The following is a 55,598-nucleotide window of genomic DNA, read 5'->3' as shown; positions in this document are numbered from 1 at the left end:
CCCATCTATATCGTCTATGCAGAAGACCCAAGCAGTCTCGCGGGTAAAGTGAATTCGGTCGGCAGATTGCTGTCCGATGAACAGTTTTCTGAGACGCGATTGGCTAGACGAAGCTCCCGATTGCGGTCCGTCTTTGAAGCGGCTCTATCAACTGGGGCCATTGAGATATCGCGAACCATCGTCGCTGTATGTCCACAGTCGCTGGCGCCCGCGGCGCGAACTCGGTTGCGGAACAAGTTTACACCCCTGGGTGCCACGGTTGAACTGTATGATCTGTCGTTTCTCAGTGGGATTGCCGCAGCCGACTCAAGCGCAATGGTGCGCGATCGGAAGATAGCCTTGAAGTTCGACACCGACCAGATACTCAAGCTGCAGATTGGGCAATCGGACGGCATCGTAGTCCCAATTCGGGCCGTCGACATAGCGGAGTGGCCCGGAATTGAGGATAGATCGCTATTCGACCTCAATGTCAGGCATGCTCTTGGAATGAATCGCGTCCGACGCTCTCTTGATGGTGCTCTTAGTCGCGATGAGTCGCCCGATGAATTCATTGCCTACCACAACGGCATCACCGCGGTCTGCGAGCACTTTGAGCTGACGCCGCAGGGGGCTGACACGCGAGGGCTTTCGGTCGTAAATGGTGCGCAATCGGTCGTAGCAATCAACGCGAACGGTGGCAGGGTCGACCCGAAAGTCCAACTGCTTTTGAAGCTGGTTGAGGCGAGTCCGGATTCAACGCTTGCTCGCAACATCGCCATTCGAAGTAATACGCAGAATCCAGTCACGTCGAGGAACCTTCGCGCGCTGGATCCCGTGCAGGAGCGCCTGAGGGCGGAGGTCGCCGAGTTGGGCTTCCTTTACTTAGTGCGCCCTGATCAGGATGCGCCTGCTGGCGACAAAGTCATTCGAAATGATGATGTTGCCCAGTTGCTTTGCTCGATCTATTCGCGGAAGCCAGCGCTCGCGGTAAAGAAGCAGGTGCTCTTTGAGGCACCTCAGTACCAGGAAGTTTTCTCCGACAGGCTCAACGGTGCGCGAGTTGTCCTCGCTCATGGATTGCGCCAAGTAGTCGAGTCCGTAAAGGATGAGGTTCCAGGCCTCTATTTGAAGGCATGGTCGCTCACGGCACTAACGCTTGTCTGGATGACCGCCGAAGCCATGCGGACCAGCAACGTTTCTGAGGAAATCCTAGACAATCCCGACCTTGCCGTCCGAAACTATGCTGAGCTGAAAGCGCGCGTTGCGCCATTCGCACGTGCGGCATGTCGAGCATTGAGGCAGCGCGCGGCCGAACCTCGGCGGGCGGGAAATGACGACTTCAAAGTGGAGTTCAAGCACACACGTGTGCTGATGGAACTAGGCGAGTCGGCTGCTTGGGCCTACAAGCAAGGGCGAGGCGGGAGTGATCGTTGACTGAGGGCTTTCACGCTGTGCTCATCGGTGTCGAGTCGTACTGCGATCCAGAATTGGGCGACATTCCGAGTGCAGCGCAGGATGTGCTTGCGCTCGAAAAAGTCCTGGGAAGACATCACAGCCAAGAGCCTCATTTCGAGATCACGCGGAAGATCGTGGGCCGAGACTCGGGGTGGACTGCAAGTGATTTACTGGCGCTCGTTCATCAAAAAATGCAGGGTTCCAAGCACTTTCTATTTTATTTTAGCGGGCACGGCGTTTCTGGGGACTTTGGGCTTCAGTTAGCCACGCCCGAAAAGTCATCCGAGCGCGATTCTGGGGTCTACTTCAGCACCCTATTGCATCGCTTCAATCAAGCGCGATGCGAGGTCACGGTTATCCTGGACTGCTGTCATTCTGGTGCGGCTGCGGATATGTCCTTCGACATGGTGAGTAGCTCGCTCATGTTCACAAACTTACGCCAAGGGGTAACAATACTTGCTTCGTCGGATCGGGAGCAAGATTCCTATTACGACGACGAATACCTGAGTCATTTCACAAAATTCGTAGTTGGCTGTCTCTCGAACGAGACGAACGAAAGCACGGACATCGTTGACGTGTATCGCTGGACGCGTAGGGAGCTGATCCAACAGATTCCGGTACTCAGGACGTTTGGATCCCGATTCTCTCCCTTGCGCTCGAAGAATGAACAAGCGTTCAGTGAAGACACCTCCACCGGACTATTCCCGGTCGAATATGTAAAAAATGCGAGTAACCGTGGCGGAGGCAACGAAGCTGTAATCGAAGCTTGAAAAGCCTCCGCTCTTGCGAAGGGTAGGTACTCCATCCGACGCCGCGACCTGGCGGTTTGGCCCTCACGTGAGTTGAAGGCCGTACGGCCTCTCTCGCTATGTGGGCGATGAGGGTTGTTGCGCGGGCACTTGGCGCCGGTTCCATCAGATTCGAGGTGGCGATCACCGACGGCATCCGGCTGTCCTTCGCGGTCACCCAGATCGGTATCTGGGGGATCAGCGTGTGAAGTCGTTTGCCGACGCTTGAGTTCGGGAAGGCTAGTAGCCCGTCGGCGTCGAACGCGTTGCTGACGTCGAACCACGGCGTCAGTGAGGTCTGCTTTCAGGGAGGGGAGCACTCGCGCGCATCGTGCCCGGGAGCGAATAGATAGCGAGGTCTGCGCATAGTACGGCTACCTCGTGCCAGGGAGAGAGGATGTGCAGTCCGGGCAGCTCCGCGGCGTCAGCCTGCTCCAGCGATCCGATACTGCTCGGGCGACGAGAGCCGAAGACGACCTCATGGCCAGCGCTACGAAACGCGGGCGCATGGCCATGAGGGCAGGGCTCCGTGCTTGGAGTGCCCGCCGCAGAGGCGGTCTCGGATTGGGCCCGCTGCGGACAAACTAGGCTGGCGGAAGCTGAGCAATGCCCACGCGCTTTGGACGAGTGCATGCTGAGCGCGAGAAGGGGAGCCACAGTGGCGTTTGTAGGCAAGACCAAGAAGGCAGTCCAGCAATTTGACACTCCTGAGGAGATGTACCTGAGCCCGACGCTACCGCGAACAGGCAACGCGGTACAGGGGTTGTGGGTGCACCAGGGTGACGTGATTCGGGCGTACGCCGACAAGCACACGGAGACCGCGGACCTCGCGCTCGAGCTGCCGACGGGGACCGGGAAGACACTGCCAGGTCTACTGATTGGGGAGTGGGTACGGCGGAAGGGTGAGGGCCCGGTACTGTACGCGACACCCACGACGCAGCTGGCGAAGCAGGTCGCGAAAATGGCGAAGCGGGAAGGTGTCCCTGTTGCGCTACTCGTTGGAAAGCACGATGACTGGGATCCGGCCGAGGAGATGGCGGTCGAAACGGGGGAGAAGATCGGTCTAACCACCTATAGCTCCGTGTTCAACACACGCCCGTACGTGCCGGTTCCCCGACTCATCATCTTTGATGACGCGCACGCAGGTGAACAGTTTGTGGGGCATAAGCACGGTGTGGATATCCGGAGAACTCGGGATGAGGCAGCGTATCTTTCGGTCCTGACAGCACTCAAACCGTTCCTGTCCGGCTTGCAGTATCAGCGACTGACAGGTGCCCCGGACCCCGGCTCGCACCATGCGGTGCGGCTGATTGTGCCCGCCGTCGACCGGGATGCGTTGACCGCACTAGACGCAACGTTGGCGAAGCTCGGAAGGCCCCACCGATACGACCACGCAATGATCCGGGCAGGCTTTGACTCGAGTCTGGTGTACCTCTCGTATAGCGGAATTCAGATTCGACCGATGATTCCCTCAACCTCTGACAACAAGGTCTTTGCGCAGGCGAAGCAGCGCATCTACCTTTCCGCGACTCTTGGTTCTGGTGGGGAGCTAGAGCGCGCGTTTGGACGCACGTCAATCGTGCGCATGCCACTGAAGTCGAAGACTGCGCCCCGGTCGGGGCGCCGTTTGTTCGTGTTCCCCGACCTGGTTGCGGGAGGTGACAGCCTTGCCTTGACGAAGCAGATCGTGGCGCTGACCGGGAAGGCGCTGGTGCTCAGCCAAGACACCGTCGAAGGTGCGAAGGACGCTGCCGCTCTTCTCGCCGGTGCGGGCGTTTCAGTTCTGGGACGGGACGAGCTGGAGTCGCAAGGGCTCCAGGCGTTCGCTAAAGCACAGACCGGTGTGCTCGGGCTCGCAAACCGGTATGACGGCATGGACCTCCCCGACAGCGTGTGCCGGATCGTGGTGCTCGACGGTAAGCCTGACGCTGTGGGATTGCAGGAAAAGTTCCTGAGCGAGCGCGCGGAGGCGAACGCTGCGCTCTCAGAGCGAATTCGCACGCGAATCGTGCAGGGTGCGGGTCGCAGCACCCGGGGTCCAAATGATTTTGCAGTGGTCATCGTCAGGGGTACTGATCTCACGAAGTACTTCGCAAGACCGGAGAATATCGCGGCTCTTGAGCCGGAATTGCAGGCGGAGGTCCTATTCGGTTGGGAGAACAGCCGCGGCTTCAGCGCGGACACCATCGTCCAGAACGTCGAAACGTTCCTAGAGCACGACGAGGACTGGCGCTCAGGTGGCGAAGAGAAGGTTGCCGAGTTCCTCGACGATGCAAACAAGCTTGAGCCGGCGGCCGCCGAACCTTTGGGTAAAGCTGCACCGCTGGAGGTAGCCGCCTGGCAACTCGCGTACGCGGGCGATTGGGTTGCGGCCAGCGACAAACTACAGGAGGCAGTCTCGGAGGTCGGCGCAGAAGCCACGCGCGGATATCGGGGGCTGCTGCTGTACATCGCTGGCGTCTGGATGCACTTGGGCGCGAGGGATGAAACGCAACGTGGAAGGGCCCGAGAGCTGGTCAGGGGGGCGGGTATGGCTGCAAATCGCGGGACTTGGTTGCGCGAAATGATGCCTCTACCCGGCGCCACCGAGGTTGATCTGGCACCCATGGATGTGGTCGCGGTAAACGAGATTGTGACCCGTCTTCGGGGCAAGATTAAGTCAGGCACGCTCAAGGGTGATCTCGCGGAGATGCAGGCAGCGCTCGAACAGATCGAAGCAAAACGCTACGAGCGGGGTCTCACCGCGCTCGGGTCGTTCCTCGGAGCCGCGGCCGCAAAGCCGCAAGGCCAGGCACGTGCGGACTCCTCGTGGGAATGGGGGACCGCAATCTGGCTGACCATCGAGGCGAAGTCGGAACAACATGACGACGGACTGCTACCCGTCAAGGACATTCGTCAGGCGAACACGCAGATGGATCAACTCGCGGCTGACCGTAATATGGATAGCCCGCCCGCGAACAGTCCAATTGTCCTTCTCTCCGACAGGCTCACGGTCGACCCTCAACACGCTCCGATTGCTAGTCGAAACGTCTACCTGAGTTCGCCCGCTATCGTAAAAGCGATCGCAGCCGATGTCGCTGCCGTCTGGGCGGACCTTCTCTCTACCGCAACAGGGAAGCTTTCAGAGGCAGACCAGAGGAAGCATGTCCGCGCGACGCTTACGGACAACGGCTGTCTGCCAAGCCAAGTCATCGACAGGCTCACAGAGACCCGAATTCGTCCAGGCGATTGAGCCGAGCCTGAGGCGCTGAGTAACATCGTCTTCGGGCGGGGGCGTCGAGGATCGCAAGCGTGCCGGGCTCGGACGCGAGGACCACAGCACTCGTATTCACCACCGGCCGCAGGCGTACGGTCCCAAGGAGCGTTCGCCTGGCGGGTAGGGGACGCGATGCGACTGATCGTGGGTGCGCGACGCGGATCGTGGCGTCGGCCGCAGCCGCGCTTGGCGCCCCTGCGACGTCAGCGAAAGGGGTCGCCTCCGTCCCTGACCGCAGCGAATGACCGACGAGCGTGAGCGCTCGGTGTTTCGGTGAGGGGGTATGGCCGCAAGGAGCTACTCAACGGACACTCAAAGCTCGCCTCATGTCTGGCGAGGTGTGGGCGTTTATCGGGGTGGCGATCACCGCAGTAGTAGGCGGGTCCGGGATTGCGGGTGTGCTCACGGGGGCGGTGGAGCTGTCACAGCGCAACCGGCTGCGGCGACGCGCCGAGAAGTCGTTGGCCCCCGCTGACCTTCTGCCAGAGAAGTCATCGCAGCGCCGGGCCGTCGAGCACGCTGCGGCGGTTGACGCGACCCGGCTCGCTGCTCTGAGTGTTGTCGAGCTCGATCCTCGGCTTCGTTTCCTCGGTAGCGCGTCGGCGGGCGTGACGGTCGCCTATGTCGTCCTGGCGATTCTTTTCGCGACGGCGAACCCGAAGGGCTTCTTACGATCGTATGCAATCGGCGGGTTCGGCGTCGTCGGCAACTTCTCGTCTCTTCAGCTCGCGGCTTTCTTGTGCGGCTTCGCTCTTCTGCTGGCAGTCGTCGTGGTGTGGGCGTTCTCCAACGCGGTCCGTGAGCGCCGGGCTCGGTACGTCCGCGAGGTGCTGGACGGCCGCGACCCGAAAGATGCCGCGGGTTCGACCCCGTGGCCGGTACCCGAGAACCCCCTTCCCTCTTAGTTCGGGGCGAGGCTTGCCGGTCAAGATGCAGGTTGCCTAGCAGTTGAGTGAGGCAGCGCCCTGCGGTGCCGAAGTAGGGTGGAACTCCAGACGGTCGAATTCGTAGACGTTGCGCCACGCGCCGCTGGGCGCTGCTGGGTTCTCCGCCGCGCGACCACTGGGGTGGGAGCGATCTCGTACTGCCCTCGCTGCTTCCACACACAGCCAGTCGTTCTGGTCGAACCCGTCGGCGGCTCAGCTCGGCAGGTTCCACCGGAGGTCGTAGCCGGTGTCGGCGAGGAACCAGAGCCGACTCCGGACTTCTTCCAGCGCTCTTGTGTCGTCGTCGGTGCGGGTGTCGGCGCGGAGGAGTGTGTTGGCGGTGATGATGTCGTCGGTGCGGTCTCGGTATCCGGCGACGGTCGCGGTGGCGAAGATGGTTGGGTCGGCCGGGAGGATGAGCTCGGTCCCGGTGAAATCCACGTCTTCGGGTTCGAATCCGAGGGTCGTCATGTCGATTTCGTTCGCGGTGAAGGCGACGAGCCGGTACGGCGTCGTCTTGCCGACCGTGATTGCCGGGTAGCCGGGGCGACTCGAGATCCCACGCCCGGAGATCAGACAGCCGGCGCTGATGAGCCGGTCCGCCTGCTCCGGAAGTGGTAGGTCGGATCGCCATCGAGACCGAATCCCACCCGGTCCCGGGTAGCAGGCGATGCTCCAGTCGACGAGCCCGCCGATTTCACGGGATTCCCAGCCGATGCTGGTGCGGTGCACGCGTTTGCCGAGCCGTGCGAGGGCGTCGTCAACCTGCCCAGGTGTGAATCCGGCGCTGACGAGGCCCTCGAAGGTGCTGCCGTAGACGGCGAGCATCCGTGCGACGGCGAACGTGATGTAGATCGGGGCGGCGTCCTTCCACCGGTCGTGGACGCCAAGGACCTGCTTCCCATCGATCCACACGCGGCGGCGGTCGACGTCGACGAGCAGTACCGTGTCGGTCTGTTCCGCGAGTGCGATCTGCATTTGCATCACCGTGCGAGGGGCGAGCAGGAGCAGCTCTGCTGGTGTGTCTGGTTCGCCGCGCGGGTTCCGGGTCGATGTCGGGAGGCGTGCTCGGCGTCCGTCGGCGAGGCGGATCGTGTCGTGCGACTCGACGACCGCGTGCAGGCCGGCGAGTTTGAGGACGGCCAGGGCGTCGGTGAGGTCCGCGGTCGCCCCAAGCCCATACGGGAGCGTGATCTGCGGCCGTCCCGCGTAGGCATCGGCGACCCACTGCAGTGCGGGCCCCATCAGCGGCGCTCCTCCGGGGTGTCGGGCCGGATGAGGGCGATGATCCACCCGGCTTCGGTGAGAAACGGCTCCCACCCGTCCCGGCTGTCACCGTGTGCTGGTTCGCAGCGGTAGCCGCCGTCGCTGTCGGTGCTACTGACGAGGACCTGCCGGAGCTCGGAGTCCGGTGGGTCACGGAAGTACATGTGTCCGTGGGTGCCGGCCATGTCGAACGCAACAGTGAGCAGGAACAGCTCCGGTCGGGTGGTCACCAGCGCCACCGCCGTCCGCGGAACAAGGCGATGACGGTGGCGAGCGGGCGGCCCTGCTGCATCCAGGTCAACGGTGTCAGGGGCACGTCGTCGACGCTGAGGAACTGCCGGGCTGTGGTCATGAACTCGGTCATCGCTGCCGCGTCCAGGAGCCGCTGCGGCGCTGCCGCGAAGAGCACGTCAAGGCCAGGCAGGAGGCTGGATGGGTCGCCGAACTCGGGCAACGCCGGTCGAACGATCTGCCAGTCGGGGATGCGTTCTTCACCGTCGAGGTCGAAGCTCGTCAGCCGGTTCGACCCAAACAGTTCACCGACCTCATCGACGCTGATCTCCAGGGCGGCGGCGGCTTCCGCTTCGGTGAGGGTTGTATCCAGCAGGTGCCGGCGGATGCGCGCCTGCGTGGCCTGCCACCATTGCTCGGGCACGTCAGCGCCATCAGTAGGAGCGACGCCGGGTGCGTGTGGGATCTGTCGGCCTTGGTCGGTGTAGGCCTGGAGCTGGTTGAGGCTGATCTCACCCCGGGCGTACATCCACAACTGGGCCTGCCAGGGCATGTCATCCGGGAACCCTTCCAAGTAGCCGGAGTGGATGACTTCCCGAACCGCTTTCTCCCGCTTCGCGACCACGTAGGCTGGGATGAGCAGGGTTTGGACGATGCGGTTCGCTTCCCGGGTTGCGGGGACGGTCAGGTCGGTGAGGCGCCGCTGGTTTCGGTCAACGAGCTGGTAGCCGGGCTCTTTGTCGCTGTGTTCGATCATGATCCGCGCCATCGACGCTTCCGGGTTCTCGGTGTCCTCGAGGAGGACATGACCCCACAGGATCCGGTCGTTTGAGAGGTGCAGGGAAACCAGACGCATCATCAGCAGTACCTCCAAGAAGTCGTAAGCGAGCGAGCGGGACCGGGCTGTGTCAGCTCGCCGGTGGGGTGGGTCGGGTTCGGCCGATGCGTTCCGGCTGCTCAGTGAGGATGAACCGCATCAGGCGGCCCGCTTCCGCCATCGCCGCCTCCGACGCGTCGCTCCCGGACGGGTCGGTGGTGGTGAGGCGGAACCAGGGGGCCTCGTTCGCGTGGTCTATCAGGACTGTCGCCCACGGCCCGTCGGGGTCGTTGGCGTCGGTGAAGATGGCGGCGCCGAAGAATCGGGCGTTGTCGAACGCCAACGTGAGGGACACCAGCTGCAACCCGACGTCTTGGCTCTTGTTCGCTTGGTTGGTCATTGGACGTGCATCCAGCGGAGGTCATAGGCAGTGTCGGCGCGGAAGTGCAGCAGCCGCCGCAACGCGTTCACCGCATCCGTGTGCGCGTCCGTGTACCCGTCCTGCCAAATCACCGACGCGGTGATGAACTCATCCGTGCAGCAGCCAAGGTTCGGCGGCGACAGGATCGTCATGTCCTGCGGGACGAGGACCTTCACCGTCGCCTCGTCCACGCCGGCGGGCTCGTAGCCGAGGGCTCCCATGTCGGGGTGAGTGGCGAAGAACGCCGTCAACCGGTTCGGCGGCACCGCCGACCACGACTGGTGCGCCGCCCACCGGTCCGACATCACCCCACCCAGCGCGATCAGTTCATTCGCCTGCTCGTCGAGCGTCACGGCACGTTTCCAGCAGGTGCGGATCCCGCCGGGGCCTGGATAGGCCGCAAGGACCCAGTCCGCGAGAGCGGACCGGTCTCGGGCTTCCCACCCAAGGCGCGTGTGGAACACGTGCTCGCCGAGCGCCAGCAGTGCTTCGCGAACATGCTCGACCGGCAGCCCGGAGCGCGCTGCGATCTCGTTGGTACCACCGCCGTCGACGGTGATGGTGCGGGCGATGGCGAACACGTTCCGCCAACCCGGCGTCGCGTCCCGCTGCAGCGACGACCCGGACACCTGCCGTCCGTCCGCCCACACGCGTTGCCGTTTCCCATTCACCACGACAAGGTCCGGATACCGCCGCGCCAGCGACAACACCCCACCTTCTGAACCGCCCGGCAAGATGATCAGATCTGCGTCGTGACTGTCCGGTGCGCCGTCAGTGATGGTGGTCGTCGGGTCCGGTGTCGACAGGAACCCGGTTCGGCCGTCCTCGAACCGGAGCCGGTCAAACGCCTCAACCGTTGCGGGCATGCCGGCCGCGGCCAGTGCGGTCAGCGTCTGAGTGATGTCGATCGTCCACCCAAGTCCGAACGGCAACGACAGGATCGTCTGCTGGTGTCGGATGTCCTGCACCCACTGCCGTTCATGCATCGTTCCGCCCCGATTTGCCATCGGTTCGGCTGACCGCAGGAGGTTCGTTCAGTAGTCGGATTACTTCTGACGCGGCCCGGACCAACGGATCCTCGACGTCCCGAAGAACTGTTCCGCTGGGCGAGGAGAACACCCACACGTCAGAGCCGCCCTCAACGCGAATGTCGAGGCGGCGCTGCAGGACTGTCGGCCCAGTGGAACCCGCGAAGCTTCTCCCGACTGACGTCAGCGACAAGACCGCGTCAATCTGCGCCGACAACGACACGAGCCGCACGGGCGCCGGCACGAACCGTGGCGCTCGACGCTTAGGCATCGCGGGCCAGCCGTGGGTCGTCTTCCGCCAGTCGTTCCAGGCCAAGACCAGATGCTTCGAGGATCGCATCCTCGGACTCTTCGGTGGCGACGAAGGACCCGATCTGCGCGTTGGCGGCAACAAGAACCCCGATACGGCTCCGCGCATCCAGCACCACTACGGCAACTTCCTCGTCACTGCAGTCAGAGGTGCGTTCCGCTTTCGAGGGATGCAGCGCCGGGAACTCGAGCTGCTGAGCTGGCGGATGCCACGTGACGCCGATGCGCAGCACACGGCCGTCGTCATCGTTCCGGTAGAAGAGGGACCCGAACGGGTGCCCCATGTCGAGGATGAGGTCCGCTCCGTAAAGCGTCCAACCGCGCGCGGCATGGGCAGAATCCCACCGTTGGACGGTGAGCGCGCCGAGGCCCATTCTTAGTCCCGGGATGAGGGCTTGATCGTCCCGAACTTCGGCGTAGAGCGCTGTCGAACGTGGTGGGTTCCAATCGCGCAACGACGATAGCGGGATGCGTATCCAGCCGGTATCGCCGTTTTCTTGCTTCACTGCGCCGCCCCCCTCCCGGGGGAAGACGTCCTACGCCGAAGGATCGCCGCCACGCGGTTGCTGATAAGCGTCCACATCATGCTGCTCCCCAGAGATAGCTCAACAGTCGATCGTCGCTGCCCTCGAGGTGCCGCAGAAGCAAAGCGACCACCGGCATTGGACCGTGACCTTTCAGCAGCCAATCGCGCGGTGAAGTCGATGTATTGTTGTTCCTACTGAGCTGAGGGTCCTCGAGTGTCATCAAGCCCCGCACAAGAGCAGGCGGTGCATTCCTTGGTATTGCGCTAACCACGGTCGCTAGGTGAGGGCTGATCGGGGATGCTTTATCTTCCGCGATCTCGAACTGCCAAGCGGGGACCAAAATCGCCTTATGGCCAAATGTCCAAATGTTGCGATCATCGACCAGTCGACGAACCTCCTGCTCGCTCTCACCAAGGAGAGCGGAGATCTCGTCGACCGAATACGCGGTCGCGGTGTCGAGGGCGCTCATCCTCACAGCAACTGCCACTATCTCCTCCCGGCGAAGAGGTCCGGACCCGCTGAAACTTCCTTGCAGGTCGGACGAGCCGAACCACTGGAGCATCAGTTCCCGGTGGATCGACGACAGCGTGGACGGGGTGCCATAGAGCCGAAGAAGCTCGGCGATGTCGGACAGCGCGCGAACGGGATCGAGTCCGAGGGCTTCAAGGGAGGCCGAAACCTCAGCGAGGGCGAGTGCGCGCGAGGGGCGACCGGGCCCGGAGTGCGGCGCGGGTGTCATGCTCACCAAAGTAGTATCCATTCGGATACTGCGCTAGGGGATCATCTTCGGCACATTCGCAGGGTGGATGTAACGGGAGAGCCGAACTTCCACGCGTTCCGCACAGCACTCGACAAGGTGCGCGTCGACGCGAACGTGAGTTACGAGCTGCTCGCGGAGCGAACCGGGCTTCACCGGCTGACCGTGCTGCGGATGTTGCGAGGCCTCCGTGGCGGATCGCTCGAATCTTGGTGGCGGATCGCGACTGCCCTTGATGCAGACTTCGCTCAGATGGTTCGGCTCCTCGACCGAGACTAAGGCTCTGAGGAGCCAACGCGCTGGCTTGCGGGTCTCTTCAGTGCCGTAGTAGTACGGCACTGGGCTCTCGCGTCGTTATTGGCGTCAAGGGCGGTCGAGCTTGACACCCCAGCAAAACGATGGGCACCGCCTCGTACGTGGTCGAGGGGCTCGGCAACAAGCCCTCGCTCGAGTCGTCGCCGCACGGTGCGGGTCGGCTGTTCTCGCGGAGCGCTGCCCGGCGGACCTTCACCCACGAGCAGCTGCGCGAGGCGATGACCGGCATCGAGTACCGCGACACCGACGCCTTCCTCGACGAGATCCCGGCGGCCTACAAGCCGATCGACCAGGTCATGGCGGACGCCGAGGACCTCGTGTCGATCCGGCACACCCTGCGGCAGGTCGTCAACGTGAAGGGCGACTGAGACGCGCCCACCAGCGGACGGGAGGCCCGTGGCGGCACCGCCACGGGCCTCCCGTCCGCCACGTGGCGGACCGCACGGCCCGGCGCGCCCCGGACAGGACGGCACGCGTCGGGCACGCTGGGCCGTGATGAGCGACACGGCGGAGCACGCAGCGAAGGAAACCGGACGACAGGTCCGGCGGGCGGCCGACAGCCGCTGGTTCGAGGTCACGGCACGCGCCGGGTTCGTCGGCAGCGGCATCGTCCACCTGCTGATCGGGTACCTGGCGATCCTGCTCGGGATCGGCAACGCGTCCTCCGGCGGCGAGACGGACCAGTCCGGTGCGCTGCAGCAGATCGCCGCGGTCCCCGGCGGGGTGTTCCTGCTCTGGCTGATCGCCGTCGGCACGGCCGCACTCACCGTGCGTCTGGTCGTCGAGGCGATCGTCGGTGGCCGTTCCGACACCACGCGGGGCTGGCTCGCCCGGCTGAAGGACGTCGCGAAGGCCGTGGTCTACGGCGTGATCGCCTACTCGGCGGCCTCGTACGCGCTCGGTGCCGGGTCGAGCTCGAGCAGCTCGTCGCAGAGTGCGGCGGCGAAGACCCTGGCGACACCGGGCGGGGTGTTCGTGCTGGTCCTGGCCGGGGCGATCGCGGTCGCGGTCGGCATCGGCCTCGTGGTGATCGGCTGCCGCCGGTCGTTCCGCAAGCAGATCACGCGACCGTCGGGCCAGCTCGACCGCGTGGTCACCGTGCTCGGCGTGGTCGGGTACGTCGGCAAGGGCGTCGCCGTGGTCATCGTGGGCGTGCTCATCGCCGTCGCGGGGCTGCAGAGCGACCCCGACCAGGCCACCGGCCTCGACGCCGCGTTCGACGCGGTGCGGAGCATGCCCGGTGGGGTGTTCGTCCTCGTCGCGATCGGCATCGGGTTCCTGGCCTTCGGCGTCTACAGCTTCTTCCGCGCGCGGTTCGCCCGCCTCTGACCCGCCGGCGCCGCCGCGCTACCCGCCGCACGCACGCCTGAACGGGCACGGACCGCCCCCGCGGTAGACGGGGTCGATGAGCACCAACGTCACGACCGGCCCCGCGACCGTCTTCGCCGACGCCCGAGCGGTCCTCGCCGAGAGCATCGTCTGGGACCCGTCCGCACAGCTGCTCCGGTGGGCCGACATCACCCTCGGCACCCTCAACACCGCCGAGGCCGACGGCACCGTGCGCTCGAGCGTGCCGCTGCCGCCCCCGTTGGCGAGCTTCCAGCCCCGGGCCTCCGGCGGGTTCGTCGCGGCCCTCGGCGACACCGTCGTGGTGACGGACGAGCAGGGAGCCGTGGAGCGTGAGGTCGCCCGCGTCACCCACAGCACCTCGGGCAACCGGTTCAACGAGGGCAAGTGCGACCCGTTCGGCCGGTTCCTGGTCGGCAGCATGAACGTGACGACCGGCGAGCCCGACGCAGCGCTCTACTCGATCGAGGCCGACGGCACGACCCGGGTGCTCCGCGGCGGCTTCGGCGTGACGAACGGCATGGAGTGGTCGGAGGACGGCAGCACGATGTACGTCACCGACACCAGCGCCTCGACCGTCTTCCGGGGGTCGTACGGCCCGGACGGCGAGCTCGGCGAACTCGAGCCGTTCATCGTCGGTCAGGCGCACGACGGCCTGGTCCGCGACGACCAGGGCTGCTTCTGGAGCGCGATCTACGGCGGGTCCCGCGTCGAGCGCTACGGGCCGGACGGCTCGCACCTGGAGACGGTGGAGCTCCCCGTCGCCAACCCGACGTCGGTGGCGTTCGGCGGCCCGGACATGTCGACGCTCTTCGTCGGGACGGCCCGCGAGAACCTCACCGAGCAGGACCTGGAGCAGGCGCCCCGGTCCGGCGCGGTCTTCGCGGTGCCGACGACGGTGCACGGGTTCCCCGCGAACACCTTCAGCGGCTGAGCACGTCGTCGCCGCCCGCGCGGACGGCGGCCGGGTATCCTGGGCGACCGCCCGACCGGAGGAGACCCACGTGGACGACGAACGCCAGGCACCGCGGCCGGACCCGGCCGGCGAGCTCGCCCAGGCCGAGGACGCTGACGTCACGGTGCAGGTGGACCGGGTCGCGGTCGACGGCACCTACGTCCGGGTGAGCTCGATCGGTGAGCCGGGCGAGCGGGCCTTCCTGCTCGTCGCGGGGCTCGGCATCGCCTCGACCTACTACGAGCGGCTCGCCCCGCACCTCAACGAGAACGGGCCGGTGCACGCGCTCGACCTGCCGGGCTTCGCCGGAGTCCCGCGGTTCCGCGGCAAGGTCTCGATCGAGCGCTACGCCGACGCGGTCGAGCGGGTCATCGACGACCTCGGGCTCCAGGACCCGGTCCTGGTCGGGCACTCGATGGGCACCCAGGTCGTCACCGAGGTCGCCGCCCGCCGTCCGGGGATCTCCGACCTCGTGCTCATCAGCCCGGTGGTCGACTCGTCGGCACGGACGGTGCGGCAGTCGGCGTTCCGGTTCCTGCGGTCGACGCTGCACGAGCCCGCCGCGGTCCGCTGGCACGGCATCACGGCGTACGCACTGTGCGGCTGGCACTGGTTCCGGAAGGTCCTGCCGCGGATGATCGCGTTCCCGATCGAGGAGCGCGCCGCCCACGTGCAGGCCCGCACCCTGATCGTCCGCGGTGAACACGACGCGATGGTGCCGCGGGACTGGGTCCGTCGGCTGGCGCGGGTGTTCCCGTACGCGGTCCTCCGCGAGGTCGTCGACGGCGCACACTCGGTCATGCACGCACAGGCCGACGCGGTCGCACGGCTCGCGGTGGCGCACGTCGACCACCGGATCCCCGACCGGGGCGTGTCGTCGCTGCAGCGGGTGCGCGACGACTCGACGTCGTCGGACCTGGCGCGGCTCAGCCCGGGGGACGCCTGGTTGCTGGTCAAGTCGCGGTTCATCGAGCTGTTCGGGATGGCCCGGAACGACGACGAGACGCTCGAGGCGGCCAAGTCCGCACACGCCGTCGCGATGGCGGACGGCGACGACCTGCCGGTCGACCCGGCGGATCGCCGGGCGGTCGTCGACGAGGTCGCGCCGGAGTCGAAGTAGCCAGCACCGTCGAAGCAGCGGGCGTCGCGATCTGCGGGCGACCGCCTGGAGGCCCGGTGCCGGTACGACGGACGGGCACCGGGCCTCCAGGCAGTCGCGACCACCGCGACGGGCGAGCGGTCAGGGCGTGATGCGGCCCGGCAGCATGTCGGGCGTCAGCGCGTTCGCCTCGGCGAGGACCTTGCGGGCCTCGTCGGTCTTGTCCCACACGTTCCAGAGCAGCACGCCCCGGACCGTGTCGTCGTCGTCCAGGTAGTAGACGACGCCGGTGACGGTGGGGTCCTGCCAGTCCTCGACCGTGCGGAGCTTCGAGCTGACCTGTCCGACGGCCTCGTACCCCATGTCGAAGACGTCGGAGTAGAACATCGGCGTGTGGTCGTAGGTCTCGTCGGCGTCCGCGAGGTTGCGGCCTGCCTGACGACCCTGCTGCTGGGCGTTGTCGACGTGCTCCACCCGGCGGGTGCCGAGGATCCGGTCCGGGTACTCGGCGACGTCACCGGCGGCGAACACCGAGTCGTCGTCGGTGAGCAGCGTCGAGGTCACCACGATGCCGTCGCGGACGGTGAGTCCGGCGTCGGCGGCGAGCTGCGTGGCGGGTTCGATGCCGAGTCCGGCGACGACCGCGTCGGCCTCGACCACGGACCCGTCGTCGAGCGTCAGTCGCACGCCGTCGGCCGTCTCGGTGCCCTCGGACACCCGACGACCGGTGCGGAGCTCGACGCCGTGGTCGACGAAGCGCTGCTGGAACGCCCGAGCCAGGTCGTCCGGGAACATCCGTCCGCCGACGACCTCGTCCGGGTCGACCAGCATGACGCGTGCACCGTTCTGCACGATCCCCGCCGTGATCTCCTGGCCGATGTACCCGCCGCCCACGACGGCGACGTGCGCTCCGGCGTCCGCGAGTTCGCGCAGCCGGCGGTAGTCCGACGCGCTGCGGTAGTCGAGCACGCGTGCCGACGGGGACAGCCCCGGCAGCCCCCGGGGCTTCCCGCCGGTCGCGAGCAGGAGCCGCTCGTAGCCGTGCGTCGCGCCGTCGGCCGTCGTGACGGTCTTCGCGGCACGGTCGATCGCGGTGACCGCGGTGCCCAGGACGAACTGCGCCCCGGTCTCCTCGGTGTGCAGGTCGACCTTGTCGTCCCAGCTGAAGTCCGGGTCGGTCCAGAGCTTCTTCGAGAGCGCGGGCCGGGCGTAGGGCCGGTCGACGTCCTCGCTGAGGATGCCGATCGACCCGTCGGTGTCGAGCTCGCGGATGCCACGGGCAGCAGCGTCGGCGACCATCCCGCCGCCGACGATGAGGTAGCGGAAGTCGGTCATGACGCCTCCTGGCGGTGCTGTGGTGCCACGATCAGATCGTGGCGACCGAGCCGGAGTCGACCCGGTAGTTGGCGCCGTTCACGAAGCTGGCCAGGTCCGAGCACAGGAAGGCCACCACGTTCGCGACCTCTTCCGGCTCGCCGCGGCGCTTGAGCTCCATGTACGGCCGCTCCTCTTCGAGGAAGCTGCCGATGGCCTCGTCGAACGAGGTCCCGCGCTGCTTGGCCCGCTTGTCCATCATCGCGTCCGTCATCGGCGTGTGGATGAACGCGGGGGAGACCGTGTTCACCAGCAGCCCCTCGGAGGCGTAGGAGCGCGACAGGCCCTTGGCGAACGAGAGCACCCCGGCCTTGGCGGCGCAGTAGGGCAGCTCGTCGTCGTACGGCTGCGAGGCGTCCTCGGACACCAGGTAGACGATGCGTCCCCAGCCGCCCTGGCGCAGGTCGCCGATGAACTCGCGGGTGATCCGCACCGGCCCCATCAGGTCGATGTCGATCGTCTCCACCCAGCCGGCCTCGTCGATCTCGTGGAACATGCCCTGGGCGCCGGTGACGCCCGAGGACTGCACCAGGATGTCGATCTCGCCGACCGCTTCACGCACCTTGTCGTGCAGGGAGGCGAGGCTCTCGGCGCTCCGGACGTCGGCGGCGAAGGCGTGCAGCTTGCCGAGCGGCGCCTCGAGCTGGTCCGCACTGGTGTCCAGACGGCTCTGGTCGATGTCGGTGACGACCACGGTCGCACCCTCTGCCAGGAGGATGCGCGCCGTGTTCCAGCCGATGCCGGAGTCGCCGCCGAAGACGAGTGCGGTCTTGCCCTGGATACCGAGGTCCACCCGGGCCCCTACGCGTGTGCCGACGCGTCGGCGACGGCAGGCGTGGTCGCGGAGGCCAGCGGGGTGCTGGGCGCGCGGTTCTCGGCGGAGACCATCCACGCGAGCTGCTCGAGGCGCTCGATGAAGCCGTGGAGCAGGTCCGCGGTCGTCGGGTCCTCGTCGTCGACCTCGTCGTGGACATCGCGCATGGTGCCGGTCGCCTGGTACAGCCGGAGCGTGACCTGGTCGATGGCGTCGTGCGTGGTGATCTCGCCCGAGGGGAACGCGTCGAGGTGGCTGCCCGCGGAGACGGTCGCCGAGCGGCCGTCCGGCACGAGGTACAGCGCACGCATGCGCTCGGCGGTGTCGTCGGCGAACTCACGAGCTGCGTCGACGATCTCGTCGAGCTGCAGGTGGAGGTCGCGGAAGTTGGTGCCCAGGATGTTCCAGTGGGCCTGCTTGCCCTGCAGGTGCAGGTCGATGAGGTCCACGAGGACCGCCTGGAGGTTCTTGGCCATCTTGTCCGAAGCGTGCATGGTTGTGGCTCCTTTCGCGTCGGTGTGACCGTTCCGGTCTACGCGGTGCCGCAGTGCACGCTCTCAGTGCGCTCGGAGGCAGCGTCCCCCGAGGTCGTCCGGTGCAGGGCTGCTCAGTGCGACGGCGCGGGGTCGACCTGGTCGACTGCGTCGCGCATCTGCTCCAGGAACCCGGCGACGATCCGCGCCTCGGACGCGGGGAGCCCCTCGGCGATCGACATCATCCGGCGGTGCATCACGCCGAGCGTGGCGCGGACCTCGTCGTCGGTCTCGGTCGTCGGCGTGATGACGAGGGCCCGGCGGTCGGTGGGGTGCGGGTCGCGGCGGACGTGGTTCGACTTGACCAGGCGGTCGATGAGGATGGTCGTCGAGGCCGACGAGATCTTGAGGTACGCGGCGAGGTCCTTCGGGCTCACGGCGGTGCCGGAGCGCTGCGCCTGCAGCAGGAAGCGCACGGCGAGCAGGTCGGTCTCGCCCATGCCCATCGAGTCACGGGTCCGGCGGCGCATGGCCGTCTCGGCGGATCGGTACCGGCGCAGGGCGTTCAGCACCGCGACCCCGCGTTGGGTCGCGTCGTCGTCCGGGAACCAGTACCCGGACGCCTCGGTGATCTCCTGCGTCGACATGGCGTTCAGGGTAACCCGTCTCGTATCTCGGCCGTCTAGTGAACTCCCGGGTTCTGCGGCGTCCGATGCGTCCGATGCGTCCGCACCGGACGGACAGGAGGCCCGTGGCGGGGTCGCCACGGGCCTCCTGTCCGATGGTTCGTCGCGTTACGCGGCTGCCTGCTCGTCCGTGCCGGCTGCGGCCTCGGCGAGCGCGGTGAGCGCGCCCTGCACGAGCGTCGTGACCTCGGCGTCCTCACGCGGGTGGGTCTCCGCGAAGCGGACGACCGACTGCGGGATGGCGACCTTGACGTCCTCCAGGACCTTCGCGCCGGCGATGCCGGCGGCCTTGCGGGCGTCGTCGTGGGCCCAGACGCCGCCGTACTGGCCGAACGCCGAGCCGATCACGGCGAGGGGCTTGCCGGACAGCGGCGAGGCACCGAACGGACGCGAACCCCAGTCGAGCGCGTTCTTCAGGACGGCGGGGATGGTGCCGTTGTACTCGGGGGTGATCAGCAGGACGGCGTCCGCGGTGGCGACGGCGTCGCGGAAGGCGACGGCAGCGGCGGGCGGGGTGTCGCCGTCGATGTCCTCGTTGTAGAACGGCAGGTCGACGATGCCGTCGAAGGTGTGCAGCTCGATGCCCTCCGGCGCGTGGTGCGCGGCGGCCTCGGCGAGCTTGCGGTTGATGGAGTCGGCGCGCAGGCTGCCGACGAGGACGAGGACGTTCGTCATGGAGCTCCTTCTGTTGCGGGATGCTGTTGCTGGACGGAAAGGTGTCAGCGACAACCAATGCGATCGTAGGGGGCGCTATTCCCAGCACCCTGGGTACGGTGGCGACGTGACCACGCTTCGGACCCCGGCCAGCACGCCACGAACCACCGACCCGACCTGGTGGCGCGATGCCGTCGTCTACCAGGTCTACCCGCGCAGCTTCGCCGACACGGACGGCGACGGGCTCGGGGACGTCGCGGGCATCACGAGCCGGGTGCCGTACCTGGCAGCGCTGGGCGTCGATGCCCTGTGGCTCTCCCCGTTCTTCCCGTCGCCGCTCGCCGACGGTGGTTACGACGTCGCCGACTACCGCGCCGTCGACCCGAAGCTCGGGTCCCTCGACGACCTGGACGCCCTGGTCAGGGCCGCCCACGAGCACGACCTCAAGGTCATCGTCGACATCGTGCCGAACCACACCTCGGTCCAGCACGAGTGGTTCCGGGCCGCGTTGGCGTCCGCGCCGGGGTCGGCCGAGCGTGCGCGGTACGTGTTCCGTGAGGGCTCGGGCGCCTCCGGGGAACTGCCGCCGAGCGACTGGGTGTCGAACTTCGGTGGCAGCGCGTGGACCCGAGTGCCCGACGGGCAGTGGTACCTGCACCTGTTCGCCCCCGAGCAGCCCGACCTGGACTGGTCGAACCCCGAGGTCCGCGCCGACTTCGAGGACACGCTGCGCTTCTGGTCCGACCGCGGTGTCGACGGGTTCCGCGTGGACGTCGCGCACGGGCTGGCGAAGGACCTGTCGACCCCGTACCGGCCGTCGAACGAGCAGGACCTGCCGCTCGACGGCTCCGACCCGCTGTACGACCGCGACGAGGTGCACGAGATCTTCGCCACCTGGCGCCGGGTGCTCGACGAGTACGACCCGCCCCGTGCCGCCGTCGCAGAGGCCTGGGCCCCGGCACCCCGCCGTGTCCTGTACGCCCGGCCGACGGAGCTCGGGCAGGCCTTCAACTTCGACCTGCTCGAGGCCCCGTTCGAGCCCGATGCGTTCCGTCGGATCATCGAGCGGAACCTGGCCGCCTCGGAGCAGTCCGGTGCCTCGAGCACCTGGGTGCTGTCGAACCACGACGTCGTGCGGCACCCCACCCGCTACGGCCTGCCGGACGGCACCGACACCGACGCCTGGCTCATGACCGACGGCACCTCGCCGGAGCTCGACCGTGCACGGGGGCTCCGTCGGGCCCGAGCGGCGACGATGCTGATGCTGGCGCTGCCCGGGTCGTCGTACGTCTACCAGGGCGAGGAACTCGGGCTGCACGAGGCCGCCGCGATCCCGCGCGACCTGCTGCAGGACCCGAAGTGGCTCCGCACCGGACACACCGTCAAGGGCCGGGACGGCTGCCGCGTACCGATCCCGTGGACGCGCTCCGGACCGTCGTTCGGCTTCGGGGACGTCGCACCGCACCTGCCGCAGCCGCAGGACTTCGGGGAGTCCTCGGTCGAGGCCGAGGACGGCGATCCCGAGTCGACCCTGTCGCTGTACCGCCGGGCGCTGGCCGCCCGCCGTCGCCTGCAGCAGGGGGAGGCGCTGACGTGGCTGGAGTCCGGCTCCGAGGTCGTGGCGTTCGCGCGGCACGACGGCTGGCGGTCGGTCACGAACTTCGGCACCGCGCCGGTGCCCCTGCCGGCCGGGACCGTCGTCGTCGCGTCCGGGCCGCTCGACGGGGTTGCACCGGGGCTGCTGCCGGGTGAGACGACGGTGTGGCTGGCCTGAGCGGTCCGCTCGCGTCGTTCGTCCTCCACAGCCGGGAGGCCCGTGGGGGCGTTCCACAGATCGTCTCGCCGCCGCCCGGGGGTGACGTCCCGGTCGCGAGCATCGGGGCATGACAGATCCCACTGCTCCAGCTCCAGCTCCTGCCCCAGCGCCTTCGCTCGACCGGCGGTCGTTCCGCTCGCGGGTCGTCCGCCGTCTCGCCGCGGCGTGCGCCACCCTGACCGCGCTCGGCGTGCTCGCGGCACCCGCGGTCCTGCCGTCCGGGTCGAGTGCGGCCGCCCTCGACTTCCCGTACGTCAACCAGTTCTCCAGTGCGTCCGGCGGTGCCCTGCACGGTGACGCCGCGGTGTCCGGCGGCCGACTGCGGCTCACCGACGACGTCCGGAACCAGGCGGGAGCGTGGTCGACGAACGACACGTTCCCGTCCGACACCGGGCTCGAGATCGAGTTCACGTACGCGATGCACACCGAGAAGGACGACCCCGGCGCCGACGGCCTGCTGCTGTACCTGGCCGACGGCGCTGCGGCGCAGGGCGTCGGGTCCTTCGGCGCCGGGCTCGGCTACGCCTGCCGGAAGGAAGCGACCGAGGGCGGTGGCCGGGAGTGCGACCTGCCGGGCGTCCCCGGGGGCTTCGCGGCCGTCGCGATCGACCACTACGGCAACTTCTCGTCACGCATCAACGGGTCCGGTCCCGGAGCGCAGCCCGACCACGTGGTGGTCCGGGGCTCCGGCAACGGGACCGAGGGCTACCGGTACGTCGCCGGTGCCGCAGCACCCGGTGGCACCGTGACGGCCGGATCCACGCCCCGGACGGTCCGGATCACCCTGCTGCCCGACGACGACGGCGGGCTCGCGGTCTCCGTCCGGCTGCAGGTCGGCTCGACCATGCGCACCGTGCTCGACTCGGTCCCGCTGCACGGCGACGGGCAGGCCGCGCTGCCGAGCACGCTGCGCCTCGGGTTCGCCGGGGCCACCGGCAGTCACGTCGACAAGCACGAGGTCGACGCGCTCCGGGTCTGGAAGCCGGCGGACCTGTCCGTCGAGCACGACCTGCCCGCGACCGCGACGGCGGGCGAACCGCTCCGCTACACCGTGACGGCGCGGAACCCCGGCCCGAACGCCGCCGACCCGAGTCCGCTCCAGGTCGACGTGCCCGACGGCGTCGAGGACGTCACCTGGACCTGCACGGCCGCGGACGGCTCCGCCTGTGCGACCGGGTCGGGCACCGGTGACGTCGCGACCGACCTGTCGTTGCCCCGAGGGGGTTCCGCCGTCGTCACGATCGAGGGCCGGGTGGCCGAGGGCACGTCCGGAGCGCTGGAGAGCGTTGCGACCATCGCCCCGCCGACCTCGTTGTCCGACACGAACGAGGCCGACAACGCCTCGCGGGCGACCACCACCGTCACGGCACCGGTGATCGCCGCCGACGTCGAGACGGACAAGTCGGTGTCGCCGTCGACGGTCCGGCCCGGTGACGAGGTCGAGTACCTCGTGACGGCCCGGAACCGGGGGCCGTCGGTGGCGCAGCAGGTCGGCGCGGTCGACGACCTGCCCCAGGCCATGCGGTTCGTGGGCTCCGAGGACGGGTGCACGGCCGAGGGGCAGCGGGTGACCTGCAGCTCCGACGTGTCGCTCGAGGTGGGCGAGACCCTGGACTTCCGGATCCGCGCCGAGCTCGACCCCGCGTACCAGGGGGACGGCTCCGACGTGGTGAACGTGGCGACGGCGACCTCGCCGACCGACGCGGACGGCGGCGACCCGTCCACCGGCGTCGCGATCGTCGTGGGCCCGGACGACGAGGGGCCCGCGCCGAGCCCCGTGCCGACGAGCGGTCCCGTGCCGACGACCGGGCCGGCTCCGGACGACGGGGACGCCGGCGGTGACGGTTCCGGTGGTGACGACGGTGACGGCGCCGGTGTCGACGACGGCGGCGGAGCCGGTGACCCCGCAGCCGACCGTCGGGCGGCTGCCCCCGTCGGAGCCCTCGCCTACACCGGCGCCGAAGGGCTCGGCCTCGCCGCGGCGCTCGCCGCCCTGGCCGCCGCCGCCGGGTCCGTGTGCTGGTGGCTCGCCCGACGTCGTGCTCGCCGGAACGCGCTGACCGACGACCCGCAGCAGCCCTGACACCGCCGGGACGGCACCCGACGGCGGTGTCGTCCCGGTGCACGGGTGTGGACGTCCACAGGGGGTCGAGTCCGCTCCGGTCGGGCGTCCACCCCACCGGCGGTAGGATCGGATCCACGATCCGCATGCCCGAAAGAGGTCTCGTGTCCGACACCGTGGACGACGCCACCACCGTGGAAGACGCGACCCAGCGCGCGCGGTACTGGCCGATCCCGATCCTACGGGCGGTCCCCGCAGCGGTCGTCGCGATGGTGATCACCTTCTCGACCAACCACGCCGCGGGCTACGGTCTCCTGCTGTTCGGCGGCTTCGCTCTGGTCGAGGGCCTCGTGCTCCTGTTCGCCGGGATCTCCCGACTGCCCCTCGACGGTCGATCGCGTCGCACGACCCTGCTGCAGGCCGTCATCACCCTGCTCGCTGCCGTCGCCGCGTTCGCGTGCAACGGGTTCGGGCTGCCGGCCTTCATCACGGTCATCGTCGCGTTCGCGGTGCTGACCGGGGCCCTCGAGCTGTCGCAGGGGCTCCGTGCCCGGCGACGCTCGCCCTTCGCTCGCGACTGGACCACGATCGGCGGCCTCACGCTGCTGCTCGCGGTCGCCTTCCTCGTCACGCCGCCGGACTACTCCCAGCAGCTCGGTGGCGTGGAGCAGGTCACCGGCACCCTCGACGCCTCGATCGTGCTCGTCGGCCTGCTCGGCGCGTACCTCGCCATCACGGCCGTCTTCCACGTGATCGCCGGCCTCTCGCACAAGTGGGGCACGGCCTCGCCGGCCGTCGCCCCGGACGGAGCACCACACGCATGACCACCCCCAGCCGTCGTGACCGTCTGCGCCCGGTCGAGCTCCTCGGGATCTCCGCGATCATCGCGGTGTTCACCGGGCTCGTCGTGCTGTTCTCGACGCGGGAACTGCAGCTGGCCGTGATCTTCCTCGGCGTCGCGTTCATCGTGGTCGTCGTCGTGCTCGCGATGCTGCAGCTCGCCTCGTCGAGCGAGCAGGACGACAACGACATGCTCGGCGGGCACAAGACGCCGGGCGAGGGCGACGGCGACGACTTCCACTGACGGCTGACGTCTGACAGCTGACAGCTGACGGCTGACGGCTGACGGCTGACGGCTCCGGGCGGACACGCCCGAGATCACGAATCCGCCACGGTCCTGTCAGGATCGCGGGTCCTGCCGACACCTCTGAGTGAAGGAGGTGGGATGTGGACGTGACGACCGGCACCGACACGGACGAAGGACTCGTCCGTGCGATGGCACAAGGGGACACCGGCGCGCTCGCCCGGGCGTTCGACCGGTACGCCGCCACCCTCACCCGCTACGCGTGGGCGCTCGTCGACGACCGGTCCGACGTCGAGGAGATCGTGCAGGACGCGTTCCTGACGCTCTGGCAGCGCGCCGCGACCCTCGAGCTGCCGGCGGACACGGTGCTGCCGTGGCTGCTCGTCGTGTGCCGCAACCACGCCTTCAACACCGGCCGCAAGCAGGCCCGGCGCCGCACGGACGAGCTCCCGGAGCACCTCGCCTCGCCCGCCGACCACGACGAGGCCCGCGAGACCCTGCGCTGGGTCCGTGCCGAGATCGCCGCGCTCCCGGACCTCGACCGCCGCATCTGCGAGCTCTGCCTCCTCGAGGGGCACTCGTACGCCGAGGCCGCCGAACTCCTCGGACTCACGGTCGGCGCGGTCACCCAGCGGGTGTCCCGCAACCGTCGACGACTCAAGAAGGTGGTGATGCACGATGAACACTGAGCCTCCGCAGGGAGACGACCTGCAGCGCATGCTCGTCTCGATGAAGCAGAACGTCCTCGAACGTGCCACCCCGCTCCCGAAGCGTCGTCGGGGCCGGTCCGGGATCGTCATCGGTGTCGTTGCGCTGCTCGCCGTCGGCACCGCGACCGGTGCGGTCGCCCTGACCCTGTCGCAGCAGAACGCCGACCCGGTCGCCGCTCCCACCCAGACCCAGCAGCCCGAGCCCGCGCCGTCCTCCACGACGCCGAGCTCCGCCCCGATCACGGGTGCCCCCGTCCCGAAGCCCACCCCGACGTCGACACCGACCGCCGCCGCGGCGACGATCCCGGCGACGTGCCGCGACATGGTCCCGGCAGAGGACTACACCCGGCTCTTCGGGGAGACTCCGCTGACCGAGATCTCGAAGGCGAAGGACGGCACGGCCGGCGGCGATGGTGAGGACGTCACCTGGGCGAACGGCGAGTCGAAGATCATCTGCACGTGGGCCGATCCCCGAGCCGACGTCAGTGGGCTCACCATGACCGTGGGAACTGCCGGGCCCGGGGCCGCGGACGTGCTCGCCACCAGTCCGCTGGAGTGCGAGGACCGCGACGGCGGGCGGGTGTGCCAGTCGTCCGTCCCGGCCGAGGCTGCCCCGGTGGACCAGGTCTCCACCTTCTTCCTGCGCGACGACACCTTCATCGTGATCCGGCAGGCGAACTTCCCGACGAACGGGCTGCTGGACGCCGTCGTCGGGGAGATCTGGGGGGACTGACGGCCCGGAGGCACGTGGCGGACCCGACCCGTGCCTCCAGTCCGTCGGTGGTCAGATCGTGAGCAGGAACGGTCGCCTCGCGCACCGCGACGCGACCGTTCCTGCTCACGAAGCACAGCGAGCGCGACCGCGTCACCCCACCCGCGCCGCCACGATGTCACGCGCCAGCGTCCGGACCGCGCGGCTCGGCTCCGGGGACGTCCGGACCGCCAGGCCGATGCGGAGCGGGTCGACCTCGTCCTCCAGGTCGAGCACCGCCCCGTCGTACCGCACCCCCGAGTCCGGCACGACCCCGACGCCGAGCCCGGCCGAGGCGAACCGGATCACGGCGGGCATGTCGTTCATCTCCGCGACGATGCGCCGACGGATGCCGAGCCGCTCGAGTGCCCCGTCGAGGATGATCCGGTTGCCGAACCCGTGCGCCGTGTCCACGAAGGGTTCGTCGGCGAGTTCGGCGAGCGACACCGACGACCGGCCGGCGAGCGGGTGGTCCGCCGCGGTGAACACCCGGAACGGCATCTCCCGCAACGGCTCCACGACGACCCCGGCGGGCACGGTGGGCAGGCCCGTGTAGGCGATGTCGAGCCGCCCGGCGACCAGGTCCTGCACGAGGCCGGTCGTCCCCGACGGCGACGTCATCAGCTCCACGGCGACGAGCGGGTGCTGCCGCCGGAACCGCTGCAGCACGCCCGTCAGGTCGACGATGTCCATGCTCGTGAAGATGCCGAGCCGCACCCGGCCCCGCAGGTCGGCGTCGTCGGCGGTGGCCAGGTCGCGCATCCGGTCGAGTGACTCGAGCACCGCGCGGGCGTGGGGGAGCAGGTCCTCGCCGGCGGGGGTCAGCACGAGCTGTCGGCCGGTGCGGTCGAAGAGCCGCACGCCGAAGCTGCGCTCGAGCGAGGCGATGCCCGCGGACACCGTGGACTGCGCGGCCCAGAGCCGTTCCGCCGCCCGGGTGATGCTGCCCTCGGCGGCGACGGTGACGAACTGTTCGAGCAGTCGGGTCTCCATCGTCCGAGTATCGAGCAGATCGATCGCGCACATCAAGCGCATCCGTTGGACTCGATGCACCGCGAGCGCGATCATCGGAGCATGTCAACCGTCACCGACACCCCGACGGGCACCGTCCCCGCCACCACCGCCGCTCCCGCATCCGCGAGCGACCGTGTCGTCGCCCCGCGCGGACGCCGTGTCCACACCCGTCGGCGCCACGGTTTCGGCTTCTGGGTCGTCGCCTTCGCGTTCCTCGCGGTGATGGCCTTCGCGACCGTCCCCGCACCCCTCTACGTCATCTACCAGGCCCGCGACGGCTTCCCGACCTTCACCACGACCGTGATCTTCGCGGCGTACGGGGTCGGGGTCGTCGGGTCGCTGTACCTGGCGGGACACCTCAGCGACGTGCACGGGCGGCGCCCGCTCATCCTGGTGTCGATCGCGCTCGAGCTGGTCGCCGCCGTGCTGTTCCTGCTCTGGAACGACGTCACCGGCCTCATCGTCGCCCGGCTCGTGACCGGCCTCGGCGTCGGGACGCTGACGGCGACCGCGACGGCGCACCTCGGTGAGCTCCGGGTCCGTGCCACCGGGTCGAGCGACTCCGCGAAGGGCGCGAGCGTCGCCGCCGGAGCCGTGAACCTCGGGGGGCTGTCGCTCGGCGCCCTGGTCGGCGGAGCACTCGCCGAGTTCGTCGGGCAGCCGCTCATGGTCCCCTACGTGGTGTTCGTGATCGCGCTGGCCGTCGCGTTCGTGCTCGTGCTGGCTGCACCGGAGACGGTCGACCGTCCCGAGCAGCCCGTGGCCTACCGCCCGCAGCGCATGCAGGCTCCCGAGGGGCAGGGTGCGGCGTTCTGGGCCGCCGGCGCAGCCGCGTTCGCCGCGCTCGCCGTGCAGGGCCTCTTCACCTCGGTCGCGCCGAGCTTCCTCGGCACCACGTTCCACGTCACCGACCGCCTGGCCGCCGGTGCCACGACCTTCGGGGTCTTCGCCGCGAGCGCGCTGTCGCAGATCGTCTTCGCCCGACTGTCGCAGCGTGCGCAGATCCGGCTCGGCATGCTGCTCCTGGTCGTCGGCCTGGTCGTCCTCGCCGTCGCCGCGGTCCTGCTGCAGGTCGCCGGGTTCATCGGCGGCGGGGTCGTCGCGGGAGCCGGCGTCGGCCTGCTGTTCCGCGCCGCGATCGGCAGCGCCGCAGCACTGGTCGGCCCGGAGCGCCGGGGCGGCGTGCTCGCCGCCACGTTCCTCATCGCCTACGCCGGGCTCACCGTGCCGGTCGTGGCCGTGGGGGCGGCGCTGCTGGTGATCCCGACGCTCCCCGTCCTGATCGGGTACGTGGTGCTCGTCGCCGTCCTGGCCGTCGTCGCCGGCACCCGGCTGGCCGCGCGCGCCTGACGTGTGGCGGGCCTCCCGTCCGCCCGGAACCAGGTTCCGGACACCGCACCACGCGATCGCGCGGTGCTGTGTCCGGAGCCTGGTTCCGTCGTGCGGTCGAACTCCCGGCATACTGGGCGCGTGCCCCGGAACCGCAACCGTCCCGTGCTCACCGGCGTCGCGGCCGTGGTGGCCGCCGGTCTCCTCGCCGGCGGGTTGTTCCTGACGGCACGGCAGGGCGCGGACGACCCGACCATCGGTGCCGGCTCGGCCTCACGGACGCCGAGCGACGCGCCGACCGCCGCCGGTGACGGCACCGTCACGATCACCCGCACCGGGCCGGACATGCCCGGCAGCACCGCGCTCGGCCGGTGCGACACCACGACCCAGGCGGCCGTCGCGCAGTACGAGACCGAGGCCCTGGGCCGCGTCACCCTGCAGTGCGGCACCGCTGCCCAGGGGTACGAGCACATCCGGGTGCGGCACACCGCCGACTGGCAGGACGTCGTCACCGGGCACGGCTCGCGCGACTGGGACGACGCCATGCTCACCGCGGTGCAGACGGCGCTCGAGGACCCGCGCCCCGGGTTCCCGCTCGACGCCGGCGACGGCAAGGTCTGCTACGCCGCACCCGTCCGGTTCGACGACGGTTCACGCCCCGACGACGAGCCCTGGGTCAAGGTGATCGTCTCGGCCACCACCGACCGGGTGATCACGGCGTACCCCACGCGCACCGACGACTGCTGACGCGGGCACCCGCGGACACCCGTTCTGCGACAGACCACGCGTCGATCACCTGGTGGATCGTCGCGAAGCCGAAGCGACCCCGACCGACGCGCACACGCCCGAGCGCGGACCCTACGCGTGCACCTCGTACTCGTGCCGCCGGTGTGACACCGGCTCCAACTGGAACGTCGAGTGCTCCACCGGCACGTCGAAGTGCTCCGCCACGCACCGCTGCAGCTCGTCGAGGATCGCCGGGGCGTGCGCCGTCGAGAAGCAGTGGTCGTCGACGACCACGTGCGCGGTCAGGTTCGGCACCCCGGTCGCGACGAGCGTGGCGTGCAGGTCGTGCACCGCGATGACGTGGTCGAGTTCGAGGATGTGACCACGCACGTCGTCCAGGTCGAGCCCCGGCGGCGTCGACTCGAGCAGCACGTTCGCGGTCTCGCGCAGCAGCCGGATCGCCCGCGGCAGGATGAGCAGACCGATCAGGATCGCGGCGACGGAGTCCGCCCGCTCCCACCCGGTCAGCATGAGCACGATCGCGGCGATGATGACGGCGACCGAGCCGAGGGTGTCGTTGAGGACCTCCAGTCGGGCGGCGCGCGAGGTGAACCCCTCGCCCGAGGCCCGCAGCAGCACCGCGTAGGCCACCAGGTTGCCGACGAGCCCGACGATGCCGAAGACGAGCAGCGGCCCGGAGTGGATCTCCTCCGGCACGAACAGCCGCTGCACCGCCGAGATGATCACGTAGACCCCGACTGCAAGCAGGATCGCGGCCTGCGCGGTGGCCCCGAGGACCTCGGCCCGCTGGAAGCCCCAGGTGCGCTGCGCGGTCGGGGACCGGCGGGCGAGCCGCGTCGCGACGAGCCCGATGCCGAGTCCGCCGGTGTCGACGACCATGTGCCCGGCATCGACGAGCAGCGCGAGCGAACCCGTGACCACGGCGCCCACGACCTCGGCGAGCAGGATGCCCGCCGAGATGCAGAACGCGATGAGCAGGGCGCGCTCCGAGGCGTGCCCGACGCCGTGCCCGTGGTCGTGTCCCATGTGCGACATCGTAGGGATCCGCACTGACGACATGCCAGGATCGAACCGTGAGCCGGTCGCCCTACGAGCTGTCCACACCGCCGGACGTGCTGGCCCGGCTGCACCCGCGGCTCCGCACGTACTTCGGCCCCGTCCCGCCCGGGCACGTCGGCCGCGGCGAGGGCGTCTTCGACATCGTCGGCACCCCACGTCGGTGGCTCTGGCCGGTGCTCGCGGTGTTCGCCCGCGATTCCGTCATGTTCCCGGTCTGGGAGCGGGACGTCCCGTTCACGGTCGAGAACCGGCCGGCTCGCGTCCGCCGCGGGTCAGGGGTCAGCCTGGAGGCCCGGGTCGCCGTCCGCGCGCACCGCACCTTCCGGTTCCGCTCCGGGAGCCGCACGATGGTGGACGCCATCACCGCCGAACCGGACGGCCTGGTCGACCACCTGGGTCGCCACGGGCGCGTCAGCGTCCGGCTCCGGGCGCAGGTCGACGCTGACGGCCCGGACGCGGGCGCCCTGCGCCTGGTCTCCACGCGCGTGACGTTCCGTGCGCTGGGACGCGATCTGCGCCTCCCGGCCGCCCTGAGCCCGCGTGTGACGCTGATGGAACGATTCGATGACGAAGCGGACCTCCAGCGCGTGTCCCTGGTGCTCTCGGCACCGGTGCTCGGCACGCTGTACCGGTACGAGGGGGCGTTCCGGTACGAGATCGCGCCGGACACAGAACGGGGATGAGATGAGCGACCAGAAGGGCCGCGTCGTGATCGCGGGAGCGAGCGGCTTCGTGGGGCGGTACCTGCGGGACGCCTTCACGGAAGAGGGGTACCGGGTCGTCACCATCGGCCGGACCGGCGACGCCGTGTGGGGCAACACCATGCGCATCCGGGAACTCGTCGACGGCGCTGCGATGGTCGTGAACATGGCGGGCAAGAGCGTCAACTGCCGCTACGGCCGACGCAACCGTGCGGAGATCATGCGCTCGCGGGTGGACACCACGCTCGAGCTCGCCGAGGCCATCCGGACGTCCGAGCACCCGACGCCGCTGTGGATGAACGCCTCGACCGCGACGATCTACCGGCACGCCGACGACCGACCGCAGGACGAAGCGACGGGGGAGATCGGCGAGGGGTTCTCGGTCTCCGTCGCCCGCGCGTGGGAGGACGCCTTCTTCGGCGCCGACCTGCCCGGCACCCGTCGTGTGGCGCTGCGGATGGCGATCGTGTTCGGCGACGGCAGCGCCCTGCTGCCGCTCCTCCGGCTCGCGCAGGCCGGCCTCGGCGGGCCGCAGTACGACGGGCCGTGGGTGCCGACGCGCTCCCGGCTCCGCGCCGGCACGTACCACCACCACCGGCCCACGCACGGTCGGCAGCGCTTCAGCTGGGTGCACATCGCCGACGTCCTCGGGTCGATCCGGTTCCTCCGCGACCACCCGGAGATCGAGGGGTCGGTGAACATCTCGAGCCCGAACCCGTCCGACAACCGCACCGTGATGGCGACCCTCCGCGACGCCGTCGGGCGCCGGTTCGGGGTGCCGACCTGGCGGTGGATGCTCGAGCTCGGGTCGTTCGCGATCCGCACCGAGACCGAACTCGTGCTGAAGAGCCGGTGGGTGGTGCCGACCCGGTTGACCCAGGCGGGCTACGAGTTCCGGTACCCGCACCTGCGCGGGGCGCTCGCCGGGATCATCGCGGAGCGTCGCCAGCACCGGGGCTGAGCGCCGGGTCGAGGTCGCGCGGACTGCCGCTCGCGAGCGGTCCGGGCGGCACGTCGTGCGACCTCGGCGACACGGCAGCGGCACGTCGTGCGACCTCGTCGGCGAGGCCCGGTCGCGGCCCGCGGTCCCGCGCCGGTCGCGACGACCACAGCACGGCGGCCACGACGACCGCGCCGGCGAGCACCTCGACCAGGTCGGGCACCTCGCCGAAGGCCGCCCACGACGCGAGCACCCCGACCACGGGCACGAGCATCGAGAACGGCGCGACCGTGCTCGAGGGGTAGGCCGCCAGCAGCCGCGACCAGATGCCGTAGCCCACCAGGGTCGCGACGACCACGATGTAGAGCAGGCCGAGGTCGGCGGGCAGCGCGGCCGCCGTGAACGCGGTGCCGAGTGCGGTGCCGATGCGGTCCGGGCCCTCGACCACGAGCGACAGCACGACCATCGGGACCGGCGGCACGACCGACCACCACAGGGTCAGGTGCAGCGGGTTCGCGGCTCCCGCCCGCCGGGTCGCGACGTTGCCGATCGCCCACCCGAGCGCACCGCACAGTGCGAGCACGACGGGCAGCAGCGCAGCGGTCTGGGAACGGTGCAGGGCGATCGCGGCGAGGGCGGCCACGGCGACGGTGACCCCGACGACCTGCCGGCCGGTCAGCCGCTCGCGCAGGAACACCCCGGCCAGCACCACCGTGAACGGCGCGGAGGCCTGCAGCACGAGCGAGGCCAGCCCCGACGGCATGCCGGACGCCATGCTGAGGTACAGGAACGAGAACTGCAGCACGCCGAGCCCGAGGCCGACGAGCAGCAGCCGGCCGAACGGGATCCGCGGCCGCGGCACGAACAGCAGCGTCGGGACCGCCAGGATCGTGAACCGCAGCGCTGCGAGCAGGAACGGTGGGAAGTGCTCGAGCGCGAGTGCCGTCGCGGGGAAGTTCAGTCCCCAGACCACGGCGACGACGACGGCGAGGAGACGATCTCGGGTGGTCATGCTCCTCATCGTTCCGGGCACGACGTTGTAGGTCCATCGAAACCTTCGCGAACCACGATGTAGGGTCCCTGCATGGTCGACTTCGACGTGCAGCTGCTGGCGGTCCTGCGGGAGCTCGCCGAGCGCGGCAGCGTCACGGCCGTCGCCGAGGCCACCCACCGCACACCGAGCGCCGTCTCCCAGCAGCTGCAGACGCTGCAGCGGCAGGTCGGCGTCCCGCTGGTCGAACGCGTCGGGCGCGGGGTCCGGCTGACCCCGCACGGCGAAGTGCTCGCGGGCCTGGCATCCGGGGTCGCGACCGCCATCGCCCGGGTGGACGCCGCCTGGCAGGAGCACCTCGGCGGCACGACCGGACCGGTGTCGCTGGCGATCTTCCCGTCGGCGGCGGAACTGCTGCTGCCCGGCGTGCTCACCCGGATGCAGGCGCACCCGGGCATCGCGCTGACCCTGGTGGACGTGGACGTCAGCGAGGGGGAGTTCGCACCGCTCGCGGCCGACCACGACGTGGTCGTCGGGCACCGGTCGGACGGCGTCCGCCCGGCGGACCAGGGATCGGTCGACACCGTGCCGCTGCTCCGCGAACCCCTCGACGTGGCCCTGCCGCCCGGGCACGCCCTGGCCGGCCGCGCACGCGTGGGCATCGACGAGGTCGTCGGGGAACGCTGGATCGGCGTGCCGGAGGGCTACCCGATCGACCGGGTGCTGCACGCGATGGCTGCGGCGACGGACACCCCGCCGAGTGTCGCGTTCCGGACGATCCACCTGCCGGTCATCGAGAACCTGGTGGCGGGCGGCCACGGCATCGCACTCGTCCCGCGGTACACGTCGGGCACGCGGGCCGCCGGGCGCTTCCACCTGGCGGAGCTCGCCGACGTCCGTGCCGGACGCCGCATCGAGGCACTGGTCCGCCCCGACCGTGCCGTCCGTCCCGTGGTGCGCACCGTCCTGGAGGCGCTGGTCGCCGTCGCCCTGGACGTCACCACCTGAGACGGTGGCGCCCACTGCCGGGCGCACGCCGTGCCTCCAGGCCGCCTGTCAGCGCACCTGGAACGTCAGCGCACCTGGAACGTCAGCGCACCTGGAACGTCAGCGCACCTGGAACGGCGTGCCGAGCGGCAGGCGCTCCGCCAGCGCCGTGATGTCGTCGTTGTGCATGCGGATGCAGCCGTGCGAGGCGGCGGTGCCGATGCTCGACGTGTCCTCCGTGCCGTGCAGCCCGATCTGGCCGGGGCCACCACCGAACGAGTTGAGCACGTCCGAGAACGCCGTCGTGCCGTACGCGTACGGGCCGTAGCCCTCGTTGGTCGGCGCGAGCAGCTCGGTCAGCGCGAACCGACCGGTCGGCGACGGGGTACCCCCGGTCCCGGTGGCGACGGGGTAGCTGTCGACGACCTTGCCGTCCTTGTACAGGTCGAGCGTCTTCGTCGAGCGGGTGACGACGATCGCGTACGGGTCCTCGGTCAGGGTGACGGCGCTGGTCGGCACCCAGCCGGTGCTGCCGTTCGGGCGCTGTGCGAGCTGCACCTCCGCCCAGCCGTCCTGCTGGTCGACGACCCGGAAGACGAGCGGGGCACCGGACGCCTGCGGGTTCTCGAGGGTCTGTGTCGCCGTGCCGCCCGCGCTCGCGCTGACCGGGACGGACGCGCCGGTGACGGCGGCGACGGTGGTGCTGGCCGGGGCGTCGACCGCGTCGACGGGCGCTGCCGACCGGGTCGGCTCCGGTGTCGTCGTGGGGGTGGGCGTCGGTGCCGCGACGGACCGGGTCGGTGTCGGGGCGGGCGCGGCTGACAGGGGACCGAGCGCGACGAACGCGACGGCCCCCGCACAGACGACGGCCACGGCGGCGGCGATCACAGTCGCACGCCGCCGTGGCTCGGTCGGGAGGATCGGCAAGATCAGCCCGTGAAGTTCGCCGTTCCGGGCACCGGGACGGCGACCGGTGCCGTGCCCGGGTCACCGGCAGCGGCCGGGTCGGCCGTGACGGTGAGCGCGGCCTGCGCGGCCTGCGCCGACGAGGCGCCGACGAGACCGACGCTGTACGCGCCGGCGGTGTTCACGAAGTCGGCGGGCAGGACGATGGTGCCGGAGACGTTGCCGTCGGCGTCGGCGCGGAACGCGACCCCGGGGATGTCGGTGCCCTGTGCGCCGGTGCCGACTCCGGCGCCGACGAGCTCGTTCGGAGCGAAGCCCGAGCCCTGGATGCGGACTCCGGTGGTGGTGGCCTCGGTCAGCGTGGCCGTCGGGGTGAGGAGCTCGGCGGCCGCGGTGGGCTGCGGCGTGAAGTAGGTCGTGGTGTCGTCGACGCGGAGCGCGGAGATCGAACCGCTGGCGTCGGCGGCGAGCGACTGACCGTTCGCCTCGAGCGGGGCGGCGAGGCTCTTCAGCTCGCTGCTGGGCAGCGCGCTCGGTGCCGGGGTGCCGTCGACGGTCGGGGCCGGGGTGGGCTCGTCGGTCGGAGCGGGCGTCTCGGTCGGCTCGGGCGTCGGCGGGGCCGTGGTGTCGGCGGCGACGTCGATGCCGACGTAGACGACGTACCCGACGACCTGCGCGTCGGCGGCCTCGAGGTCGGCCGTGAGCTCCGTCGTCGACTCGACCTCGCCGGTCGCGGGGTCGATCCAGTTGCTGGTGCCGTCGGAGATGCCGACGCCGTCACCGGTCTCGGGCGCGTCCGTGGCGAAGACCACGGTCTGCGCGCTGGTGTCGCCGCCCTCCTGGACCGCGAGACCGAAGCTCGTCGCGCCGGTGGTCGTCATGCTGATGCCGGCGGCGAGGGCGGGGACGCTGCTCGCGGGCACGGGCTCGTTCAGGCCGCGGACCAGGCCGACGGCCTCGCCCTCGGAGACGGACAGGCCGTCCTCGTCCAGCGTGGCGTGGTCGGTGATCGAACCGCCACCGTCCAGGTCGGTCACCGACGCCCAGTACCACTGGTCGGTCAGCGGGAAGGTGCCGGTCGGCGCGGCGGTGAAGTCGTCGGCCGAGTCGGTCCAGGTGACGATGGCCGAAGCAGCGGTGCTCGTCACCAGGGCGGTCGAGACCGTCGGGACGAGGGCGGCGGAGACGCCGAGCACGGTGGCGCCGACGGCGGCCGCGGTGATGCGAGAACGAAGCACGGTGTGGAGATCCATCCGGTCAGTGGACAGGGTGCATCCACTGCGACGCCCCCCGTGCTGAGATGTACTCAGCGATACGAACCTATCGAACCGCTCAGGATTCCGCACCCCCCGGACGCGGATCCGATGACGGACCGACGACCGTCCGGCCGCCGGTCCGTCGTGCTCAGACGTCGAGGTGGTCGACCAGCTCGTCCGCCAGGCCCGTGTAGGTCGCCGGCGTCAGGTTGGTCAGCCGGGCCTTCGCGCCGTCGGAGATGTCCAGACGGTTCACGAAGACGATGAGGTCCTGCTGGCTCACCCGCTTGCCGCGCGTGAGCTCCTTGAGCATCGCGTAGGGGTCCTCGATGTTCGACTGCCCGGCGGTGACCTCGGCACGGATGACCGTCTGGATCGCCTCGGCGAGGACCTCCCAGTTGTGGTCGAGGTCGTCGGCGAGCTTGGCCTCGTTCACGGCGATCTCGCCCAGTCCGCGGCGCAGGTTGTCGAGCGCGAGCAGCGAGTGCCCGAACGCGACGCCGATGTTCCGCTGCGTGGTGGAGTCGGTCAGGTCGCGCTGCAGTCGGCTCGTCACGAGGGTCTCGGACAGCGTCGAGAAGAGCGCCGACGAGATCTCGAGGTTCGCCTCGGCGTTCTCGAACTTGATCGGGTTGATCTTGTGGGGCATCGTCGACGACCCGGTGGCACCCGCCACGGGGATCTGCGTGAAGTACCCCATCGAGATGTAGGTCCACACGTCGGTGGCCAGGTTGTGCAGGATCCGGTTGGCGTGACGCACCCGGTCGTAGAGCTCGGCCTGCCAGTCGTGCGACTCGATCTGCGTGGTGAGCGGGTTCCACGTCAGGCCGAGGCCCTCGACGAACTCGCGGGACAGCGCGGGCCAGTCGGCCTCGGGGTCGGCGGCGAGGTGTGCCGAGAAGGTGCCGGTCGCGCCGGAGAACTTGCCGAGGTACTCGCCGCCCTCGATCTGGGCGAGCACACGCTCGAGTCGGTAGACGACGACCGCGAGCTCCTTGCCGAGCGTCGTCGGGGTGGCCGGCTGACCGTGCGTGTGCGAGAGCATCGGCACGCTCCGCAGCTCGACGGCGAGCGTCCGGAGCTTCTCGAGCACGGCACGGAAGCCGGGCAGCCAGACCTGGTCGACGGTGTCCCGCACGGTGAGTGCGTAGGACAGGTTGTTGACGTCCTCGCTCGTGGCGGCGAAGTGGGTGAGCTCGGCGATCGCGTCGAGCCCGAGCTCGGACAGTCGGCGGCGCACGAAGTACTCGACGGCCTTGACGTCGTGACGGGTCGTCGCCTCGATCTCGGCGAGCTCCGCGATCTGGTCCTGGCCGAAGGTCTCGACGATCCGGCGCAGTGCTGCCTTGTCGTCGACGCTGAGCGGCGAGGTGGTGAACATCGCGTGGTCGGTCAGGAAGATGAGCCACTCGACCTCGACCACGATGCGCGCGCGGTTGAGGCCGGCCTCGGAGAGGTGCTCGCCCACCGTGTGCACGATCGGGTAGTAGCGCCCGTCGAGCGGGCTGATCGGCTGCGGGGGAAGGGGGGTCATGGGGCTCCCTGACGGACTGCCGGCTCGAGCTGGTGGAAGAGCGCCCGGCAGGCCCGTTCGACGGTCGAGAGCACTCGGTCGAACTCGTGCCGGTCCGCGTAGTACGGGTCCGGCACGTCGGCCTGCTGGGGCCAGGCGGCGTCGTACCGCAACAGGAGCGTCACCTTGGCGGAGTCGTCCATGGTCGGGGCCCACGAACGCAGGATGCGCTCGTGGGAGCGGTCGAGTGCGACCACCAGGTCGAGGTCCGGGAACCGGTCCGGGTCGAACTGACGGGCGCGATGCCTGCTGCCATCGTATCCGCGCGCCGCCAGCGCTGCGATCGTGCGCTCGTCGGCGGGTTCGCCGACGTGCCAGTCACCGGTGCCGGCCGACTCCACGTGGAACCGGTCGGCCAAGCCGGCGTCCGCGGCGATCTGCGCGAACACGACACCGGCCATGGGGGAGCGGCAGATGTTGCCGCTGCAGACGAACGAGACGCGGAACGGGGCGTCGACGTCCTGGGTCATGAGCACATCATGACGCAGGGCGGGGTCCTCCGCGAGGTCCGCCGGGGTCACGCCCGCTGGCGGTTGAGCACCGGGCGGGCGAAGAGCCCGATCAGCCAGGCGAAGACCGCGAGCACGAAGGCGCCGACGATGCCCCAGCCGAAGGAGTCGACCTCGAGCCCGAAGCCGAACGCCTCCGAGATGCCCGCGACGATGAGCAGCAGGATCGCGTTCACGATGAACGAGATGAGCCCGAGCGTGAGGATGTAGAGCGGGAACGCCACGATCCGGATGAGGGTGCCGATCACCGCGTTCACGAGACCGAACACGAACGCCACGAGCAGGAAGGTGAGGACGGTCGCAGTGGTCCCGCCGTCGCCGAACGGCGTCACGGAGACGCCGCTGACGATGAGCGTGGTGAGCCAGAGCGCGAGGGCGTTGACGACGAGGCGGACGAGGAATCGCATGCGCCCATGATGCCCTCGTTCCCCTCGTGGGTGCCGTGGGCCTGCCGGTAGCCTGGACCCGTGAGCGAGCAGCGTGTGCACATCCGGCCCGAGGTGGCCGTCCTCCCCGCGTACAAGCAGGGGCGACAGGCGTCCGACTCCGCCTTCAAGCTGTCGAGCAACGAGAACCCGTTCCCGCCGCTCCCCGGGGTCGTCGAGGCCGTGCAGGCCCAGACCTCGTACAACCGCTACCCCGACGCCACCGCCCTGGCCCTGCGCGCCGTGCTGGCCAACCGCTTCGGGCTGACCGCCGAGCAGGTGCACGTCGCCCCGGGCAGCGTCGCGATCCTGCACGAGCTCGCCCGCGCGACCTCCGGCCCTGGTGACGAGATCGTCTACGCCTGGCGCTCGTTCGAGGCGTACCCCGGGGTCGTCACGGTCGCCGGCGCCACGAGCGTGCAGGTGCCGAACCGTGCGGACGGCGGGCACGACCTCGACGCGATGGCCGCGGCCGTCACCGAGCGCACCCGCATGGTGCTCGTCTGCTCGCCGAACAACCCGACGGGGCCGATCGTGACCGCCGCGGAGTTCGACGCGTTCATGGCCGCGGTGCCGCAGTCGGTGCTGGTCGTGCTCGACGAGGCATACGCCGAGTTCGTGACCGACGAGGCCGCCGTGCACGGCCACCCGCTGCTCGCCGCGCACCCCAACCTCGTGGTCCTCCGCACCTTCTCGAAGGCGTACGGGCTCGCCGGGCTCCGTGTGGGCTACGCGCTCGGTCCGGACTACGTCCTCGACGCCGTCCGGGCCTGCGCCATCCCGCTGTCCGTGACCGCCCAGGGCCAGGCGGCGGCGCTCGCCAGCCTGGAACGCGAGGCCGAGCTGCTCGAGCGCGTGACCGAGATCGCGGCCCTGCGCGACCGGATCGTCGTCGAGCTCCGGGCACAGGGCTGGGACGTCCCCGACGCCCAGGGCAACTTCCTCTGGCTGCCGACGGGCGAGCGGACGGCGACCGCGGCGGCCGCGTTCGAGGACGCCGGCATCATCGTCCGGGCCTTCCCGCCAGAGGGCATCCGCATCTCGATCGGCGAGCGCGAAGCTGTGGAAACGCTCCTCCAAACAGCCCGCTCACTTGTGGGGGACCTCCAGGTGGCCGACTAGTGCCTGGCGCTACGCTGGCCCGCATGTCATTCCGCGCCGCGGCTCCCGCGACGACCACCGTCCGGCTCCTCGACCCCGAGGGTCGGTTCGTGGAGACCGACGAGAACGCCGAGTTCGCCGCCGCCGCGCGGGCGATCCCCGACGAGACCCTGCTGGCGATGCACCGCCGCATGGTGCTCACCCGTCGGTTCGACCACGCCGGCCACAACCTCCAGCGCACCGGCCAGCTCGGCCTGTGGGTGCCCAGCCACGGGCAAGAGGCGGCGCAGACCGGCTCGGCCTTCGCCCTGCGCGCCCAGGACCACGTGTTCCCGTCGTACCGCGAGCACGCCGTCACGATGCACCGCGGCGTCGAGCCGATGGAGATCATCGCGATGTACCGCGGGCAGACCCACGGCGGGTGGGACCCGGACCAGCGCGGCAACACGCACATCTCCACCCTGGTGATCGGCTCGCAGACCCTGCACGCCACCGGGTACGCGCTCGGCCAGAAGCTCGACGGCGACGTCGGCACGGGCGACCCGGACCGCGACGCCTGCTCGATCGTCTACTTCGGCGACGGCGCCACCAGCCAGGGCGACGTGAACGAGGCCTTCGTGTTCTCCGCGTCGACCAAGGCCCCGGTCGTCTTCTTCCTGCAGAACAACCACTGGGCCATCTCGGTGCCGGTGTCGGTGCAGTCCCCGACGCCGCTCGTCGACCGCCCTCGCGGCTTCGGGATCCCGAGCGTCCTGATCGACGGCAACGACATCCTCGCGTCCTACACGGCCTCGGTCGTCGCGACCGAGCACGCCCGCAGCGGCCAGGGCCCGGCCTTCATCGAGGCCGACACCTACCGCATCGGTGCGCACACCAGCTCCGACGACCCGAGCCGGTACCGCGCCGACGGCGAGCTCGAGGAGTGGGTCCTGCGCGACCCGATCGTCCGGTCCGAGGCGTACCTGCGCTCGAAGGGCGCGACGGACGAGCAGTTCGCCGCGTTCGACGAAGAGGGCGAGGACATCGCCGCCGACGTCCGACGCCGCACCGTCGCCCTGACCGCACCGTCCGTCGACGTCATGTTCGACAACGTGTACCGCGAACCGCACCCGCGGATCACCGAGCAGAAGGCCTGGCTCGCCCAGTACGAGGCCGGCTTCGAAGGGGGCGCCCACGCATGAGCACCACCGAGCAGCTCTTCGACTACACCCTGCGCTCCCACCCGGGCGCCGGTGAGGTCCCGAGCGACCCCACCCCGACCCTGCCGATGGCCAAGGCCCTGAACGCCGGGCTCGCCGCAGCCATGGAAGCGGACGACAAGGTCCTGCTGATGGGCGAGGACATCGGCCAGCTGGGCGGCGTCTTCCGCATCACCGAGGGCCTGCAGGACCGCTTCGGCGCCGAGCGCGTGCGGGACACCCCGCTCGCCGAGGCCGGCATCATCGGCACCGCGATCGGCCTCGCCCTGCGCGGCTACCGCCCGGTCGTCGAGATCCAGTTCGATGGCTTCGTGTGGCCCGGCTTCGACCAGATCACCTCGCAGCTCGCGAAGATGGCGAACCGCCTGCCGGCACACATGTCGCTGCCCGTCGTCATCCGCATCCCCTACGGCGGCCACATCGGCGCCGTGGAGCACCACCAGGAGTCCCCGGAGGCGTACTTCGCGCACACCCCGGGACTGCGGGTCGTCAGCCCGAGCACCCCGAACGACGCCTACTGGATGATCCAGGAAGCCATCGCGTCGAAGGACCCGGTGATCTTCCTCGAGCCGAAGTCCCGCTACTGGCCCAAGGGCCAGGTGGACCTCGTCGACGGCCACGTCCCGATGCACACCACCCGCGTCGCCCGCACCGGCACCGAGGTCACCCTGGTCGGGCACGGTGCCATGGTCGCCACCCTGATGCAGGCGGCGGACATCGCCGAGGCCGAGGGCACCAGCTGCGAGGTCATCGACCTCCGCTCGATCTCGCCGATCGACTGGGAGCCGCTGCTCGCCTCCGTCCGCAAGACCGGTCGCCTGGTCATCGCACAAGAGGCCTCCGGCTTCGTCAGCGTCGGCAGCGAGATTGCCGCGACCGTCGCCGAGCGGGCGTTCTACACGATGCAGGCACCGCCGCTGCGGGTCTCCGGCTTCGACGTGCCGTTCCCGGTGTCGAAGCTCGAGCACCTGCACCTGCCGGATGCCGACCGCATCCTCGAGGCCGTCGACCGCGCCCTCGCCTACTGACCCGTCCGACCGAGCACGACCAGACCCGCGAAGGAGCCGTAGTGGCCGCCGCCGAATTCCCCCTGCCCGACGTGGGTGAAGGTCTCACCGAGGCCGAGATCGTGCAGTGGCGCGTCGCGATCGGGGACGAGATCGCCGTCGACCAGGTGCTCGTCGAGATCGAGACCGCGAAGTCGCTCGTCGAGCTGCCGTCGCCGTTCGCCGGCACCGTCACGGGTCTGCTCGTGTCCGAGGGAGACACGGTCGAGGTCGGCAAGCCGATCATCCGCGTCGACTCGGACGCGTCGGTCGCCTCCGGTGCGGCCCTCACGCCGCCTGCGGAACAGCCTGGAGGCGCGGCGCCCGTCGCCCAGACCGCCCCGGTCTCGCCCGTGGTCGCGTCCACCCCGCCGGCCCCTGCCGCCCCGTCGGCTCCGGTCGCGCAGACGCCGCCCGCTCCGGCGCGCGCTGCTGCCCCCGCTCCGGCCGCAGTGGCGCCGGCCGCCGCTGCTGCCCCTGCACCGGCGGCGCCGGTGCAGCCGGTCGCCGTCGACGCGACCGTCCAGGGCACCGACGAGTCCTCCGGTGCCGTCCTCGTCGGCTACGGCTCGGCGACCTCGTCGCCCTCCCGTCGCAAGCCGGGCGCCCGCCGGGCCGCAGCGCTCGCGGCCGAGGCGAGCCGCGCCTCCAGTGTGGACACCGCCGCAGCGGCGGAAGCCTCCGTCGACCCGGGCGAGGAGAGCACCGCCGAGGCGATCAGCGCCCTCGGCACGGGCTCCGCGCACAAGCAGAGCACCGCGACCAACGTGCTGGCGAAGCCGCCGATCCGGAAGCTCGCGAAGGACCTCGGCGTCGAACTGACCGAGATCGTCGCGACCGGTCTGGCCGGCGAGGTCACCCGCGACGACGTCATCCGGCACGCGAAGCAGGCCAGCGTCTTCCGGAACATCGAGACGCCCGAGTGGGGTGAGGTCCGCAGCGAGACGATCCCGGTCAAGGGCGTCCGCAAGGCCATCGCCACCGCGATGACCACGTCCGCGTTCACGGCACCGCACGTGTCGCTGTTCGTCGACGTCGACGCGACCCACACGATGGAGTTCGTCAAGCGGCTCAAGGCCTCGCCGACGTTCGCCGGCGTCAAGGTCTCGCCGCTGCTCATCGTCGCGAAGGCCGTCATCTGGGCCGTCCGCCGGAACCGCTCGGTGAACTCGACCTGGACCGACCGCGAGATCATCGTCCACCACTTCGTGAACCTCGGCATCGCCGCGGCGACCCCGCGCGGGCTCATCGTGCCGAACATCAAGGACGCGCAGGACATGTCGCTGCTCGAGCTGGCGCAGGCGCTCGAAGAGCTCACCCTGACCGCCCGCGACGGCAAGACCACGCCGAAGCAGATGGCGAACGGCACGGTGTCGATCACGAACATCGGTGTGTTCGGCATGGACACCGGGACCCCGATCCTCAACCCGGGCGAGGTCGCGATCGTCGCCATGGGCACGATCAAGCCGAAGCCGTGGGTCGTCGACGGCGAGGTCCGTTCGCGCATGGTGACCACGATCGGTGCGTCGTTCGACCACCGGGTCGTCGACGGTGACGTGGCGTCCCGCTTCGTGCACGACGTCGCCTCGGTGCTCGAGGAGCCCGCGCTCCTGCTCGACTAGTGTCGGTCGTTCCGCTTCGTGAGCAGAAGTGGTCGGGTTGCTTCGAGCCACTCGACCATTGCTGCTCACCATCTGCGGGCTTCCGCAAACGTCGCGTGGTGTTCACACGGATGTCGGGGGTCGGCGGCATGATCGGTGCATGGTCCACCAGCTCCTGACCCCCTCGCAGGAGATCCGAACGGATCGCCTCCTGCTCACCCCGCTGACCCCGGCCGACATCGACGACGTGCACGCGCTCTTCTCGGACGCCCGCACGTGGCAGCACCTGCCCACGGGTCGGCACGTGGCGCGGAGCTCGAGCGTGGACATGGTGCAGCGCAAGATCGGCGGTCGTGCACGCCACGGCCTCGGGTCCTGGGCGGTCCGCAGCGCCTCCGACCACGCCTTCGTCGGTGTGGGCGGGGTCGACATGACCGCCGGTGGGGTCTGGAACCTCGGCTACCGTCTGGCGCCCGCGGCATGGGGGCAGGGTTTCGCGTCCGAGATCGCCCTCGCTGCCGTGCGTGCCGCCGCCGACACCGCTCCGGACGTCCCGGTGACCGGCCGGGTGCTCACGAACAACCCTGCTTCTGCAGCCGTGCTGCGTCGTGCCGGGCTGTCGCTGGTGTGGCAGGGGGCTCCGGCTGCGCAGAACCGTGCGGCCGCCGGCGTCGAGGGGCAGGTCTGGACCGATCGGCTGCTCTCCGACGAGCAGTTCGCCTGGCTCGTCGCCAACGCCTGACCCGTCAGCCAGCGGGTCCGCCGAGCGTGATGCTCCGTGCGGCGCGGGCTTCGACCGATGACGAGTGTGTCGCGATCAGGACGGCCGCTCCGTCGGCCGCCAGCTCGCCCAGCAGGTCGAGCACCATCGCGGCGTTGTCGTCGTCGAGGGCACTCGTCGGTTCATCGGCGAGGATGACCGACGGACGCTTCACCAGGAGCCGCGCCATCGCGACCCGTTGCTGCTCGCCGCCGCTGAGTTCGTGGATCCGGTCCGTTCCGCGTCCGGCCAGACCGACACGGTCGAGGGCCTCGCCCGTCCGGATGCCTCGGTGTCTGCGCCGTCCGTCCGGCAGGCGAACCAGGTCGAGGTTCGACTGGACCGTCATGTCCGGCACCAATCCGAAGTCCTGGAACAGGTACCCGAGGTGGCGCCGCCGGATCAGTCGTGCCCGCCGCTCGTTCGAGCCCGCCGACTCTCCGTTGATCCGGATCGTGCCGCCGTCGAGCGCATCGACGTGCCCGACACAGTCGAGCAGCGTCGACTTCCCGCAGCCGCTCGGCCCGACCAAGCCGACGATCTCTCCGCCTGCCACCTCGAACGTCAAGTCGTGCCACAGTGCACGGCCTCCGCGACGCTTCGATGCGTTCCGTACCTCGATCATCGTGATCCGTTCCCTCGGTTGCGTGCAGTGCTCCGTGCCGTGACGGCCATGACGACGAGGCTCGTGGCGCTCACCGCCGCGAGCGTCACGAGTGCGAGCGCCCCGGCGACTCCGGCCGACTGCGCGACCGGGTCGAGTGACGATCTGAGACCGCTCCCGTCCGGGCGTTGCGACCACCAGGTGTTGACGACGGCGATGACGGAGATCGAGACCAGACCGGCTTCGATCGTCAGCAGGCCAGCATCGGTGCGGATGGGCGAGACGCCACTGGTGAACTTCGCGAACAGCGCACGGCCGTGACGGCGTCGGTGCGCGATCGTGGCGACCATCCCGAGCATGACGCTGACGGCGAGGGTGCTGACCATGGTGCCCGTCCCGATCGCCACGGTCGTCGCTGCGTGCCGTGCCTGTTCCGCCGCAGACTGACCCACCGCGACGACCGCGCTGAACTCGGCGCGGAGGCCCGACGCGCCGATCGACCGCTCAGCGGCAGCACGGGACGTGAAGACGACGTCTCCGGTCGACAACCACGATCCGAGTTCATCGGCCGAGAAGACGTCGACCGGCGTGGGGACGACCACGATCACGGCATCGTCGAGCCACGCGCGCGACGACGCGTCGTCCGGGTACGAGTAGACCTGCTGGCGGGCCAGCGTGCCGCCGGTGACGTGCTCGAGGAGGGCGTCGGGTGCATCCCGCAACTGCCAGTCGGTCAGACCCTCGACGAGCCGCTCGCGGGAGAGGTCACTGTCGGCAGGCATCCACACGGCGATCTCCGCGCCGTCGGTGGTGATGCGTGCCCCGTCCTCGGAACGGACGTCCTGCAGGGCGAGGTAGCCCTGGTCGACGACGAGCGCAGGAACCATCGACTTCCCTCGGCCACTCGACACCTCGACCGCAGCGGCGAGGAACGCATCACGCCGCTCGAGTGCCGCGCCGGCGAAGTCACCGATGCGGTCCCAGTAGGCCTGCTCCTCGACCGGGCGGGGATCCGGGGTGACCCAGAGCTGGACGGTTTCGCCGGCCGCCCGAAGATCCCGTTCTGCCGTTCCCTGTCGCGCGGTGGTCACTGCCCCGGTCAGTTCGAAGACGGCCGCGATGAGCAAGAGCAGCGCGGGCACCCGTGCGATCTGTGCGACGAGCAGGAGCGCGCCCGCTGGTCGAGCGCCCCGCAGTGCGCCGGCCAACGGCTGTCGACACGCGACCACCGTGCCGATCGTGTGCGCGACGACGACCGGTACGAGCAGCCCCACGCAGAACACCGAGATCGCGGCGGCGAGGGTCGCCGCCGAAGCGAGCCCGTTGTAGAACCAGAGCCCGATGGCGGCGACGGGTGCTCCGATGGCGATGACGAGCACGGCGCTCCGGAGCTCAGCCAGCTCCTGGATGACGATGGCGGCTGTGGTGTCTCCGTGCAGTCGGCGGACTGCGCTGCGGCGAGGGGCCCCGACGGTCGTCATCAGGCAGAGCGCCACGCATCCCGAGACGAGTGCTCCGACCAGGGCCAAGGTCTGATCCAAGCCGTCGGTGACGCCGATGCGTTGCAGGAGCGGCACGCGCTCCACGCTGACCTCGTACCCGGCGTCTGTCAGTGCGCTCACGACGGCTCGCCGAGCGTCGTCGTCCCCGAAGACCGAGTACGAGCCGGTCGGGTCGAACTGGTCGAGTTCCGACATCGGACGGACGGTGGTGGCCATCGACCTCGTGAAGTCCTCGTACCCGTCGAGGAGCCAGCCGGCACCGCGGCTCGAGGGCGCGTCGGTGATGAGCGCCACGCGCCGCGTCGTCGGAGCTTCGCGGTCCGCCACCACCCGTGCGATCGTCGCGTGCTCGGCCTCGGCGACCTGCTCGAGTGCGGTCGCGACCCGCTGGTTCGATCCGGTCTCAGCACCGGCGGCAGCGGTCACCACGGACGAGGCGCCCACGATGCCGGCTTCACTGACCTGCACCAGGCCGATGAAGCCCAGGACGGCAGCCAGGAGGGGCGGGACGAGGTAGGCGAGCGTCACCGATCGGATGTTCATGGTCCCCTTGCGGCGAGCGTGAGCGGGCGCTCCTTCGGGAAGCCGGCTCCTGGCCTCAGCGGTCGCACGTACTTCCTGCGATGCTCGACCGATCGTGGCAGCGGCACAAGACTGATGTCAAGGATCTGAGATTCGTGTTTCACAACGACTGCTACGGGTGGCGTTGGTCTTCCCGGCCTGACTCGCTACTGTGATGGGCACTGGTCATGTCCGCGCATGACCACCGCCCAGGACCAGCAACGGAGCACGAGGGACGCATGACGAGCCGCATCACCGAGGGTGCCGAACCGAAGCACCAGCAGCTGCGGCGCATCCTGCTCGACCTCGTCACCACGCGACTGGCTCCCGGCGCTGCGATCCCGTCCGAACGGCAGCTCATCGCCGAGTACGGCGTCTCGCGGATCACCGTGCGTGAAGCCCTCGGGCAGCTGGTCAACGAGGGCTACCTGGAGCGCGTCCGCGGCAAGGGCACCTTCGTGGCGCACCGGCCCGTGCAGTCGACGCTGCACCTCGCCTCGTTCACCGAGGAGATGCGGGCGATGGGGCACGAACCGACCACCGTGGTGCTCGTGCGCGAGGAGCGGGTACCGCCGGCCGCCACCGCCGCAGCCCTGCGGATCGACCCGGACGTGCCCGCCTTCCACGTGAAGCGCCTGCGGATGGCCGATGGTGCCCCGGTGTCGATCGACGACGCCTGGCTCGTGGCCGACGCGTTCCCGGGTCTGCTCGACCACGACCTGTCCGGGTCGGTGTACTCGATCATCGCCACGGAGTACGGCACCCCGATCGACCGCGCGCAGCAGACCGTCGCGGCGAACCCGGCGGCCGACGACGTCGCGACGTTGCTCGGGACGAAGACCGGAGCGCCGGTGCTCGAGTTCGACCGGGTGTCGTACGCGGGGGAACGACCCGTGGAGCACACCCGCAGCTGGTACCGCTCGGACCGCTACCGCGTGCAGATGGAGGTCACCGCGACCCCCGCGGTCGCGTAGTCCGGCCAGCAACACGAAAGCGACTGTGTGCCGCGGGTGTTCCGCAGTACACAGTCGCTCTCGAAGGGGGAAGTGGCCCTAGACCTCGAAGAGGGTGTCGCCGTCGAGCACCGTGGTGCCGACCGTCCCCTGGTCGACGCTGTCCGCCGTCGAACCGAGCACCACGACCGGGCAGATCGGCGAGTACCCGGCTGCTGAGATCACCGAGGGGGTGAACCGGACGACGGGGTCACCGGCGGTGACGGTGTCGCCCTCGGTCGCGAGGAGCTCGAAGCCCTCGCCGGAGAGCTTCACGGTGTCGATGCCGACGTGCACCAGGACGTCGGTGCCAGCGGCGCCCTGCAGGGCGAACGCGTGCGGGTGCAGCTTCACGATGGTGCCGTCGACCGGGGCCACCGCGGTGATCGCACCCTCGACGCCCGTCGGGTCGACCGCGACGCCGGCGCCGACGAGCTGCCCGGCGAACACCGGGTCGGGCACGTCGGCGAGGGCGACGACCGGGCCGCCGAACGGGGTGCGGACGACGGTCACAGTTCGTCCTGGATGTCCTGGGCGAGGTTGTCGGCGACCGTGCCGACGATGACCTGCCAGCCGGTGCCGCCACCGATGACCGCCTGGGCCCCGGCTGCCTGCAGGGCGGCCTTGTCGACCAGGTCCCCGTCCTCGACCTCGACGCGGAGGCGCGTGATGCAGCCCTCGACCTCTTCGATGTTCTCGGCACCGCCGAGTGCGGCGATGATGTCGGCTGCCTTGATGTCGGCCATCGTTTCCTCCTCGTTAAGGGTTTGCGTCGCAGGTTGACACCGGACCGCTCTCGGATCAGACTACGGAACTGGTCATGACCGGACAGGACCGGACCTGGCGACACCGCCGAGGTTACCTGCGCTGGCTGCACGACTCAACTCACCCCGACAGCTCCACCCAATGACGAGAGGACCTCCGATGAGCGCCACCACTGCCACGGATGTGCCGGAGAAGAAGAAGCCGAAGAAGCAGTCACGGCTGTTCGCACAGGCCCAGCGCCTCGGACGGAGCCTGCTCCTGCCGATCGCGGTCATGCCTGCGGCGGGCATCCTGAACCGCATCGGTCAGCCGGACCTCCTCGGCGCGATCCCCGGCTTCGAGACCGGCGCCGGAGTCATCTCAGCTGCCGGCCAGGCGATCTTCACATGGCTCCCGCTGCTGTTCGCGGTGGGCATCGCGATCGGCTGGGCGAAGAAGTCCGACGGCACCACCGCGCTCGCTGCGGTCGTCGGCTACATGGTCATGTACGAGGTGTTCGCAGTGATGTCGCCGGTCGTCCTCGCCGGGGTCAAGAACGCCAATGGCGAGCAGGCCACGATCAACTACGGGGTGCTCGGCGGCATCGTGATGGGGCTCGTCTCCGCCGTGATGTGGGAGAAGTTCCACCGCACGAAGATGCCCGACTTCCTCGGGTTCTTCTCCGGTCGCCGCCTGGTTCCGATCCTGACGGCCGCTGCGGGTCTCGTCATCGCCGTCGCGATGTCGTTCGTCTACCGCTACTTCGACATCGCACTGACCGCGGCCGGCACCGCCGTCGCCGACAACGCCGTGATCGGCGGCGGCATCTTCGGCTTCGCGAACCGCATGCTCATCCCGATCGGGCTGCACCAGCTGCTCAACTTCTTCCCGTGGTTCCAGCTCGGCAGCTTCACCAACGCGGCCGGCGACCTCGTCCACGGTGACATCCCTCGCTTCCTCGCGGGCGACCCGACCGCGGGCATCTTCCAGACCGGCTTCTTCCCGATCATGATGTTCGCGCTGCCCGCCGGTGCCCTGGCGATCTGGCGCAACGCCAAGCCGCAGAACCGCAAGCTCGTCGGCGGCATCATGATCTCCGCCGCGCTGACCTCGTTCGTCACGGGCATCACCGAGCCGCTCGAGTACTCGTTCATGTTCGTCGCGTTCCCGCTCTACGTGATCCACGCGGTGCTCACGGGTACCTCGCTCGCCCTGGTGAACGCCCTCGGGATCCACGACGGGTTCTCGTTCTCGGCCGGCGCGATCGACTACGTGCTGAACTTCGGCAAGGCGGACGGGGCGATCTGGCTCATCCCGATCGGCCTCGGCTACGCGGTCGTGTACTACTTCCTGTTCAGTTTCGTGATCAAGAAGTGGAACCTCCGCACGCCCGGCCGTGAAGAGGACACGATCGCCGAGAATACGATCGACGCGGCCACCAAGCCGTAGACGCGAGCGTCTCCATAACGGGAGGCCCGGTGCCAGCTGGCACCGGGCCTCCCGCCCGTCTTCGGGTCGCGCTGAGAGCCCTCATAGCGGTTTTGACAATCGTTATCAGTAGGCGTTAGCGTCGTGCCATGCACAACCGCCTCCTCGCCCTCCCGCTCGTCGCCGGCGCCGCCGCGCTCGCCCTGACCGGGTGCGCCACCTCGTCCGCCTCGGGGGAGGCCAGCGGTGACGGCACGATCAACGTCGTCGCCTCCACCAACGTCTACGGCTCGATCGTCAAGACCATCGGTGGCGACGCCGTCACCGTGACGAGCATCCTGAGCGACCCGTCGCAGGACCCGCACTCGTTCGAGTCGAGCGCCCGCACGCAGCTCTCCGTTTCCAAGGCCGACCTGCTCATCGAGAACGGTGGCGGGTACGACGACTTCATGACGACGCTCGCGAACGCCTCGGACACCAAGGCGGACACGATCAACGTCGTGAAGCTCTCCGGGCTCGACAAGGGCGGCAGCGCCGAGTTCAACGAGCACGTCTTCTACAGCTACCCCACGATGGTGAAGCTGGTCGAGGCGGTCACGAAGGACCTCAGCGCGCTCGACGAGAGCGGCAAGGACGCCTTCGAGAAGAACGCCGCCACGCTCACCACCAAGCTCGAGGACCTCGAGTCCCAGACCGACGCCGTCAAGAAGCAGGACTCCGGCGACAAGGTGGCGTACACGGAGCCGGTGCCCGGGTACCTGTTCGACGCGATGGGGCTCGAGAACGAGACCCCGCCGGACTTCTCCGAGGCCATCGAGGAAGGCGACGACGTCCCGCCGGCGGCCCTCCGCGACACCCTCGCGCTGTTCACCGGCAAGCGCGTGCAGCTCCTCGCCTACAACAACCAGGCGTCCAGCCCCGAGACCGAGCAGGTCCAGAAGGCGGCCGAGCAGAACGACATCCCCGTCGTCGGTGTCACGGAGACGCTCCCCAAGGGGCAGGATTACGTCTCGTGGCAGCAGGCGAACATCGACGCGGTGAAGGCAGCGCTCCAGAAGTGACGACCTCGACCGCAGCAGCGGCGACCCCCAGCCCGGCGACCACCACGGTGGACGACCGGGCTGCGGCTCGTCCGGTCCTCGCGCTCCGCGACGCCGGGTTGTCGTACGGCGCCCGGAAGCTCTGGGCAGGCCTCGACCTCGACCTCGCGCCGGGGGAGTTCGTCGCGGTCCTCGGCCCGAACGGCGCCGGCAAGACCTCACTGCTCCGCACCGTCCTCGGGCAGCAGCGGCTCACGAGCGGCACGATGTCGTTCCTCGGGCAGCCGGTGCACCGCGGCCACCGGAAGATCGGCTACATCCCGCAGCAGCGCCTGATGGAGGCGGGGACGCCCCTGCGCGCGCGGGACATGATCGCCCAGGGCGTGACCGGGCACCGGTGGGGGATCCGACGGGCGTCGAAGGCCGACCGGATGCGCATCGACCGGGTCCTCGACGAGGTCGGCGCCACCGCCTTCGCGGACGCCCCCGTCGCCGAGCTCTCCGGCGGCGAGCAGCAGCGCACCCGCGTCGGGCAGGCCATCGCCGCCGACCCCGCCCTGCTGCTGTGCGACGAACCCCTCATCTCGCTCGACCTGCGGCACCAGCGCGGGATCACCGAGCTCATCGACCGTGAGCGCCGGCAGCGCGAGGCCGCCGTGCTCTTCGTGACGCACGACGTGAACCCGATCCTCGACGTCGTCGACCGGGTGCTCTACATCGCCGGGGGTCGGTTCCGGATCGGTTCCCCGGACGAGGTCCTGCGGGCCGACGTCCTGAGCGACCTCTACGGCACGCCCGTCGACGTCGTCCGCACCATGGGACGCATCGTCATCGTCGGGGCGAACGAGGCCCACGAGCACCACCCGGGCGAGGTCGACCCGCACGCCGACCAGCCCGACGAAGGGCGGATCTGATGGACCTGCTGTCGACCGTCTTCTCGTTCCAGGACTACGGCGAGCTCCTCGTGCTCGTGCAGAACTCGATCTGGGCCGGCGCGGTGCTCGGCATCGTCGGCGGCCTCATCGGCCCGTTCGTCGTCGCCCGGAACATGCCGTTCGCCGTGCACGGCATCTCGGAGCTCTCGTTCGCCGGGGCCAGCGCCTCGCTGCTGCTCGGGGTGAACGTGGTGTCCGGATCGCTCGTCGGGTCGGTCATCGCCGCCCTGCTCATCGGGCTCCTCGGGTCGCGTGCCCGGGAACGAAACTCGATCATCGCCGTCCTCATGCCGTTCGGGCTCGGGCTCGGCATCCTCTGCCTGGCGCTCTACAAGGGCCGGGCCGCCAACAAGTTCGGGCTGCTCACCGGGCAGATCGTCTCGGTCGACAACCCGCAGCTGACGTTCCTGATCGTGGTCGCCGCGATCGTCGTGGCGACGCTGCTCGTCATCTGGCGCCCGCTGATGTTCGCCTCGGTCGATCCCGACGTGGCTGCGGCCGCGGGGATCCCGGTGCGGACCCTCGCGATCGTGTTCATGCTCGTGCTCGGGCTGGCCACCGCCGTGTCGGTGCAGATCGTCGGAGCGTTGCTCGTGCTCTCCCTGCTCGTCACCCCGGCGGCCGCTGCCCTGCGCCTCAGCTCGCACCCGGTCGTCGTGCCGGTGCTGTCGACGGTGTTCGCGGTGACGTCGGTCGTCGGTGGCATCCTGCTCGCACTGGGCGGCGGCCTGCCGATCAGCCCGTACGTGACGACCATCTCGTTCGCGATCTGGGTGGTCTGCCGGATCATCGGGTCGCGACGCGACAAGCGGGGACGCAACCGCGTCGCCGGCCGGAGCCAGCGTGGCGGGGGCGAGCCGGGCCTCCAGGCCGGGACGACGTCGACAGCCGGTCGGAAGGAAGAGGTGTCAGCATGAACGCCGTGCAGAAGACCAAGCGGAACACGTGGCAGCGCGAAGCGGTGCGCGGTGCCCTCGACTCGACCGAGGGGTTCGTGAGTGCGCAGGCGCTGCACCAGCACCTGCGGGACGAGGGATCGACCATCGGTCTGGCCACCGTCTACCGGGCGCTCGCCGACCTGGCGACCGAGGGCGACGCCGACTCGCTGCAGCAGGACGGTGAATCGCTGTACCGGGCGTGCACGACGGACGCGCACCACCACCACCTGATCTGCCGGAACTGCGGCCGGACCGTCGAGATCGAGGCGGACCCGGTGGAGCAGTGGGCGCAGGACGTCGCCGCCGCCAACGGGTTCACCAACGCCAGCCACGTCGTCGACATCTTCGGCGAGTGCGCCGTCTGCACGGCAGCCCGCGCGACCGCCGCCACCGACGAGTAACCTGCCCCGCATGCACGTCATCCTGGTCCCCGGGTTCTGGCTCGACGCGAGCGCGTGGGACGACGTCGCCCCGGTGCTCCGGGAAGCCGGGCACTCGGTGCAGGCCGTCACGCGCGACGGCGACACGCTCGACGAGCAGGTCGCCGCGTTGGTCGCGATCCTGGACGACGTCGCGTCCGCCGACGAACCCGTCGTGCTCGCCGGACACTCGGGTGCCGGGCCGATCGCGTACATGGCCGCCGACCAGCGCCCGTCGCTCGTCGCGCACCTGCTCTACGTCGACACGTTCCCGGGGCCCGAGGGTGGGTGCGTCAACGACGAGCTGCCCGTGGTCGACGGGGTCGTGCCGCTGCCGTCGTGGGACATCTGGGAACCCGCCACTGTCCGAGGCATGACGCCCGAGGTCCGGCAGGACGTCGAGCACCGGGCGATCCCCGAGCCCGCCTCGGTGCCGTCGGACCGCTTCCACTACGCCGACCCGGCACGGCACACGATCCCGGCGACGATCATCACCTGCGAGATCCCCGCCGCCGAGCTGCTGGCGATGGTGGCGGACCACCAGGCCTGGGCGGCGGAGCTCGTCGCGACCGAGGAGCTCTCCATCGTCGGACTCGAGACCGGCCACTGGCCGATGTTCACGGCGCCGCAGCAGCTCGGCGAGCTGATGGTGCAGGCGCTGACGCCCAAGCCGACGCAGGCGCCGTAGGCGCGTCGCCGTCGAGTGAGCAGAAGACGTCGGGTCCCCGTCCGGCACCCGGTGTCTTCTGCACACTCGAACGCCGTGGGGGTGACCAACGGCGCCACATGAGCGGGGCGGTCTGCCGCCACGGGCCTCCAGGCCTGGAGGCGCGGCTTGCGACACGCCCGGTCCTCGCGTAACGTGGACCCCTGGTTCTCCGCGTCCGCGCGGCGGGCCCGTTGTTCCAAGCCCTCCGACCGTCGCGAACGCCGCGGTCGCGCGGTGTCCGGCTCTCCTTCGACAGGGGATGCGGACCTGGGCGGTGCACACAACCCCCTCGCACGGCCACCCCGGTGGCACTGCGCGTGTGCACCAGGCAAGTGAACTTGGGTGCGGCCGTCCGGTCGCACGGTACTCAGGAGGAAACCATGGCAGCAGTGTGCCAGGTGACCGGCGCCGTTCCCGGCTTCGGTCACAACATCTCGCACTCGCACCGCCGGACGAAGCGTCGCTTCGACCCGAACGTGCAGAAGAAGACGTACTACGTGCCCTCGCTTCGTCGTAACGTCACGCTCACGCTCAGCGCGAAGGGCATCAAGGTGATCGACGCACGTGGCATCGAGTCCGTCGTCAAGGATCTCCTCGCCCGTGGGGAGAAGATCTGATGGCGAAAAAGGGTCAGGACATCCGTCCGATCATCAAGCTCCGCTCGACGGCGGGCACCGGGTTCACCTACGTGACCAAGAAGAACCGTCGGAACAACCCCGACCGACTCGTGCTGAAGAAGTACGACCCGGTGATCCGCAAGCACGTCGACTTCCGTGAGGAGCGCTAAGCATGGCGAAGAAGAGCAAGATCGCGAAGAACAACCAGCGTGCCGTCATCATCGCGCGCTACGCCGAGCGTCGTCTCGAGCTGAAGAAGGCCCTCGTGGACCCGAACGGCACCGACGAGTCGCGTGAGGCCGCCCGCGTGGGCCTGCAGAAGCTGCCCCGCGACGCATCGCCCATCCGCTACCGCAACCGCGACGCCATCGACGGCCGCCCCCGTGGCCACCTCGGTGAGTTCGGCATCAGCCGTGTCCGTTTCCGTGACATGGCCCACCGCGGCGAGCTCCCCGGCATCACGAAGAGCTCCTGGTAAGCACTCGCAGTACACGACGCCCCGTCACCTCCTGGTGGCGGGGCGTTCGCTGTGTACGGGGTACATGCGAGCCGTCATTCGTCACATCTGCCCCTCCAGCACCCCCTCGGAGCCCCGACAACCCCGGAAATCCGGGCGAGTCGGCGGTTTTCACCCCCGGCGGCTGGTAGGTTCAACTCCGGTTCCGCCGGGCCCTCGGCCCACTGGCACCGTGGCACGGGGCACCCGCTCCGGGCGCCGGACGACACGTGCGTCCGACCGATACTGCAAGAAGTCCGAGGAGGACATCCATGGCTGACAAGTCACTGAACCGCACCGAGCTCGTCGCTGCCGTCGCCGCTGAGTCCGGCCAGAGCCAGGCCACCGTCAACGGCGTCGTCGACGCGCTCTTCAGCGTCGTCTCGTCGTCCGTCGCCGACGGCACGAAGGTCACGATCCCCGGTTGGATCGCCTTCGAGAAGACGCACCGCGCCGCCCGCACCGGCCGCAACCCGCAGACGGGTGACGCCATCGAGATCGCCGCGAGCGACTCGGTCAAGGTCAGCGCCGGCTCGAAGCTCAAGGCTGCGGTCAAGTAAGACTGTTCC

58 protein-coding genes and 1 pseudogene (1 of these 59 running past the window's edge) are annotated in these 55,598 nt (G+C 69.6%); 35 read left to right on the top strand and 24 right to left on the bottom strand.

Annotated elements, in window-relative coordinates; translation table 11 throughout:
* The 4 genes from DEJ04_RS03505 to DEJ04_RS03490 form a co-directional block, all read left to right on the top strand.
* On the top strand, positions 1-1,413 hold the 3' portion of the coding sequence (locus DEJ04_RS03505) for an AIPR family protein (RefSeq protein ID WP_181437723.1). It extends 168 nt beyond the left edge of the window; the window shows 1,413 of its 1,581 coding nt (coding positions 169-1,581); the start codon falls outside the window, past its left edge; it ends in the stop codon at positions 1,411-1,413.
* Between the two features lie 17 nt (positions 1,414-1,430).
* Entirely contained in the window at positions 1,431-2,204 is a 774-nt protein-coding gene (locus DEJ04_RS03500; protein ID WP_181437722.1) for a caspase family protein, read from the top strand.
* Positions 2,205-2,853: 649 nt separating this feature from the next.
* Positions 2,854-5,454, top strand: a complete 2,601-nt coding sequence (locus DEJ04_RS03495; protein ID WP_146248632.1) for a DEAD/DEAH box helicase — start codon at positions 2,854-2,856, stop codon at positions 5,452-5,454.
* A 350-nt stretch (positions 5,455-5,804) separates the two neighbouring features.
* Entirely contained in the window at positions 5,805-6,383 is a 579-nt protein-coding gene (locus DEJ04_RS03490; protein ID WP_111046260.1) for a hypothetical protein, read from the top strand.
* Positions 6,384-6,617: 234 nt separating this feature from the next.
* Here the strand turns inward: DEJ04_RS03490 and DEJ04_RS03485 are convergent, their stop codons facing one another.
* The 7 genes from DEJ04_RS03485 to DEJ04_RS18155 form a co-directional block, all read right to left on the bottom strand.
* Complete coding sequence (locus tag DEJ04_RS03485) at positions 6,618-7,649, bottom strand: hypothetical protein (RefSeq protein ID WP_111046259.1); 1,032 nt, start codon at positions 7,647-7,649, stop codon at positions 6,618-6,620.
* On the bottom strand, positions 7,649-7,900 hold the full coding sequence (locus tag DEJ04_RS03480; protein WP_146248631.1) for a hypothetical protein: 252 nt from the start codon (positions 7,898-7,900) through the stop codon (positions 7,649-7,651). The genes DEJ04_RS03485 and DEJ04_RS03480 overlap by 1 nt, the downstream gene beginning before the upstream one ends.
* Positions 7,897-8,760 (bottom strand): antitoxin VbhA family protein, encoded by an 864-nt coding sequence (locus DEJ04_RS03475; RefSeq protein WP_111046257.1) that lies wholly within the window; start codon positions 8,758-8,760, stop codon positions 7,897-7,899. The genes DEJ04_RS03480 and DEJ04_RS03475 overlap by 4 nt, the downstream gene beginning before the upstream one ends.
* A gap of 49 nt (positions 8,761-8,809) precedes the next feature.
* Positions 8,810-9,118 carry a hypothetical protein gene (locus DEJ04_RS03470; protein WP_111046256.1) on the bottom strand — a complete coding sequence of 103 codons (309 nt, stop codon included), beginning with the start codon at positions 9,116-9,118 and terminating at the stop codon, positions 8,810-8,812.
* Entirely contained in the window at positions 9,115-10,125 is a 1,011-nt protein-coding gene (locus DEJ04_RS03465) for a hypothetical protein (RefSeq protein ID WP_111046255.1), read from the bottom strand. The genes DEJ04_RS03470 and DEJ04_RS03465 overlap by 4 nt, the downstream gene beginning before the upstream one ends.
* 305 nt (positions 10,126-10,430) lie before the next feature.
* Positions 10,431-10,982, bottom strand: coding sequence for a hypothetical protein (locus DEJ04_RS03460; protein ID WP_146248630.1), 552 nt, complete (start codon positions 10,980-10,982; stop codon positions 10,431-10,433).
* A 76-nt stretch (positions 10,983-11,058) separates the two neighbouring features.
* Positions 11,059-11,748, bottom strand: a complete 690-nt coding sequence (locus tag DEJ04_RS18155; protein ID WP_146248629.1) for a hypothetical protein — start codon at positions 11,746-11,748, stop codon at positions 11,059-11,061.
* Positions 11,749-12,155: 407 nt separating this feature from the next.
* Here DEJ04_RS18155 and DEJ04_RS03450 point away from each other — a divergent pair.
* From DEJ04_RS03450 to DEJ04_RS03435, 4 genes and pseudogenes are all read left to right on the top strand, one after another.
* Positions 12,156-12,443, top strand: a pseudogene (locus tag DEJ04_RS03450) (RtcB family protein); the annotation flags it as partial.
* 127 nt (positions 12,444-12,570) lie between these two features.
* Positions 12,571-13,404, top strand: coding sequence for a DUF1206 domain-containing protein (locus DEJ04_RS03445; RefSeq protein ID WP_111039758.1), 834 nt, complete (start codon positions 12,571-12,573; stop codon positions 13,402-13,404).
* A 76-nt stretch (positions 13,405-13,480) separates the two neighbouring features.
* On the top strand, positions 13,481-14,356 hold the full coding sequence (locus DEJ04_RS03440; protein ID WP_111046252.1) for an SMP-30/gluconolactonase/LRE family protein: 876 nt from the start codon (positions 13,481-13,483) through the stop codon (positions 14,354-14,356).
* 70 nt (positions 14,357-14,426) lie between these two features.
* A complete protein-coding gene (locus DEJ04_RS03435; RefSeq protein WP_111039756.1) occupies positions 14,427-15,497 on the top strand; it encodes an alpha/beta fold hydrolase in 1,071 nt (356 codons plus the stop codon).
* A gap of 120 nt (positions 15,498-15,617) precedes the next feature.
* Here the strand turns inward: DEJ04_RS03435 and DEJ04_RS03430 are convergent, their stop codons facing one another.
* From DEJ04_RS03430 to DEJ04_RS03410, 5 genes are all read right to left on the bottom strand, one after another.
* Positions 15,618-16,811 carry an NAD(P)/FAD-dependent oxidoreductase gene (locus DEJ04_RS03430; RefSeq protein ID WP_111046251.1) on the bottom strand — a complete coding sequence of 398 codons (1,194 nt, stop codon included), beginning with the start codon at positions 16,809-16,811 and terminating at the stop codon, positions 15,618-15,620.
* Positions 16,812-16,842: 31 nt separating this feature from the next.
* Positions 16,843-17,643 carry an SDR family NAD(P)-dependent oxidoreductase gene (locus DEJ04_RS03425; RefSeq protein ID WP_111046250.1) on the bottom strand — a complete coding sequence of 267 codons (801 nt, stop codon included), beginning with the start codon at positions 17,641-17,643 and terminating at the stop codon, positions 16,843-16,845.
* An 8-nt stretch (positions 17,644-17,651) separates the two neighbouring features.
* Positions 17,652-18,158 (bottom strand): Dps family protein, encoded by a 507-nt coding sequence (locus tag DEJ04_RS03420; RefSeq protein ID WP_071404882.1) that lies wholly within the window; start codon positions 18,156-18,158, stop codon positions 17,652-17,654.
* Between the two features lie 113 nt (positions 18,159-18,271).
* Entirely contained in the window at positions 18,272-18,784 is a 513-nt protein-coding gene (locus DEJ04_RS03415; RefSeq protein WP_111024711.1) for a MarR family winged helix-turn-helix transcriptional regulator, read from the bottom strand.
* Between the two features lie 147 nt (positions 18,785-18,931).
* A complete protein-coding gene (locus DEJ04_RS03410; protein ID WP_027464982.1) occupies positions 18,932-19,498 on the bottom strand; it encodes an NADPH-dependent FMN reductase in 567 nt (188 codons plus the stop codon).
* Positions 19,499-19,604: 106 nt separating this feature from the next.
* On the opposite strand from DEJ04_RS03410, the gene DEJ04_RS03405 reads away from it, so the two are divergent.
* From DEJ04_RS03405 to DEJ04_RS03380, 6 genes are all read left to right on the top strand, one after another.
* Positions 19,605-21,251 (top strand): glycoside hydrolase family 13 protein, encoded by a 1,647-nt coding sequence (locus tag DEJ04_RS03405; protein ID WP_111046249.1) that lies wholly within the window; start codon positions 19,605-19,607, stop codon positions 21,249-21,251.
* Positions 21,252-21,360: 109 nt separating this feature from the next.
* Entirely contained in the window at positions 21,361-23,376 is a 2,016-nt protein-coding gene (locus tag DEJ04_RS03400) for a DUF11 domain-containing protein (protein ID WP_111046248.1), read from the top strand.
* Between the two features lie 125 nt (positions 23,377-23,501).
* Positions 23,502-24,179, top strand: coding sequence for a DUF308 domain-containing protein (locus DEJ04_RS03395; protein ID WP_146248628.1), 678 nt, complete (start codon positions 23,502-23,504; stop codon positions 24,177-24,179).
* A complete protein-coding gene (locus DEJ04_RS03390) occupies positions 24,176-24,439 on the top strand; it encodes a hypothetical protein (protein ID WP_071404886.1) in 264 nt (87 codons plus the stop codon). Before DEJ04_RS03395 ends, DEJ04_RS03390 begins: the two co-directional genes overlap by 4 nt.
* Positions 24,440-24,588: 149 nt before the next feature.
* On the top strand, positions 24,589-25,128 hold the full coding sequence (locus DEJ04_RS03385) for an RNA polymerase sigma factor (protein WP_017886488.1): 540 nt from the start codon (positions 24,589-24,591) through the stop codon (positions 25,126-25,128).
* Positions 25,118-25,882 (top strand): hypothetical protein, encoded by a 765-nt coding sequence (locus DEJ04_RS03380; protein ID WP_146245113.1) that lies wholly within the window; start codon positions 25,118-25,120, stop codon positions 25,880-25,882. The genes DEJ04_RS03385 and DEJ04_RS03380 overlap by 11 nt, the downstream gene beginning before the upstream one ends.
* Positions 25,883-26,014: 132 nt before the next feature.
* Here the strand turns inward: DEJ04_RS03380 and DEJ04_RS03375 are convergent, their stop codons facing one another.
* Positions 26,015-26,893, bottom strand: coding sequence for a LysR family transcriptional regulator (locus DEJ04_RS03375; protein ID WP_181437720.1), 879 nt, complete (start codon positions 26,891-26,893; stop codon positions 26,015-26,017).
* 81 nt (positions 26,894-26,974) lie between these two features.
* On the opposite strand from DEJ04_RS03375, the gene DEJ04_RS03370 reads away from it, so the two are divergent.
* Complete coding sequence (locus DEJ04_RS03370) at positions 26,975-28,264, top strand: MFS transporter (protein ID WP_111046244.1); 1,290 nt, start codon at positions 26,975-26,977, stop codon at positions 28,262-28,264.
* 120 nt (positions 28,265-28,384) lie between these two features.
* Positions 28,385-28,990, top strand: a complete 606-nt coding sequence (locus DEJ04_RS03365) for a hypothetical protein (RefSeq protein WP_111046243.1) — start codon at positions 28,385-28,387, stop codon at positions 28,988-28,990.
* A 111-nt stretch (positions 28,991-29,101) separates the two neighbouring features.
* Here the strand turns inward: DEJ04_RS03365 and DEJ04_RS03360 are convergent, their stop codons facing one another.
* Positions 29,102-30,016, bottom strand: a complete 915-nt coding sequence (locus DEJ04_RS03360; RefSeq protein WP_111046242.1) for a cation diffusion facilitator family transporter — start codon at positions 30,014-30,016, stop codon at positions 29,102-29,104.
* Between the two features lie 47 nt (positions 30,017-30,063).
* On the opposite strand from DEJ04_RS03360, the gene DEJ04_RS03355 reads away from it, so the two are divergent.
* Both DEJ04_RS03355 and DEJ04_RS03350 read left to right on the top strand, forming a co-directional pair.
* Entirely contained in the window at positions 30,064-30,732 is a 669-nt protein-coding gene (locus DEJ04_RS03355) for a DUF4166 domain-containing protein (RefSeq protein ID WP_111046241.1), read from the top strand.
* A gap of 1 nt (position 30,733) precedes the next feature.
* Entirely contained in the window at positions 30,734-31,711 is a 978-nt protein-coding gene (locus tag DEJ04_RS03350; RefSeq protein WP_111046240.1) for an epimerase, read from the top strand.
* Here DEJ04_RS03350 and DEJ04_RS03345 read toward each other — a convergent pair.
* Positions 31,680-32,702, bottom strand: a complete 1,023-nt coding sequence (locus tag DEJ04_RS03345; protein WP_258371295.1) for an EamA family transporter — start codon at positions 32,700-32,702, stop codon at positions 31,680-31,682. The two genes, DEJ04_RS03350 and DEJ04_RS03345, sit on opposite strands and share 32 nt — an antisense overlap.
* Positions 32,703-32,774: 72 nt before the next feature.
* On the opposite strand from DEJ04_RS03345, the gene DEJ04_RS03340 reads away from it, so the two are divergent.
* Complete coding sequence (locus tag DEJ04_RS03340; protein ID WP_017886480.1) at positions 32,775-33,689, top strand: LysR family transcriptional regulator; 915 nt, start codon at positions 32,775-32,777, stop codon at positions 33,687-33,689.
* Positions 33,690-33,788: 99 nt separating this feature from the next.
* Here the strand turns inward: DEJ04_RS03340 and DEJ04_RS03335 are convergent, their stop codons facing one another.
* The 5 genes from DEJ04_RS03335 to DEJ04_RS03315 form a co-directional block, all read right to left on the bottom strand.
* Positions 33,789-34,556, bottom strand: a complete 768-nt coding sequence (locus DEJ04_RS03335; protein ID WP_111046239.1) for a L,D-transpeptidase family protein — start codon at positions 34,554-34,556, stop codon at positions 33,789-33,791.
* 41 nt (positions 34,557-34,597) lie between these two features.
* Entirely contained in the window at positions 34,598-35,812 is a 1,215-nt protein-coding gene (locus DEJ04_RS03330) for a hypothetical protein (RefSeq protein ID WP_146248627.1), read from the bottom strand.
* Between the two features lie 166 nt (positions 35,813-35,978).
* Complete coding sequence (purB, locus tag DEJ04_RS03325; protein WP_111039742.1) at positions 35,979-37,364, bottom strand: adenylosuccinate lyase; 1,386 nt, start codon at positions 37,362-37,364, stop codon at positions 35,979-35,981.
* On the bottom strand, positions 37,361-37,873 hold the full coding sequence (locus DEJ04_RS03320; RefSeq protein WP_111046276.1) for a low molecular weight protein-tyrosine-phosphatase: 513 nt from the start codon (positions 37,871-37,873) through the stop codon (positions 37,361-37,363). The genes purB and DEJ04_RS03320 overlap by 4 nt, the downstream gene beginning before the upstream one ends.
* 47 nt (positions 37,874-37,920) lie before the next feature.
* Complete coding sequence (locus DEJ04_RS03315) at positions 37,921-38,319, bottom strand: phage holin family protein (RefSeq protein WP_111046237.1); 399 nt, start codon at positions 38,317-38,319, stop codon at positions 37,921-37,923.
* A gap of 60 nt (positions 38,320-38,379) precedes the next feature.
* Between DEJ04_RS03315 and DEJ04_RS03310 the strand changes: the two genes are divergently transcribed.
* The 5 genes from DEJ04_RS03310 (at position 38,380) to DEJ04_RS03290 (ending at position 44,026) form a co-directional block, all read left to right on the top strand.
* Positions 38,380-39,459 (top strand): histidinol-phosphate transaminase, encoded by a 1,080-nt coding sequence (locus DEJ04_RS03310; protein WP_111046236.1) that lies wholly within the window; start codon positions 38,380-38,382, stop codon positions 39,457-39,459.
* Positions 39,460-39,482: 23 nt separating this feature from the next.
* Positions 39,483-40,619, top strand: coding sequence for a thiamine pyrophosphate-dependent dehydrogenase E1 component subunit alpha (locus DEJ04_RS03305; protein WP_071404900.1), 1,137 nt, complete (start codon positions 39,483-39,485; stop codon positions 40,617-40,619).
* Between the two features lie 86 nt (positions 40,620-40,705).
* Positions 40,706-41,665 carry an alpha-ketoacid dehydrogenase subunit beta gene (locus DEJ04_RS03300; protein ID WP_071404980.1) on the top strand — a complete coding sequence of 320 codons (960 nt, stop codon included), beginning with the start codon at positions 40,706-40,708 and terminating at the stop codon, positions 41,663-41,665.
* 41 nt (positions 41,666-41,706) lie between these two features.
* Positions 41,707-43,305, top strand: a complete 1,599-nt coding sequence (locus tag DEJ04_RS03295; protein ID WP_111046235.1) for a dihydrolipoamide acetyltransferase family protein — start codon at positions 41,707-41,709, stop codon at positions 43,303-43,305.
* Between the two features lie 139 nt (positions 43,306-43,444).
* The gene (locus DEJ04_RS03290; protein ID WP_111030920.1) at positions 43,445-44,026 is read left to right on the top strand and encodes a GNAT family N-acetyltransferase; all 582 of its coding nucleotides are present in this window, start codon (positions 43,445-43,447) and stop codon (positions 44,024-44,026) included.
* Between the two features lie 4 nt (positions 44,027-44,030).
* Here DEJ04_RS03290 and DEJ04_RS03285 read toward each other — a convergent pair whose 3' ends face one another.
* Both DEJ04_RS03285 and DEJ04_RS03280 read right to left on the bottom strand, forming a co-directional pair.
* Positions 44,031-44,612: an ABC transporter ATP-binding protein gene (locus tag DEJ04_RS03285; protein WP_220035542.1), complete on the bottom strand. Its 582-nt coding sequence runs from the start codon at positions 44,610-44,612 to the stop codon at positions 44,031-44,033.
* A 53-nt stretch (positions 44,613-44,665) separates the two neighbouring features.
* On the bottom strand, positions 44,666-46,693 hold the full coding sequence (locus tag DEJ04_RS03280) for a hypothetical protein (RefSeq protein WP_111046233.1): 2,028 nt from the start codon (positions 46,691-46,693) through the stop codon (positions 44,666-44,668).
* A gap of 257 nt (positions 46,694-46,950) precedes the next feature.
* On the opposite strand from DEJ04_RS03280, the gene DEJ04_RS03275 reads away from it, so the two are divergent.
* On the top strand, positions 46,951-47,685 hold the full coding sequence (locus DEJ04_RS03275; protein WP_111046232.1) for a GntR family transcriptional regulator: 735 nt from the start codon (positions 46,951-46,953) through the stop codon (positions 47,683-47,685).
* A gap of 78 nt (positions 47,686-47,763) precedes the next feature.
* On the opposite strand, the gene DEJ04_RS03270 is transcribed toward DEJ04_RS03275, so the two are convergent.
* Positions 47,764-48,216: a glucose PTS transporter subunit IIA gene (locus DEJ04_RS03270; RefSeq protein WP_111046231.1), complete on the bottom strand. Its 453-nt coding sequence runs from the start codon at positions 48,214-48,216 to the stop codon at positions 47,764-47,766.
* Entirely contained in the window at positions 48,213-48,449 is a 237-nt protein-coding gene (locus tag DEJ04_RS03265) for a PTS transporter subunit EIIB (protein ID WP_027464959.1), read from the bottom strand. Before DEJ04_RS03265 ends, DEJ04_RS03270 begins: the two co-directional genes overlap by 4 nt.
* A 178-nt stretch (positions 48,450-48,627) precedes the next feature.
* Here DEJ04_RS03265 and DEJ04_RS03260 point away from each other — a divergent pair, with 178 nt between their 5' ends.
* From DEJ04_RS03260 to DEJ04_RS03215, 10 genes are all read left to right on the top strand, one after another.
* Complete coding sequence (locus DEJ04_RS03260) at positions 48,628-49,896, top strand: PTS transporter subunit EIIC (protein ID WP_111033011.1); 1,269 nt, start codon at positions 48,628-48,630, stop codon at positions 49,894-49,896.
* A 128-nt stretch (positions 49,897-50,024) separates the two neighbouring features.
* Positions 50,025-50,936, top strand: coding sequence for a metal ABC transporter solute-binding protein, Zn/Mn family (locus tag DEJ04_RS03255; RefSeq protein ID WP_071404907.1), 912 nt, complete (start codon positions 50,025-50,027; stop codon positions 50,934-50,936).
* Between the two features lie 47 nt (positions 50,937-50,983).
* Positions 50,984-51,829 carry a metal ABC transporter ATP-binding protein gene (locus tag DEJ04_RS03250; protein WP_051596603.1) on the top strand — a complete coding sequence of 282 codons (846 nt, stop codon included), beginning with the start codon at positions 50,984-50,986 and terminating at the stop codon, positions 51,827-51,829.
* Entirely contained in the window at positions 51,829-52,767 is a 939-nt protein-coding gene (locus DEJ04_RS03245) for a metal ABC transporter permease (protein WP_071404908.1), read from the top strand. The genes DEJ04_RS03250 and DEJ04_RS03245 overlap by 1 nt, the downstream gene beginning before the upstream one ends.
* On the top strand, positions 52,764-53,189 hold the full coding sequence (locus DEJ04_RS03240; protein WP_027464954.1) for a Fur family transcriptional regulator: 426 nt from the start codon (positions 52,764-52,766) through the stop codon (positions 53,187-53,189). Before DEJ04_RS03245 ends, DEJ04_RS03240 begins: the two co-directional genes overlap by 4 nt.
* Before the next feature lie 10 nt (positions 53,190-53,199).
* Positions 53,200-53,895 (top strand): alpha/beta fold hydrolase, encoded by a 696-nt coding sequence (locus tag DEJ04_RS03235; protein ID WP_111046230.1) that lies wholly within the window; start codon positions 53,200-53,202, stop codon positions 53,893-53,895.
* A gap of 401 nt (positions 53,896-54,296) precedes the next feature.
* Entirely contained in the window at positions 54,297-54,533 is a 237-nt protein-coding gene (gene rpmB / locus DEJ04_RS03230) for a 50S ribosomal protein L28 (RefSeq protein WP_027464952.1), read from the top strand.
* On the top strand, positions 54,533-54,703 hold the full coding sequence (rpmG, locus tag DEJ04_RS03225; protein WP_017886456.1) for a 50S ribosomal protein L33: 171 nt from the start codon (positions 54,533-54,535) through the stop codon (positions 54,701-54,703). The genes rpmB and rpmG overlap by 1 nt, the downstream gene beginning before the upstream one ends.
* 2 nt (positions 54,704-54,705) lie before the next feature.
* Positions 54,706-55,011, top strand: coding sequence for a 30S ribosomal protein S14 (rpsN, locus tag DEJ04_RS03220; protein WP_017886455.1), 306 nt, complete (start codon positions 54,706-54,708; stop codon positions 55,009-55,011).
* A 290-nt stretch (positions 55,012-55,301) separates the two neighbouring features.
* Positions 55,302-55,589 (top strand): HU family DNA-binding protein, encoded by a 288-nt coding sequence (locus DEJ04_RS03215; RefSeq protein WP_017886454.1) that lies wholly within the window; start codon positions 55,302-55,304, stop codon positions 55,587-55,589.
* The last annotated feature ends 9 nt before the right edge of the window (positions 55,590-55,598 follow it).

The sequence above is a fragment of the Curtobacterium sp. MCLR17_044 genome, from assembly GCF_003234435.1.
In the GTDB taxonomy this organism is placed as follows: domain Bacteria; phylum Actinomycetota; class Actinomycetes; order Actinomycetales; family Microbacteriaceae; genus Curtobacterium; species Curtobacterium flaccumfaciens.
The sequence above is the reverse complement of the archived record's forward strand: the minus strand, read 5'-3'. Positions and strand labels throughout refer to the sequence as shown.

Bases quoted from the DNA above. Each gene is read 5' to 3' on its own strand.
- DEJ04_RS03375 (WP_181437720.1), bottom strand. From the start codon at position 26,893: ATGGAGACCCGACTGCTCGAACAGTTCGTCACCGTCGCCGCCGAGGGC.
- DEJ04_RS03300 (WP_071404980.1), top strand. From the start codon at position 40,706: ATGGCCAAGGCCCTGAACGCCGGGCTCGCCGCAGCCATGGAAGCGGAC.
- DEJ04_RS03475 (WP_111046257.1), bottom strand. From the start codon at position 8,760: ATGATGCGTCTGGTTTCCCTGCACCTCTCAAACGACCGGATCCTGTGG.
- DEJ04_RS03215 (WP_017886454.1), top strand. From the start codon at position 55,302: ATGGCTGACAAGTCACTGAACCGCACCGAGCTCGTCGCTGCCGTCGCC.
- DEJ04_RS03470 (WP_111046256.1), bottom strand. From the start codon at position 9,118: ATGACCAACCAAGCGAACAAGAGCCAAGACGTCGGGTTGCAGCTGGTG.
- DEJ04_RS03400 (WP_111046248.1), top strand. From the start codon at position 21,361: ATGACAGATCCCACTGCTCCAGCTCCAGCTCCTGCCCCAGCGCCTTCG.
- DEJ04_RS03415 (WP_111024711.1), bottom strand. From the start codon at position 18,784: ATGTCGACGCAGGAGATCACCGAGGCGTCCGGGTACTGGTTCCCGGAC.
- DEJ04_RS03340 (WP_017886480.1), top strand. From the start codon at position 32,775: ATGGTCGACTTCGACGTGCAGCTGCTGGCGGTCCTGCGGGAGCTCGCC.
- DEJ04_RS03445 (WP_111039758.1), top strand. From the start codon at position 12,571: ATGAGCGACACGGCGGAGCACGCAGCGAAGGAAACCGGACGACAGGTC.
- rpmG (WP_017886456.1), top strand. From the start codon at position 54,533: ATGGCGAAAAAGGGTCAGGACATCCGTCCGATCATCAAGCTCCGCTCG.
- DEJ04_RS03265 (WP_027464959.1), bottom strand. From the start codon at position 48,449: ATGGCCGACATCAAGGCAGCCGACATCATCGCCGCACTCGGCGGTGCC.
- DEJ04_RS03305 (WP_071404900.1), top strand. From the start codon at position 39,483: ATGTCATTCCGCGCCGCGGCTCCCGCGACGACCACCGTCCGGCTCCTC.
- DEJ04_RS03345 (WP_258371295.1), bottom strand. From the start codon at position 32,702: ATGACCACCCGAGATCGTCTCCTCGCCGTCGTCGTCGCCGTGGTCTGG.
- DEJ04_RS03275 (WP_111046232.1), top strand. From the start codon at position 46,951: ATGACGAGCCGCATCACCGAGGGTGCCGAACCGAAGCACCAGCAGCTG.
- DEJ04_RS03485 (WP_111046259.1), bottom strand. From the start codon at position 7,649: ATGGGGCCCGCACTGCAGTGGGTCGCCGATGCCTACGCGGGACGGCCG.
- rpsN (WP_017886455.1), top strand. From the start codon at position 54,706: ATGGCGAAGAAGAGCAAGATCGCGAAGAACAACCAGCGTGCCGTCATC.
- DEJ04_RS03235 (WP_111046230.1), top strand. From the start codon at position 53,200: ATGCACGTCATCCTGGTCCCCGGGTTCTGGCTCGACGCGAGCGCGTGG.
- DEJ04_RS03465 (WP_111046255.1), bottom strand. From the start codon at position 10,125: ATGCATGAACGGCAGTGGGTGCAGGACATCCGACACCAGCAGACGATC.
- DEJ04_RS03390 (WP_071404886.1), top strand. From the start codon at position 24,176: ATGACCACCCCCAGCCGTCGTGACCGTCTGCGCCCGGTCGAGCTCCTC.
- DEJ04_RS03490 (WP_111046260.1), top strand. From the start codon at position 5,805: ATGTCTGGCGAGGTGTGGGCGTTTATCGGGGTGGCGATCACCGCAGTA.
- DEJ04_RS03315 (WP_111046237.1), bottom strand. From the start codon at position 38,319: ATGCGATTCCTCGTCCGCCTCGTCGTCAACGCCCTCGCGCTCTGGCTC.
- DEJ04_RS03380 (WP_146245113.1), top strand. From the start codon at position 25,118: ATGAACACTGAGCCTCCGCAGGGAGACGACCTGCAGCGCATGCTCGTC.
- DEJ04_RS03440 (WP_111046252.1), top strand. From the start codon at position 13,481: ATGAGCACCAACGTCACGACCGGCCCCGCGACCGTCTTCGCCGACGCC.
- DEJ04_RS03290 (WP_111030920.1), top strand. From the start codon at position 43,445: ATGGTCCACCAGCTCCTGACCCCCTCGCAGGAGATCCGAACGGATCGC.
- DEJ04_RS03320 (WP_111046276.1), bottom strand. From the start codon at position 37,873: ATGACCCAGGACGTCGACGCCCCGTTCCGCGTCTCGTTCGTCTGCAGC.
- DEJ04_RS03280 (WP_111046233.1), bottom strand. From the start codon at position 46,693: ATGAACATCCGATCGGTGACGCTCGCCTACCTCGTCCCGCCCCTCCTG.
- DEJ04_RS03255 (WP_071404907.1), top strand. From the start codon at position 50,025: ATGCACAACCGCCTCCTCGCCCTCCCGCTCGTCGCCGGCGCCGCCGCG.
- DEJ04_RS03350 (WP_111046240.1), top strand. From the start codon at position 30,734: ATGAGCGACCAGAAGGGCCGCGTCGTGATCGCGGGAGCGAGCGGCTTC.
- DEJ04_RS03395 (WP_146248628.1), top strand. From the start codon at position 23,502: ATGCCCGAAAGAGGTCTCGTGTCCGACACCGTGGACGACGCCACCACC.
- purB (WP_111039742.1), bottom strand. From the start codon at position 37,364: ATGACCCCCCTTCCCCCGCAGCCGATCAGCCCGCTCGACGGGCGCTAC.
- DEJ04_RS03240 (WP_027464954.1), top strand. From the start codon at position 52,764: ATGAACGCCGTGCAGAAGACCAAGCGGAACACGTGGCAGCGCGAAGCG.
- DEJ04_RS03410 (WP_027464982.1), bottom strand. From the start codon at position 19,498: ATGACGAACGTCCTCGTCCTCGTCGGCAGCCTGCGCGCCGACTCCATC.
- DEJ04_RS03360 (WP_111046242.1), bottom strand. From the start codon at position 30,016: ATGGGACACGACCACGGGCACGGCGTCGGGCACGCCTCGGAGCGCGCC.
- rpmB (WP_027464952.1), top strand. From the start codon at position 54,297: ATGGCAGCAGTGTGCCAGGTGACCGGCGCCGTTCCCGGCTTCGGTCAC.
- DEJ04_RS03420 (WP_071404882.1), bottom strand. From the start codon at position 18,158: ATGCACGCTTCGGACAAGATGGCCAAGAACCTCCAGGCGGTCCTCGTG.
- DEJ04_RS03495 (WP_146248632.1), top strand. From the start codon at position 2,854: ATGCTGAGCGCGAGAAGGGGAGCCACAGTGGCGTTTGTAGGCAAGACC.
- DEJ04_RS03370 (WP_111046244.1), top strand. From the start codon at position 26,975: ATGTCAACCGTCACCGACACCCCGACGGGCACCGTCCCCGCCACCACC.
- DEJ04_RS03260 (WP_111033011.1), top strand. From the start codon at position 48,628: ATGAGCGCCACCACTGCCACGGATGTGCCGGAGAAGAAGAAGCCGAAG.
- DEJ04_RS03245 (WP_071404908.1), top strand. From the start codon at position 51,829: ATGGACCTGCTGTCGACCGTCTTCTCGTTCCAGGACTACGGCGAGCTC.
- DEJ04_RS03430 (WP_111046251.1), bottom strand. From the start codon at position 16,811: ATGACCGACTTCCGCTACCTCATCGTCGGCGGCGGGATGGTCGCCGAC.